The sequence below is a fragment of the Gymnodinialimonas sp. 202GB13-11 genome, from assembly GCF_040932485.1.
Lineage (GTDB): Bacteria > Pseudomonadota > Alphaproteobacteria > Rhodobacterales > Rhodobacteraceae > Gymnodinialimonas > Gymnodinialimonas hymeniacidonis.
Window position 1 is genome coordinate 3,901,246 of sequence record NZ_JBFRBH010000001.1, and the last position, 56,976, is coordinate 3,958,221.

Consider the following 56,976-nt stretch of genomic DNA (forward strand, 5'->3'; position numbering starts at 1 on the left):
GATGGAGGATGGCCGTCGCCAGATGGTCGGCCTTTTGCTGTGCTCCGACTTCATCGGTCGTCCGAACCGCGAGAGCGTTGCCTATGACGTCACGGCGATCTCGGACGTGACCTTATGCTGTTTTCGACGCAAGCCGTTCCAAGGAATCTTGGCGGACACGCCACATATCTCCCAGCGATTACTGGAGATGACCCTTGATGAGCTCGATGCCGCACGGGAGTGGATGCTGATCCTCGGGCGCAAGACCGCCCGCGAAAAGATTGCCAGTTTCCTTGCCATCATCGCTCGGCGCGAAACAGCGCCGGATGGAGGCGGTGTCGGTAGTAACGTGGCCTTTGAGTTGCCGCTCACACGCGAGGCAATGGCTGACTATTTGGGTCTGACGCTAGAAACAGTGAGCCGCCAGATTTCTGGCCTGAAACGTGACGGCATTATCCAACTCGAAGGCAAGCGCCGCATTTTGGTTCCTGACTTCAACGACCTTCTCGATGAGACCGGCGATGACGCCGATGGGGGAGTTCTGGTTTAAACCCGGATCTCCCTTTGCTGCTCTGAACGCCCCGTCGGTCGGGGCGTTTTTTCATTTTCTGACCTTTGCTTGACCCAGATCAAGGTCGCCCCCCACCGAAATGCCGATGAACGGATCCATGGAATGCCCGTGGTCCGTCCAGATTCGGCCGGCCCGGGGTAAGGTGAAGGGACGACCGATGAGTGATTATCTTAAGCTCGCTGCCCTTGGGCTTGTCACGGTCTTCGCAGCGATCGCTGCGAATTACGGCCTTGATGCAGCCTACAAGTTGCATGCGTGGATTATCATGGCGGTCGCCGGTGGCTTGTTTCTGTGGCAGTTGCGCCGCACGGGTGAGCCTGCGGTGGCTGTGCCAACCGGGGAATATATGGACGGTCCAGTGAGGGCCGCAGCGATTGCAACGGTCTTCTGGGGCGTTGTTGGCTTCTTGGCGGGCGTGTTTATCGCCTTTCAGCTCGCATTCCCCGCGCTCAATTTCGAATGGGCGCAAGGCTACGCAAACTTCGGACGCCTTCGCCCATTGCACACTTCAGCAGTGATTTTTGCGTTCGGGGGCAACGCCCTTATTGCAGCCTCGTTCTACATCGTGCAGCGCACCAGCGCCGTGCGCATGTGGGGCGGTAACCTCAGCTGGTTCGTCTTCTGGGGTTATCAACTGTTCATCGTTCTGGCGGCGACTGGCTACCTCATGGGCTCGACCCAGGGCCAGGAATATGCGGAACCTGAATGGTACGTGGACCTCTGGCTGACCGTTGTATGGGTGGCTTTCCTGCTGGTGTACCTCGGCACGATCCTCAAGCGGAAAGAGCCGCACATCTACGTGGCCAACTGGTTCCTGCTGAGCTTCATAGTGACCGTTGCTCTGCTGCATGTCGTCAACAACATGTCCATTCCCGTTTCGATCTGGGGTTCGCGCAGCGTTCAGGTCATGTCGGGTGTGCAGAACGCCATGACGCAATGGTGGTATGGCCACAATGCCGTGGGCTTCTTCCTGACCGCCGGTTTCCTCGGCATGATGTACTACTTCATTCCAAAGCAGGCCGAGCGCCCGGTCTATAGCTACAAACTGTCGATCATCCACTTCTGGGCTCTGATCTTCCTGTACATCTGGGCGGGTCCGCACCACTTGCACTACACGGCGCTGCCGGATTGGGCATCGACCCTTGGCATGGTGTTCTCGGTGATCCTGTGGATGCCGTCCTGGGGTGGCATGATCAACGGCCTGATGACGCTGCAAGGCGCGTGGGACAAGCTTCGTACGGACCCGATCCTGCGGATGATGGTGACCTCGCTCGCCTTCTACGGTATGTCGACCTTCGAAGGCCCGATGATGTCGATCCGTGCGGTCAACTCGCTGTCGCACTACACCGACTGGACCATCGGCCACGTCCACTCTGGCGCGCTTGGCTGGAACGGTCTGGTGACCTTCGGGATGCTCTACTACCTGTTCCCGAAACTTTGGCACACGAAGCTTTACAGCCTTCGCGCCGTCAGCTGGCACTTCTGGCTCGCGACCGTTGGCATCGTTCTCTACGCCGCTTCGATGTGGGTGACCGGTATCATGGAAGGCTTGATGTGGCGTGAAGTCGATGCGCAAGGTTTCCTCGTGAACTCCTTTGCAGACACCGTCGAGGCGAAATTCCCGATGTATGTGGTCCGTGGACTGGGTGGGATCATGTTCCTCTCCGGCGCGCTGATCATGGCTTGGAACCTTTGGATGACCGTGCGGACGGCGGGCAGTAAGCCCACCTCTGACCTGGTCCCGGCGGAATAAGGAGGGCTCGAACCATGGGTGTTCTTGACCAACACAAGAAGATTGAAACCAATGCCACGCTTCTGCTGGCGCTGAGTTTCGCCGTCGTCACCGTGGGTGGCATCGTAGAAATCGCACCGCTCTTCTACCTGGAGAACACGATCGAGGATGTAGAGGGCATGCGCCCCTATTCCCCGCTCGAACTGGCCGGGCGCGAGATCTACGTGCGCGAAGGGTGCTACGTGTGCCACAGCCAGATGATCCGCCCAATGCGGGACGAGGTTGAACGGTACGGGCATTACAGCCTTGCGGCGGAAAGCCAGTACGACCACCCGTTCCAATGGGGGTCTAAGCGAACGGGGCCCGATCTTGCCCGGGTCGGCGGGCGCTATTCGGATGAGTGGCATTATGATCACCTGATCAGCCCGCAGTCCGTGGTGCCGGAATCGATCATGCCGTCCTACGCGTTCCTTGCTGACAACACGCTGACTGGGGAGCGCATCGGCGATCTGATGTCGACGCACGCTTTTGTCGGTGTGCCCTACACGGAAGAGCAGCTTGAGATGGCGTCAGCCGACTTCATCGAGCAGGCGACCGATTTCGGGGATCCCGGCGTGGTGGATCGCTATCCCGGTGCGCAGCAGCGCGACTTTGATGGCAACCCTGCCGTGACCGAAATGGATGCGTTGATTGCCTATCTTCAAATGCTCGGCACGTTGGTCGATTTCTCGACCTTCACGCCGGATGAAAGCCGGTAGGGAGGGCACACAGATGGATTATGAATTCCTCCGCAGCCTGTCTGGAAGCATCGGAACGGTGTTTCTGGTCGCCAGCTTCTTTGGCTTTGTCCTCTACGCGTTTCGGCCTGGCTCCAAACGTGTCCACAGCGACAGTGCCGAAATCCCTTTCCGCCACGACGATGCACCGGCACCAGAAGCCGGGCAGGAGGCGCAGCAATGACCGATAAACCACAACATCCTGAAGAACAGGTCCTGCAAGAGGGTGACCCGGACACGACGGGCCATTCCTGGGACGGGATCAAGGAGTTCAACAACCCGCTTCCACGTTGGTGGCTGTGGTGCTTCTACCTGACCATCATCTGGGGCGTCGCCTACACGGTCCTGTATCCCGCATGGCCTGGCATCAGTGGAGCAACGGCGGGCGTGCTTGGCTATTCAACCCGGGCAGAGGTAGCTGAAGAGATTGAGCGCTTTGATGCCCTGAATGCCGACCTGCGGACAGAATTGACCGAGGTGGAACTGGCCTCCGTCACCCGCGATGACACGCCGGAGCTCTATAACTTTGCACTTCAGGCGGGTGCGGCGACGTTCACCACCTGGTGTTCGCAATGCCATGGCGAAGGCGCGGCCGGTGTTCAGGCCGCGGGCTATCCGAACCTGTTGGATGACGACTGGCTATGGGGCGGTTCGCTGGAAGACATCCAGATGACGATCGCCCACGGCATCCGAAACGAGGATGATCCTGATGCGCGCTGGTCCGAGATGACAGCGTTTGAAGGCATCCTCAGCGATGAAGAGATCGCGCAAGTCGTCAATTATGCGATGGCCTTGTCGGATGAGGATGGCGACGGCGTGAACGCTTCAAACCATGCCTACGATACGACACTGGCTGGCACAGGTGAAAATGTCTTCCTCGATAATTGCGCCGCCTGCCACGGCGATGCAGGTGACGGCGACCGTTTCCTTGGTGCACCGAACCTGACGGATGCGATCTGGCTTTATGGCGGCAGCGCCGAGGCGGTCGAAGAAACCGTGCGCCATTCGCGCTTTGGCGTGATGCCAGCGTGGTCTGGCCGCCTGAGCGAGGCGGAAGTCAACGCAACCGCGCTTTACGTCCACAGCTTGGGCGGCGGCGAATAGAGCTGCCCTAGCAAGAAGTGCCGGTGGCTAGACGACCTGCCGCCGGTTCCGCGTCGATCCCATGTCCTGTTCGCGCTTTACCCATGGGATCGGCGCACATTTCTTCAGGTTTGATCCACGTCAATGTGTGCGCGCGGCCCCTGCCGTAGACAGGATGTGCGAACAGACAGAATCTCACAGGACAGCCTTGCCATGGCCTCTCAAGATGCCGCGCCCAAGCTATACGCCGCGCAGGAGCCGATCTTCCCGAAACGGGTGAAGGGTCCGTTCCGGAATTTCAAATGGGCACTGATGATCTTCACGTTGGGGGTCTACTACATCACCCCTTGGATCCGCTGGGATCGTGGGCCGTCGCTGCCGGATCAGGCCGTCCTCGTGGACTTGGCCAACCGGCGTTTTTTCTTTTTCTGGATCGAGATCTGGCCCCACGAATTCTACTTCGTTGCAGGCCTTTTGATCATGGCAGGCCTTGGCCTGTTTCTGTTCACCTCTGCCCTTGGCCGTGTTTGGTGTGGCTATGCCTGTCCTCAAACCGTTTGGACCGATCTGTTCTATACGGTCGAGCGCTGGATCGAAGGCGATCGCAACGCGCGGCTGCGCTTGTGGAAGCAAAAGTGGGACTTCCGCAAATGGCGCCTGCGGGTGACGAAGTGGATCGTCTGGCTTTTGATTGCCGTGGCGACGGGCGGGGCTTGGGTTTTCTACTTTGCGGATGCCCCGACGCTTCTGCGTGACCTGTTGACCGGGCAGGCGGCCTTTGTGGCCTACGCGACTGTCGGCATTCTGACAGCTACGACCTTTATCTTTGGCGGCTTCGCGCGTGAGCAAATCTGCATCTATGCTTGCCCATGGCCGCGCATTCAGGCCGCGATGATGGACGAACATACCATCACGGTCGCCTACCGCGACTGGCGGGGGGAACCGCGCGGCAAGGGCAAGAAGCGTCGCGAAATGGCAGAGGCCGCGATTGAGAGCTCTCGTCTGGCGGGGCCAACGATCCGGGGTACGGAACCCGGCGCAACCTCTGCGCCTGAGGTCGAGGCGCCCGGCGACTGCATTGATTGCATGGCCTGCGTGAATGTCTGTCCCATGGGGATCGATATCCGCGATGGGCAGCAGATGGAGTGCATCACCTGTGCGCTTTGCATCGATGCCTGTGACGAAATCATGGACAAGGTCGGCAAACCACGCGGGTTGATCGATTACCTCGCCCTGACCGATGAAGCCAATGAGCGTGCGGGTAACACCAAGGTGCCCGTGATGCGGCACATCCTGCGCCCGCGGACGCTGATTTACACCGCTCTATGGTCTGCCATCGGTGTTGGTCTGATCGTGGCGCTATTCATCCGGTCCGAGATTGATCTGACAGTCGCTCAGGTCCGCAATCCACAGTTTGTGACGCTCAGCGATGGGTCAGTGCGAAATACCTACGACATCCGCATCCGCAACATGACGGCAGCAGACGCCACGTTCCGCATTGGTCTGACCTCGGATGACGTCCTGCGCGTTGATCTGGAGGGGAGCCAGGACCTGATGGTCGAGGTGCCCGCAGACGAAACGCTTCTTCAGCGCGTCTACGTCATCGCGCGTCCCGAGGATGCCGCATCGGGTCGCGAACGCACGGATTTCCGCTTCTGGGTCGAGGAGTTCGGCACGGAAGAGCGCGCATTTGGCGACACCACGTTCTTTGGAAGGGGTCAGCAATGAACCACGATATTGAAGCACACAGCATCGCGGGCCCGCGCAAGCTGACTGGCTGGCACGTTGCATCCATGTTCATCGGGGGATTCGGTGTGATCGTCTGCGTGAATATCTTCATGGCGACGCAGGCCGTTTCCACCTTCCCTGGTCTTGAAGTTTCGTCCAGCTATGCAGACAGCCAGACCTTTGATGATCGTCGCATCGCACAGGATGCGCTGGGTTGGCAGGCCTCTGTTGAGACGCGCGGAGATGAAGTGCGATTGACGCTTGTGGACGAAGCGGGGCGTCCCGTTTACCCGGCTGAGCTGGATGCGCTTTTGACACGTCCGACGACACGGGCTGACGACCAACTGCTTGAGCTATCGCGTGGGGCGAACGGTGTACTGGTCGCGCCGGCCGATCTGGCGCCTGGCCGCTGGCGTCTGCGCCTGACGGGCACCGCGCGTGACGGCACCGACTATCGCCACAATATCACTTTCACTCTGGCCGAGGGCTGATATGGCCGCCCTAGCTGACCCACAACATCCCTCTGCGTGCCCCGCCTGCGATGCGGTGCCATTGGCCGAGCAAGTTGCCGGGAAAGCACTGACCAACGCGCGCCTTATGCTGGCGCTGCCGGGCATTCACTGTGCGGCGTGTATTTCCGGCGTGGAGCGGATTCTGCGCGAGCAGCCGGGCGTTCGCGATGCGCGCGTCAACCTGACCATGCGCCGCGCATCCGTTGATGCAGGTCCTGAGGTTACAGCAGAGGATCTGTGCGCGGCCTTGAATGCGGCTGGGTACGAGGCGCATGAACTGGACCCTGGCGTCCTTGCAACCACCGAAATGGACGCACGCGGACGCGCGCTTCTAATGCGGTTGGCGGTCGCCGTGTTTGCCATGATGAACGTCATGCTCCTGTCCGTGGCTGTGTGGTCTGGTGCGGATGGTGTCACCCGCGACATGATGCATTGGATCAGCGCAGCGATCGCGATCCCGGCAGTGCTGTTCTGCGGCCAGCCCTTCTACGGGTCTGCCTTTGCCGCCTTGCGCGCTGGGCGGCTGAACATGGACGTGCCCATCACGTTGGCCATTGCGCTGGCTGTCGGAACATCCCTCTACGAGACGACGTTGTCGGGCGAACATGCCTATTTCGATGCGGCGATTGCCCTGTGCACCTTCCTCCTCGCTGGACGTTACCTCGATCACCGTACGCGGGCGAATGCCCGATCTGCAGCTCAGGAATTGGCGGCACTTGAAGTGCCCCGCGCGCTTCGGCTGGTGGGGCAGGGGACCGAAACGGTGGCTGCAGCTGATCTACGGCGCGGTGATCTGGTGCGGGTGCTGCCCGGTGGGCGTGTGCCGGTGGATGGCACGTTGGTGGACGGATTCACTGAACTGGACCGGTCCATCATGACCGGAGAAACGCTTCCTGCGGCTGTTGCGCCGGGCGACGCTGTCCATGCCGGTGAGGCGAACCTGACTGGTCCAGTCACGGTCGAGGTTATGGCCGCAGGCCGCGATACGGAGCTGGCGCGCCTTGGCGACCTTGTGGCCGTGGCCGAGGCCGGTCGGTCGAACTACACGTCGCTGGCGGATGCTGCGGCCAAGCTCTATGCGCCGGGCGTACACATTGTGGCTGTTGTCGCTGCGCTGGGTTGGTTTGCCTATACGTGGGATTTTCGCGTAGCGCTGAATATCGCGGCGGCGGTTCTGATCATCACATGCCCCTGTGCCCTTGGGTTGGCGGTTCCCGCCGTGACGACAGCAGCGTCTGCGCGGTTGTTCCGGAAAGGTCTGCTGATCAAAGACGGCACGGCTCTTGAGCGTTTGGCCGAAGTTGACACGGTGGTATTCGACAAAACTGGCACCCTGACCGATGGCGCACCGGAACCGCTAGGACTAGATCAATTGGATGCGGAGACTGCGCGTGTTGCGCTGGCCCTGGCGAACGGGTCGGCGCACCCCTTGGCGCAGGCGCTTGCAAGCGGATTGACTGCGCGCAGCGTTTGGCCTGCCCGTGTTGAACGACTGATGGAACGGCCTGGTTTCGGCGTGGAAGGTGAATGGGAAGGCAAGCCTGTCCGCCTTGGCCGAGTGGGCTGGGTCGGCGGAGGTGATGCCGTGGGAACAACCGCTACCTATCTGCGTATCGACGATGGCCCGGCTCATGCGCTTACCTTTGCAGACGCTTTACGGGACGGCGCGGCTGAGGCGGTCAAAGGCCTTCAAGCGCAGGGGAAGCGCGTTGTGCTTCTTTCGGGTGATGTGGCCCCAGCGGTCGAGGCCTTTGCCGCGCGGTTGGGCATTGATGATGTCATTGCCGAGGCACGCCCGGATGCCAAGGCCGAGGCTGTGATGGCGTTGGTCGAAGAGGGCGCACATGTTTTGATGGTAGGGGATGGCATGAACGACACGGCCGCCTTGGCCGCGGCACATGTGTCCATTTCACCCGCCTCAGCGCTGGAGGCCGCTCGCGCCGCGTCGGACATGGTGCTAACGGGGCGCAGTATTCTTCCCGTGGTCGACGCCATGCAAACGGCCCGCATGTCGCGGGCACGGATCAAGGAGAATTTCACAATTGCCAGCGTCTATAATCTGCTGGCCGTGCCGCTGGCCGTTGCGGGGCTGTGCTCGCCCTTGATTGCGGCGCTGGCAATGTCTGCTTCGTCCTTGACCGTATCCCTCAATGCGCTGAGGCTGCGTTAATGGATGTATTGGGCATATTGATACCCGTATCCCTGCTTCTGGGCGGGGCCGGTTTGGCCGCGTTTTGGTGGATGCTGCGCAAAGGGCAGTTTGATGATCCTGAAGGCGATGCGCATCGCATCCTGCGTGAGGATTACGACGACCACCCGAAATAGGATCGCCGGACGACGCTCGCCTACGGCATCGCCCCGCCCACCGTCCCGTAGGTCTTACGGCCCGAAGGTCTCGCAAGTCACATTGCGGGCGTTGAGCCGCGCACAGGCCCTTGTGGCCTGATCTTCCGTCATACCGGCAAAGCGCGCGTCATAGCCACGGCTGACCTGCACGACACGGCGCAGTGCTTCGTCGAACGTGCCAAGCTCTGCCAATGCGGTGCGCAGCAAGAGACGTTCGGCTGCGTGATGGGATGTTTGTGGGCCCAGGGACACACCGAAAAGGCGCGACCCGGTGGACGAAGCGCGCGTGACGACCTCAGGCTCTGGGGCTGGACGCGGCGGGATAAGCGGTTCGGGTTCCGGCTCCAACGCGGCTTGCGGCTCAGGCCTTGGGGCAGGGCGCGGCGCATCTTCAACTGCGTTGAGGGCGGCTTCCACCGCGGCGGCAACCTCCGGGTCCGCCCCGGTGGCTTGCGTCAGTGCGGCACCAACAGCATCGTCAATCGCTGCTAGGACATCAGCATCGACGCCTCCATGGGGTCGCATAAAGGGCCGGATCGAAGAGGTCGGCGCGCGTTGCCCGGGCGGCGTATGTGAGGTGCCCGCAGTTCCGTCATCCGTATATGTCGGCAAAGCCGGGGTTCGGAGCGCCACGTGGGATGGCGCACGCTCAAACCCCATATCGAGCAATTCCATGACCCTCTCATTTCGCCAGGCCGAACTTCGACCCCCAAAAACGGTGGCGATGATCCGTTCTTCGCCGCGCTGGGCCGAGGCAACAAGGTTGAAGCCAGCCGCGCGGGTGTAGCCGGTCTTGATCCCGTCCGCGCCACGGTAGTTCGACAGGACCACACGGTTCGTGTTGCGCACCTGCGCAATGCCAGCATCTGCGGTGATGCGAGAGAACAGGTTGTAATATTGCGGGTAATCGTAAACGAGCCTGCGCCCCAGCATCGTCATGTCGCGCGCGGTGCTCAGATGCCCATCTTCGGTCAATCCATGCGCGTTGCGGAAGGTTGTGCGTGTCATGCCAAGTGCAGCGGCTGTGCGGTTCATGCGGCGCGCGAAGGCAGCCTCAGATCCGGAAATTGCCTCGCCAATCGCTGTTGCAGCATCGTTTGCGGACCGGATAGCGGCGGCGCGGATCAGATACCGGAAGCGGATCGTTGAGCCTGAGCGCAAGCCAAGCTCCGATGGAGGTTCAGCTGCGGCATTCGCGGAGATGGTGACTTCTGTATCGAGCGTGATCTCGCCCAGGCGAATGGCTTCAAACGCGATATAGATAGTCATCATCTTGGTCAGTGACGCCGGATGCAGGCGTGTGTCAGCATTACGCGAATGCAAGACCTCGCCATTGCGGGCGTCCATAACCATGGCTGCATACGGCGCCGCCTGCGCTGGTGTAAACGCACCAAACGCCAGAGCGACGCCCAAAAGGGCGACGTAAAGAAATCGTACGAACATGAGCTGCTCTATCTGCCTCGTGTGCCGTCTATTGCGGCGATTGCCTATGATCCTAGGCGAAACGAATCTCAAAATCCATGGCCGAGTGGCGAAATTCTCAATCCCTGCAAGGAATTGGCAGATGTGGTCCTACGTGCAACACATGGGTCAAAATGTGCCTGCCATCTGGGCGCACATCGCATGGCGGCGCCGACGTTGACCTGCTACAACTTAGGCGAGTGTTGCAAAAGGACCGCGGCCCAATGAAAGACCTGATCGACGACCATAAATCCCGCGCCTCCACGTGGTTCCGCAGCTTGAGAGACGACATCGTCGCGGCATTTGAGGGGCTGGAGGATACGCAAGGTGGTGACGGGGCCGCTGGTCGGTTTGAGGTGACGCAAACCAAACGCACCGGCGATGATGGCGAGGATGCTGGTGGCGGCCTGATGAGCGTTATGCGCGGCGGGCGCGTGTTCGAGAAGGTCGGCGTGAACGTTTCAACGGTCTACGGAACGCTCGGTGAGCGGGCGCAAAAGGCAATGGCCGCGCGCGGGGTTCCCGGAATGGAAACGGACCCGCGGTTCTGGGCTTCGGGCATCAGCCTTGTCGCACATATGCAAAACCCACGCGTGCCAGCGGTTCACATGAACACGCGCATGTTCTGGACGCCGAACGCGTGGTGGTTTGGCGGCGGGTCTGACCTGAACCCGGCCATCGAATATGACGACGACACGACGCATTTCCATGGAGTGCTGAAAGAGCATTGCGACAAGCACGACCCGGCCTACTACGACAAGTTCAAGGCTTGGGCGGATGAGTATTTCTACGTACCGCACCGGCATCGGGCTCGAGGTGTTGGCGGCATTTTCTATGACGATCTGAACACGGGTGACTGGGAAGCCGATTTTGCGTTCACGCAAGATGTAGGTCGTGCTTTCCTGCCCGCTTTTGTGGGTTGTGTGGAACGTCGCCGCCATGAGCCGTTTGATGAGGCAGATCGCGAGGCGCAACTGGTGCATCGCGGGCTCTACGCGGAATACAACCTTGTCTATGACCGCGGTACCAAATTTGGTCTGGAGACGGGCCATGATGCGAACGCGGTCCTGATGAGCCTTCCGCCGATTGCGAAGTGGACCTGACGCGCGCACTGGGGCAGTAAGCGCCCCATGACGAACCGCCCTGACCTCTCTCAAATCGACGTGCTGGTGCCGAATTTCAAACTGCGCCTCAGCGGCGTGACCGCGACGATCGTCCGGCTGGTGCCGTTACAGTCGCGGCAAATGGCGTTGACGGCCATTGCACCAGACATGCCAGCGCACGTGCCGACGGTTTCCCCGTGGCGCATGATAACCATGTCTCGCCGAGGACCAAATGGGGCACGGGTCTGGCACGCCCGCCGCAATACGGAGATGTTGGTCGGTGTGATCCTTAAGCATGTGCTGCGAAAGCGGTTGAAGTTGCTTTTTACGTCAGCGTCGCAGCGCAACCATACGGGATACACGAAATGGCTAATTAATCGCATGGACCGTTTGATCGCAACTTCGCAGAAGACTGCGAGCTACCTGGACCACCCTGCAGATGTCATCCTGCATGGCATCAATACCGAGCAGTTTTCGCCCGTGTCCGCACGGGCGGAGTTGCGGGCAAAACTTGGATTGCCTGACGGGATTCTGGTGGGGTGCTACGGACGGATCCGCGCCCAGAAGGGAACGGGTGATTTCCTTGACGCGATGATCCCACTGCTACGTGATCGGCCAAAGGTTCATGCCCTTATCATGGGCCGCGCGACTGAGAAACATGTCGAGTATGAGCGTGCCCTTCGGTCGCTCGCTGACGAGGCCGGGCTAAGCGATCGCGTGCACTTTCTTCCCGAGGTCCCGGTTCATGAGATGGCCGACTGGTATCGCATTCTCGATTTGTTCGTCGCGCCGCAGCGATGGGAGGGATTTGGACTGACCCCGCTGGAAGCAATGGCATGTGGTGTGCCGGTTGTGGCCACAACTGTCGGCGCGTTCCCGGAATTGATCGTGGACGGGGTTGGGTCGTTGGTGCCCCCCGATAACGGGCCGCAAATGCAAGCAGCGATTGCCAAATACCTTGACGATCCCGATGGCTGTCACGCTGCAGGTAAGGCGGCCCGCGCCCACGCCGAACTGAACTTTTCGATTGAACGAGAAGCCAAAGCAATTCTCATGATCTATCGCCAGCTTCTGTCACAAACGTGACGCCCCTTTTCCACAAGGCGCGGAACGGCTAAACGAAGCCTTCCAAATTCAGGATCAATTTCGTGGCCGACCCATTCCGCAATATTCGCCGTGCTTCGCACATCATGGTTGGTACGAAACGGTTCCAACACAGGGGTGTGACCCTGCACACCGGCCCCTCGGATATTCCGGAAACCGTTCGCGGGCACATCTTCAAGGGGCGTTACGAGTCAGTCGAGGCGGAATTGGTTCAGGCCATCCTTCGCCCGAACGATCGCGTTCTAGAGGTTGGGACTGGCATTGGCTTCGTCTCGATCCTGTGCGCAAAAATCGCCGGCGAAGGGCAGGTCACCTCATATGAAGCGAACCCCGCTCTCGAGGGATGTATCCTGGCAAACTATTCAGCCAACAACTTGACGCCAGACTTGCGGATGAAGGCTGTCACCGTGGATGGCCGACCGATCAGTTTCTTCCAAGACCCCAACATTTTATCCTCATCTCTCATCAATCGCGACTTACCGCTTGATGAAATCACTGTCGAAAGTCACGCGATGGAAAGCGTTCTGAACGACATTCGCCCCGATGTGATCGTTATGGATGTGGAAGGCGCAGAGATCGACCTGCTTACGACGGCTGACCTTTCCGGTGTGCGCGCAATGATCGTGGAGGTTCATCCCCACATTGTTGGCGAAGACAAAATCTCGTTCATGAATACGGCGCTGTCGGCGGCTGGCTTCGAGATAAAGGCGCGTCGGCACAAAACCGTACACTACGCCCGTAAAAACGCATGAGCGATAAGGTCTGGCCAATCCACATCATCAATCTGGCGGATAATACAGCCAGAATGGAAAATGTGCGTCACCAGCTTGATGCACAAAAGCTGGCCTTTGAGCGGGTCGATGCGGTCAACGGATGGAAGTTGTCCGATCAGGAAATTTCAAAAGTTTACGACGCTGCCAGGAACGCGCGTCGCCACAAACAGGATCTCGTTCCAGCCGAAATCGGTTGCTATCTTAGCCACATCGAAGCGTGGAAACGGATTGCCGCGTCTGTCGATCCTGGTGGTATAGTGCTGGAAGATGATTTCGCGGCCGAAAAGGACCTGCGTTCCGTGCTCGAAGCCCTGTGTGCAAATCGGCATCAGGATTGGGACATCGCAAAGCTGTTTAGTATTTCTTCGCCTGCGCGGGTCACAGCCACCGAGCCATTGGTCGGCCAGTACGACATCGTGGTCCCGTATCGCGTTCCGTCCACGACGCTTGGATATGCGATCACGCGGGAGGCTGCGCAGCATCTTCTTTCGCATTCGATCCCGTTTTGCCGCCCGATTGACGAAGATCACAAATTTTTCTGGGAGCACGGCCTTGCAATCTCACTTGTTCAACCGAACCCAATTCATGTGGGAGAACAGGATACAAAAACAGGAACGATCGGCGAGGCGCGCCGTAGCGTGGACAAGACCGGGCGTTGGCGCAAACTGCGCTACCAGCTTGGATACCAGATGCGTTTGCGTTGGCACCGGATGAGGGGGCGCTAGTGCTGTGACCCAGAATTTGCGCATCCTTCACATGTGTTTCGGCAAAGAGGGCGGGGCGGAGCGTTTTTTCGTGAATCTCGTTCAGGCATTTGACCGGTACGGCGGAATCGAGCAGCGATTCATCATTCGTCCGAACCGCACCTGGCGCCAACATATCGTGGAAATCGGCCCAACGATTGAGAACAACTACAATTACCTATCTCTGTCGCGTTGGTGGCTGCGTGCCGAATACCGGCGCATCATTCGCGACTGGAAGCCGGATGTCGTTTTCGCTTGGGCGCCGCGTGCCGGCCGTTTGCAGCAGAAAAACCCCGTGGGTCCACTGAAGATCGTGCGCTTGGGGGATTTTCCGCCGCACCTAGATCATTTCCAGAACTGCGAAGTCATCGTTGCCAATACACCCGCGATCACTGAGCATGTGAAAGAACTGGGTTGGGACAGGCCTGCCACAACGATCACGAATTTTGCACGACCGGTGCAGCCAATGCCTGTGCGCCGCGCCGATTTCGACACGCCTGAAGATGCTTTTCTGGTAGCCACCGCCGGGCGGTTTGTTCCGCGCAAGGGCATGGATGCGGCGATCCGAGCGGTCTCCAAGGTGCAGGGCGCGTGGCTCTGGATAATGGGCGACGGCGAGGAAAACGACGCTTTGCGCGGCTTGGTGGACAAAATTGGTATCTCGGACCGTGTAAGGTTCTTGGGGTGGGTGGATGAGCCCGTCCATAATTTCTCCGCGTCAGACGCCGTGATTTTTCCGTCGCGCCATGAGCCGCTGGGAAATGTCGTACTGGATGCTTGGCAAGCGCGGAAACCGGTTGTGGCCACGCGCTCTGAAGGGCCTGGATGGTTCATGCGTGATGAAGTGGATGGTATTCTCACGGATATTGATGATGTGGAGGCTATGGCGGCCGGGCTTTCACGCCTCCAATCAGAAGTCGCGCTTCGGGAAAAGTTCGGCGAGGCCGGGCACGACCGTTTACAATCCTTCTTCGGCGAAGATGCGATTGTGGAAGCCTATCTGGAGCTCCTCCGATCGAACACCGGGTCGGGCAATTGAAAGCCTTGATTATAAACCTTGCGTCGGAAACCGAACGTCTTGCGTTCCAGGCAAGTCAGTTGGAGCGATTGGGCATTGCTTACCAACGCCTCGAAGCCAAAACGCCGGAAACGCTAACTCCAGCCAAAGACAGTCCGTACTGGACCTGTTGGCAGCGCCCATTGCGCACAACGGAAATGGCTGCCTTCGCCAGCCACCGTAGCGCATGGGAGTATGTCGCAGCTTCAGATGCGCCGAATTTGATCCTTGAAGATGACGCTGTTCTGATGCCCGGTGTCCCTGATCTTTTGGCGCAACTGTCCTCCATTCCAGAGGCCGAATTTGTAACGCTGGAAACCCGTGGTCGGCGCAAACGCATCGCTGTTGAGCCCCATGGTGGCTTGCCGCTCCACCGGCTTTGGCAAGATCGCACAGGTGCTGCGGCTTACGTACTCTGGCCTTCCGCTGCGCGAAAACTGCTGGCCCGCGTGGCAACAGCGCCTGGATTGGCAGATGCTATCCTTTGCGCTGCCTATGACCTGAACGCGTGGCAAGCAGTCCCAGCCCTTGCGTGTCAACTTGATCGCTGCGAGGCAGAAGGCTTTGCCCCGCCCATCGAAACGCAAAGTGCAATTGGGAAAGAGGCCAAACCGAGCGCCAAACCGAGTCTTGTTCAAAGGTTGCGGCGCGTTTCCGGCCAAGCGCGGATGGGCTTGCGCGCATTGGCCCACGCAAATGCACAAAACGTCATCGTACCGCTAAAGCGCGATTAGCCCCGGATCGCTTCCAGAAGGCGATGCACATTCTCGGGGTCGGCATCCGGTGTAATCCCGTGGCCGAGATTGAATATATGCGGCCCGCCTTTGAGCGCATCGCAAATCCTGCGTGCTTCTGATTGCAGCGCCTCACCACCAGTGACCATCAGTTTTGGATCGAGGTTGCCCTGCACGCAGGTATCGCCCTGCAGGTTCTCTGCGGCCCATGTGGCGTCGACGGATGTGTCGATTGCCAACGCGTCTGCCCCAACTGCTTTGGCAAAGCCGATGTATTTGTCGCCCGCTTCCCGTGGGAACGCTATCACCGGAAGATCAGGGTGACGTGACTTTAGTTCTGCGATGATGCGTTTAGCCGGGGCCAGAGCGAATGCGTCAAAGGCCTCTCCCTTAAGCGAGCCCGCCCACGAGTCGAACAGCTTCACCACTTCAGCACCGGCCTTCACCTGCATGTCGAGGTATTCGATGGTTGCATCCGTCAGCAGGTCGATCAGGGCCTGGAAAGTCTGTGGGTCTTCTTCGCGCAACTTGTGGGCGGGGGCCTGATCCGGCGTTCCGCGACCGGCGATCATGTAGGTGGCAACCGTCCAGGGCGCGCCTGCAAAGCCGATTAGCGTGGTCTCCTTAGGAAGTTCCTGCGACAGGATCTTCACGGTCTCATAGATCGGGTTCAGGGTCTCATGGATATCGTCCTTGCCCTTCATCCGATCCATGCCAGCGGCATCGGTGATCGTGGAAAGACGTGGGCCTTCTCCCGTCACGAACCAAAGATCAGCACCAAGGGCCTGCGGGATAAGCAGGATGTCAGCAAAAAGGATCGCCGCATCGAAGCCATAGCGCCGAATAGGCTGAAGTGTAACTTCAGCGGCAAGCTCCGGATTATAGCAAAGCGAAAGGAAATCCCCGGCCTGCGCACGTGTCGCGCGATACTCGGGCAGATATCGCCCGGCCTGCCGCATCAGCCAGACGGGCGGCACATCCATCGTTTCACCCGCAAGGCTACGGAGAAGTTTTTTCTTGTCGGGCATAGGACTTATCCTCAGGGTCGTATTGCGGGTCTGGCCACTCTCCTTATGAGTGTCAAGCTGTCGCCCGTTGTCAACCCAAGTTGACACCGCTAGAGAGGATACATGACGACCGACCTGCCGACCCCCGCCGCCCCATTGCGTATCGGAACCCGTGGCTCGCCACTGGCCTTGGCGCAAGCATTCGAAACCCGCACCCGTTTGATGGGTACCTTCGATCTGCCTGAAGATGCGTTCGAAATCGTTGTGATCAAGACAACCGGTGATGATCGTAGCCTGATTGAGCGTGACATCGCTTTGAAGGAATTGGGCGGCAAGGGCCTCTTCACCAAGGAAATTGAGGAGGACATGCTGTCAGGCAAGATAGACATCGCTGTCCACTCGATGAAAGACATGCCCGTAGATCAGCCTGAAGGGCTGCTCCTAGATTGTTATCTACCCCGCGAAGATGTGCGTGACGCGTTTGTTTCGTTGAACCATGACAGCTTGGCCGCGTTGCCCGAGGGGGCGATTGTCGGCTCCTCCAGCTTGCGGCGACGGGCGCAACTCGCGGCGCGTCGTCCAGACCTGAAAGTCGTGGAATTCCGCGGTAACGTTCAAACGCGCATGAAGAAGCTTGGCGACGGTGTGGCTGAGGCAACCTTCCTCGCCATGGCAGGTCTGCGCCGCCTTGGAATGGAAGAGGTTGTGAAATCGGCGCTTGAGACGACCGATATGCTTCCAGCTGTCGCGCAAGGCGCCATCGGGATTGAGCGCCGTGCAGACGATATGCGCATGGCGAAGATGCTTGAGGCCATTCACGACGGCCCGACCGGCCAACGCCTTGCCGCCGAGCGCGCGTTTCTCAAAGGACTTGATGGTTCTTGCCAGACACCCATTGCCGGATTGGCAGAACTAGACGGTGGCACCCTTCGTTTGCGTGGTGAAATCCTGCGCCCAGATGGATCAGAGGTGCTGACAGACGACCGAACAGCGCCGGTGGAAGATGGGGTGGCTCTCGGGGCTGAGATGGCCGCCGACCTTCGCAAACAGGCCGGACCGGGCTTTTTCGACTGGCACTAACAGCCGCCGCGAACCGTTGCGGGGTACGCAGCCCCATGGCATTGTCCCGCGAAACATAGGCGGAGCAGACGCAGGCATGAATATTGAAGAAACCGGCCTTCCGGGCCTTGTGGTCCTGACGCCACCGCGCTTTGGGGATGAACGCGGCTTTTTCAGTGAAACGTACAATGCTGAGAAGCTCGCGGAGCACGGCATCGCTATCACTTTCGTCCAAGACAATCACTCTCTCTCGGCCGAGACGAACACCGTTCGAGGCCTCCACTTTCAGGCCCCGCCCCGTGCACAAGCCAAGCTCGTGCGATGCGGGCGCGGAAGGCTTTGGGATGTGGCGGTCGATATTCGGCGCGGCTCCCCAACCTATGGGCAGCATTTCGGGATCGAGCTGACCTTTGAGAATGCAAAACAGCTCCTGATCCCCGCAGGCTTTGCCCACGGGTTCATCACGCGGGAACCGGGCACCGAGATCATCTACAAATGCTCCGACACCTACGCGCCCGAAACGGAAGGTGCATTGCTGTGGAGCGATCCCGATCTTGGAATTGATTGGCAGCTAACCGGTAATCCGATTCTTTCTGGCAAGGATGCAGACGCACCCGCCTTCATTGGGTTCGAGAGTCCCTTCACTTATGAGGGCGCGGCATGAAGGTGTTGGTCACTGGGGGCGCAGGGTTCATTGGCTCGGCCGTTGTACGCCTTGCTGTCGAGCGTGGGCATGAGGTCATCAACCTTGATGCGCTCACCTACGCTGCGTGTCTTGACAATGTTGCCCCCGTCGCGCGGTCGAGCCTTTACACATTCGAGCAAGCTGATATCCGCGACCGCGCGGCACTCGACCGTATTCTGTTAAGCCATAATCCAGACGCGATCCTGCACCTTGCCGCCGAATCCCATGTCGACCGTTCCATTGATGGGCCCGCTGCCTTCATCGATACGAACATCACCGGCACCGCCACCCTGTTGGATGCGGCGCGCGCGCACTGGGAGGCGCAAGGAAGACCGGAGAGCTTCCGCTTTCACCACGTCTCTACCGATGAGGTTTTTGGCACGCTTGGCGATACCGGGCTCTTTACGGAAGACACCCCGTACGATCCGCGCAGTCCGTATTCGGCATCCAAGGCCTCCTCGGACCACCTTGTTCGTGCCTGGCATGAGACCTACGGCCTGCCGGTTTTGCTGACGAATTGTTCAAACAACTACGGTCCCTACCACTTTCCAGAAAAGCTGATCCCGGTCGTCATCCTCAAGGCCCTCGCAGGGGAGCCGATCCCAGTCTATGGAACCGGTGAGAACGTGCGTGACTGGCTTTATGTGGAGGATCATGCAGACGCCCTTCTGACGGTTCTTGAGAAGGGTCAAGTTGGGCGAAGCTACAACATTGGCGGTCATAACGAGATGCGGAATATCGACCTGGTCCGCGCAATTTGTGGGTTGCTTGATGAACGCCGGCCTGACGCCAGCCCCCATGCAGACCTAATTACTTTTGTCACCGACCGACCAGGCCATGACATGCGCTATGCGATTGACGCATCTCGCATTCAGAACGAATTGGGTTGGACGCCTTCCGTGACGGTTGAAGAAGGCTTGGCGCGGACAGTGGATTGGTTCCTCGACAATGAAGAGTGGTGGCGCGCCCTGCAGAAGCGGGACGGCGTGGGCAGACGTCTGGGAACCAAGGCATGAAGCTTCTGGCGTTCGGACAGACCGGGCAGGTCGCGCAGGAACTGACACGCCTTGGGGTGCAAACGCTTGGCAGGGCGGAAGCCGATCTGACAGACCCGTTAAAGTGCGCGGCATTGATTGCGGCAACCGATGCAGATGCGGTTATCAACGCAGCCGCCTACACCGCAGTCGATAAGGCAGAAGAAGAGGAAGCCACTGCCCATTTAGTCAACGCCAAAGCCCCCGCCGCCATGGCACAAACCTGCGCGGCAAAAAATATTCCTTTTGTCCATATCTCGACGGACTACGTTTTCGATGGGTCGGGTGAGGCATCATGGACCCCGGATGCGCCCACGGCGCCCCTAGGCGCCTATGGCCGCACCAAATTGGCGGGCGAAGAAGCAGTGCGCGCGGCAGGTGGCACGCACGCAATCATGCGCACAGCTTGGGTTTTTTCAGCCCATGGCGCGAATTTCGTGAAAACGATGCTGCGGCTTGGGGCGGAGCGTGACTCACTTTCCATCGTTGCGGACCAAATTGGAGGGCCCACCCCAGCACGTGACATTGCCGCCGCCTGCGTCACGATGGCGGAAGCCTTGGTTGCTGATCCGGGAAAAAGCGGCACCTATCATTTCGCGGGCAGCCCGGATGCGTCCTGGGCCGATTTTGCGCGCGAGATTTTCGATCAGGCTGATTTGCAGTGCGCTGTCACGGACATCCCTTCTTCCGCCTACCCAACCCCTGCAGAACGCCCCAAAAACTCCCGCCTCGATTGCACGTCGACCGAAGTCGTTTTTGGGCTTCAGCGGCCCAATTGGCGTGCGGGTTTGGCAGAAGTCTTGGAACACTTGCACAATTCCTGACATGCGTTCAGTCGCCGTTAACGCTTATTGTGCCATCCCTCCGTTAGCGGGCGGGCAATTGGCAAGACCCGCCTGACGCGTTAGGCCAAACCAACTTGGCTTAAAGGACGGAGGCGCAGAGAATGGCGCGCAAAGGGATCATACTTGCCGGCGGGTCCGGCACGCGGCTTTACCCGGTAACGACCGGCGTGTCGAAGCAGCTTCTGCCGATCTATGACAAGCCAATGATCTATTATCCCCTCTCGGTCCTGATGCTGTCTGGCATTCGCGAGATTGCGGTTATCACCACCCCCACGGATCAGGATCAATTCAAGCGCACTTTGGGTGATGGCAGCCAATGGGGACTCAGCCTCACATATATCGAACAGCCTAGCCCGGACGGGCTTGCACAAGCGTATCTGCTGGCACGTGATTTCCTGAATGGCGCACCATCCGCCATGGTTCTGGGCGACAACATTTTCTTCGGGCACGGGCTGCCGTCGGTTTTGGCCGTCGCCGATGCTAAAACTGATGGTGGAACGGTCTTCGGCTACCGAGTGACTGATCCTGAGCGGTACGGCGTTGTGGATTTTGAACAGGACGGGAGCGTCCGAGCGATTGTCGAAAAGCCTGAGATCGCACCTTCGCAATACGCTGTCACGGGTCTTTACTATCTCGATGGAACAGCGCCTGACCGAGCCGCCGCTGTTGCGCCCTCGCCCCGCGGCGAATTGGAAATCACAAGCCTTTTGGAGAGCTACCTTGCCGATGGTGCTCTGACCGTGGAACGCATGGGGCGCGGATATGCATGGCTTGATACAGGAACCCACGAAAGCCTGCTGGACGCTGGAAATTTCGTGCGAACACTTACGCAGCGACAAGGCCTGCAAGTTGGCTCACCTGATGAGATTGCGTTTGAACTTGGCTGGATCGGCGAGGCTGAGCTTTCCGCCCGTGCGGATCTGTTCGGCAAGTCGGGCTATGGCCGCTATCTCGCATCACTTCTGAAAGGATAGGCCCGGTTGCTTCGCCGCATACACGCTTTGTACCTGCGCTATGCAGCGGTTCATGCTGGCCGGTTACGCAGCGTGCCATTGGGGCCGTTCTGGCGCCGCTCAGGTCAGGTTGAGCGGGTAGTGAGGCGAGGCGACAAGGTCGAAATATCGGGATGGGTCAACGCTAAAAAAGTGATTTTGAGTTGGTCCGGCGGCGCCCAGGCCCTCAAGCCGGATGTACCGCGTCCAGATGTGAAGGCGCGTCGGGGCGGACCGCCCAACCAAGGCTTCGCTTTCGCCATTCCGGCGACAGCGCGCGACCTGCGGCTTGAGGCGGTCGGAGGAAGCATAATGCGCCAAAGCGCGATCGTGGCGCACCCCTCTGATCCGGTCGATCCTCGGAGCCGTTGCCGTTTAATGCGGGCCTTCTTGCGCGACATCTATCGTGCCACCCCAGCCCTTTTGCGCTACCTGCGAAACCCTGATGAACGCGCAAAAATGGCCGTGAAGTGCGCCCTTGGGTTGGAGCTCACAACACGCGGTGCCGACATCGAGCGTTCTTGGCTTCTAGAAGAACCCTCTACAAATGCTGGCACCCGCACGCCTGAAATCACCATCGTCCTGCCTGTCTATAATGCGCTGGAATTGCTCAAGAAGTGTCTGACGAGAGTGGAGCGTTTTACAAACTGCCCATGGCACTTGGTTGCTGTTGAAGATGGTTCGACCGATCCAGCGGTCCGCCCATGGCTGACACAATGGGCGTCGCGACATCCGGACCGTGTTTCGCTGGTTTGCTTGGATGAGAACTTGGGCTTTGTCGGGGCAGTGAACACCGGCTTGGACCATGCATTATCGCGAGATGTCGACGGGCCGGTGGTGTTGCTGAACTCCGACGCATTGGTTCCAGAGAATTGGGCCAATCGTTTGTGTGATCCTTTGAATGAGCCGTCAGTCGCCTCGGTCACACCGATGTCAAATGCGGCTGAGATCCTGTCTGTGCCCGATATTGGACCTGGCATCCCCTTGCGTGATGGCGAGGCGGACAAAATCGACACGGTCGCTCGCCGCTTGGGCGCAGTACCATTGCCGTCCATCCCAACGGGCGTGGGCTTTTGCATGGCTCTGTCGCGCAACTGGCTTCGCAGAGTGCCTCGGTTCGACCCTGCTTTCGGGCGAGGCTACGGCGAGGAGGTCGATTGGTGCCAGAAAACGCGTGCTTTGGGTGCAAACCATCTTTGCCAGCCGGGCCTGTTCGTTGAGCATGTCGGCGGGCAAAGCTTCGGGTCAAAGGAAAAATCGGCGCGCATCCGCGTGGCTGGCGCTAAGATTTCCCGCCGTTATCCGCGCTATGACGCAGAGGTTCAGCAGTTCATATCGAACGATCCCCTCGCCACTCCGCGCCTTGCGCTTTCGATTGCACTGGCTGCTGCGCGCGTTGATCGATTGCCAGTATTTCTAGCTCACTCCTTGGGTGGAGGCGCGGAAGCAGCACTGCGCGTTGAAATGGCTCGGCACGAGGCTGCGGTCGTCTTGCGTGTTGGGGGACTAAGGCGTTGGCAAGTAGAGGTGCATGTCGCCAGGCAAGTTCTCGCGGGTCGAACTGATGATATCGATCTCGTGCGCCGTCTGCTCGCATCGGCCGAGGCTTTGGATCTGATCTATTCCTGCGGCGTCGGCGACTCTGATCCCTTTGGTTTACCGCAGATTCTGTTGTCTCTGCGTCGCACGGATAGGTCGGATCGGCTTCTAATGCGTCTGCATGACTATTTCCCACTGTCGCCGTCTTACACGTTATTGGGGCGAAATGGGTTTTCGGGTGTCCCAGCGCCTGAAACGTCAGACCCATGCCACGCCACGCGCAGGCCCGACGGAACACGCCTGACGTTGGCAGATTGGCGCGCCGCTTGGGGAAAGCTCGTGGCGGAATGCGACGAAGTCACCACGTTTTCACAAGCCTCTGCCCGTCTGTTTTTGGAAGGCTATGGCAACGCGAATGTAAAGGTGAGACCCCATCTTCGTCTGGTCTCCGTACGGAGGATGGCAGAGCAATCGGGGCGGCGGGTTGGTATCTTGGGGCATCTGAATATCCAGAAAGGTGCGCTGGTTATCCGCGAACTTGCCACCGCCCATCCGCACCAAACCTTCGTTGTCATTGGATTGGTCGACAGCTCTATCCCCCTTCCACGTAACGTGATCGTTCACGGTACCTATGAAAGGGATGAGATTACCGAGCTAGCGCGGCTTTACGGCATCCGCGCCTGGCTTATGCCGTCCGTTTGGCCGGAGACCTTCTCCTTTGCCACGCGTGAGGCGCTTGCCACCGGACTCCCGGTCGCAGGCTTCGCCCTTGGCGCGCAGGGGGAAGCGTTACGTGATGCGCCAAACGGGTTCACCGTCCCGCTTGAACCAAAGTCCGGTGCAGCGGAACGGCTGTTTTCCATGGTGGATCCGGCGCGCAGCACACAAGCCGCCGCCGAGTAGTGCGCGTTAGCGCAGGCGCTGTTCCGTCTTCGCGTCAAAGAAATAGGCATCTTCGACGTCAAAGCTGATCCCTGTCTTTGAACCGGGGGCCGGAGCATGTTGATCGTGCGCCTCAACCACAATCCGTGAACCATCAGGGGCGTTGACGTAGTGGTAGCTGATCCCTCCTAACCGTTCAGACAGATCGACTGTGTGGGTGCCGCCATCGGACAGCGCAACCTTGTTTGGGCGCACGCCAACGGTCACCGGTCCATCCGCAGTCAGGCTTGCAGGGGCGCGCATTGTGGCACCGCCAAGCGCAGGGACTGTCACGGTGCCGCCGGTATTCACTCCGTCGAAAAAGTTCATAGCCGGGCTGCCGATAAAACCTGCGACGAATTTATTGTCGGGATCATTGTAGAGGTGTAGCGGCGCACCGACCTGCTCGATATAGCCCGCGCGCAACACCACGATCTTGTCGGCCAGTGTCATGGCTTCGACCTGGTCATGGGTCACATAGATCATCGTCGCGCCAATTTCATTGTGCAGGCGCGCGATTTCCACTCGCATCTCTACCCGCAATTCAGCGTCTAGGTTAGACAGCGGCTCGTCGAACAGGAACACTTCTGGCCCACGAACAATCGCTCGGCCGATGGCGACACGCTGGCGTTGGCCACCGGACAGCGCAACTGGCTTGCGTGCCAGATAATCGTCCAGCTTGAGAATGCGCGATGCCTCCGAAACCTTTTCTTTGATCTCGTTAGCCGGGTGGCCGTTCATCTTCAGGCCAAAACCCATATTCTGTTCGACCGTCATATGCGGATAAAGTGCGTAGGTTTGGAATACCATCGCCACGCCACGCTCGGCGGGGTCGGCGCGGGTGACATCGCGCGCCCCAATCTCGATCGTACCTTCCGTGGTTTCCTCCAGCCCTGCAACCATGCGCAGGAGCGTGGACTTGCCGCAGCCCGAGGGGCCGACGAAGACGCAGAATTCGCCGTCTTCAATGGTCAAATCGACTCCGTGAATCACTTGGGTCTGACCATAGCGCTTGATGACGTCCGTTAGTTGCAGGCCCGACATTGCGGTCTCCTCCCTGTCCGCGTGTTATTCTGCTGCATCAGGGAAGCGCCAATCTTGCGCTTCCCCTGCAATGGATGACACCGCGTCGTTGATACGCGGCAAGTGCGCGTCGAGCCCGTCAAGGCTAGTGCGCTCTGTAGATGATGTGACCGAAACTGCGCCCAAGACACGTCCGGCACGGGTAATGATGGGCACGGCGACACAAATAATCCCCGGCTCATGTTCTTCGCGGTCATAGGCATGCCCCCGCTCAACAATCGCGTGCAATTCAGCGCGCAGATCGTCCGGTGTTGAAAGCGTATGGGCGGTGAAGGGATGGTAACTCTGCTGCAAAAGCAGCTTTTCCTGATCCGCCGCGGGCAGGAAGGCCGCCATCGCCTTGCCAACACCGGTACAATAGACCGGGCCAACTTTCCCTGCCTGTGAGTACATCTGCAGCGGGTCGCGGGCATTGATCTTGTCGACGTAGAGAACCTGACCGCCATCCAGCTGCGCCAAGTGTACCGTCTCACCGACTTCCGCCGAAAGGGCCTCTAGATAAGGGCGCGCAACCGGGGCGAGTGAGGCGCTTTGCCAGGCTGAGTGCGCCAGTCTCACAAGCCGCAATCCAGGGGCGTAGGTTTGCCTGTCAGGGTCATAGGTAAGCATGCTTTGCTTGGTGAGCACCTGCATGAGTCGATACAGCGTCGCCTTGGGGAATGGGCTGTCTGCCAGTAACTCGCCGAATCGAACGGGACGCCCATACGAGGCAACGGTGTCGAGCACCGTAAGGGCCTTTCCCACCGTCCCGTCAGAGCTGTCGCTGGCCTCGCTTGCCACAGGTTTTCCTCCCACTTCTGGCCCGCGAACATCCTCCATGCCGAGGGGCAGATTTTGCGCTTTTCCGGGACCTGCCCGGCGCTTTGCTGTTGACAACCCTAGGCCGAGTCAGCGTAGGATTTCAATATAAGAAACCAGGTTTCAAATAATGGAACCAAAATTTCAGACCGGATCACTAGGGAGGACACCATGCGATCCATCTTCAAAACTAGCGCCACGGCGCTGGCAGCTGCCACTATGCTTTCGGGCGTCGCTTATGCGGACGGCCACGGCGTTTCGGGTCCGCTGCGTATCTTCTCGGACATGTCGAACCCAGCGCCGCGCGCGGTTATGGAAGACATGGTTGCCCGCTTCACCGCGGAAAACCCCGAGGTTGAGGTTGAGCTGGTCATCACCGACCGCGAAGCCTGGAAAACGCAGATCCGCAACGTTCTGCAGTCCGGCACTGCCGACATTGTGAACTGGTACGCGGGCAACCGCATGGCCCCCTACGTAGATGCGGGCCTGTTCATGGATATCTCCGATCTCTGGGAAGAAGGTGGTCTGACGGAAGAGCTGGCCTCGACCCAAGGTTCCATGACTATGGACGACGGCATCTGGGGCGTCCCTTATACGTACTACCAGTGGGGTGTGTACTACCGTGAGGACATCTTCGCTGAGCTCGGCCTTGAAGCGCCGACCACTTGGGAAGAAGAGCTTTCGAACTGTCAGGCCATCATCGACTCTGGTCGCGCCTGCTACACCATCGGCACCAAGTTCCTTTGGACGGCTGGTGGTTGGTTCGACTACCTCAACATGCGCACCAATGGCTACGACTTCCACATGGCCCTGACGGCCGGTGAAGTTGAGTGGACCGACGATCGTGTTCGCGCGACGTTCGAAAACTGGGCGACACTGATCGAAATGGGCGCGTTCATCGACGATCACCAGACCTACTCCTGGCAGGAGGCGCTGCCCTTCATGGTTAACGGCGAAGCCGCCGCATACCTGATGGGTAACTTCGCCGTGGCACCGCTGCGCGAAGCTGGCCTGACCGACGATCAGCTGGGCTTCTACCAGTTCCCGCAGATCGATCCGTCGATCGAGCCGGGCGAAGACGCACCGACCGACACGTTCCACATCGCGGCCAACGCCGAGAACGTGGAAGCGGCGGAAGCGTTCCTTCTGTTCGTGGCCTCTGCTGAGAACCAGACGCTCATCAACAACGGTGATAACCTGGGTCAGCTGCCCGTCAACGCCAACTCCGGCGTCGATGATGACGAGTTCCTGAATGCGGGCTTCGAGATGCTCTCGAACAATGCAGGCGGCGGCATCGCGCAGTTCTTCGACCGCGACGCACCGGCAGAAATGGCGCAGGTCGCCATGCAGGGCTTCCAGCAGTTCATGGTTGATCCGTCGACCCTGGACCAAGTGCTGCAGATCCTCGAGCAGGCGCGCGGCCGGATCTACTGATCCCCGTCTCCTGACCTGAGATCAGTTCGGCCCGCCACGCGCGCGGGCCGAACACTCCCCTCCCGCCAGGGCAAGGGCGGCCTAATTTACGATAGATCCGAGAGGACCGGACGCATGGCATCTGTCACGACCGACACCCCGATCCACAGCAACGATCCGGCACCAAAGGCCAAGATCAGCCAGCAAGCGATTGCGCCCTGGTTGTTTCTGCTGCCCGCGTTCCTGTTCTTCGCGGTCTATGTGATCATCCCGATTTTTCAGAGTTTCTACATCTCCGCGTACGAGTGGAACGGTCTCTATTCCCCAGAATACCGCGCCGTCGCTGGTAGCGATATGACCGACCTTGAATGTACTGAGCTTGGCAACCGCGCGGCCCGCACCGAAGGGTGTGAGCCTACCGGTGAAAATGTCTGGACTGGCGAATATGTCGGGTTTGAGAATTACCGCAATCTTTGGTCTGATCCGTTCTTCTGGACTTCGCTCAAGAACAACGTGATCTGGCTGGTGCTGTACTTCCTGGCCATCCCTGGTGGTCTCTTCATCTCGCTCTTCCTGAACCAGAAGGTGTTCGGGATGCGGCTTTACAAGTCGCTCTTCTTCTTTCCGTTTGTTCTATCTCAGGTTGTCGTGGGCCTCGTCTTCAGCTGGTTTTACCTGCCCAACGAGGGCCTGTTAAACGAGGTGCTAAGTTGGTTTGGCGGTCCTCGCACCAACATCCTCGGCTCCAACGACTATGCCACCTATGGCATCATCGCAGCAGGGCTCTGGCCGCAAACGGCCTATTGCATGATCCTGTATCTCACCGGCCTGAATGCCGTGGATCCCGAACAGATTGAGGCCGCGCGTCTTGATGGTGCTAAGGGTCCGAAGATGCTGTGGTACGTCGTGCTGCCGCAACTCTGGCCTGCCACATTTATTGCCATCGTGGTCACGGTTATTGGCGCCCTGCGCTCCTTCGATCTTATCACAATCATGACGAATGGCGGCCCGGGCTTTTACAATACCTCCGTGCTTGCGTTCTACATGTATGACGTGGCGCTGTCTGAATTCGGGTTCCGGATGGGGTATGGCTCCGCCATCGCCGTGATCCTGTTCCTCATCATGATGGTCTACATCGCCGGCTTCCTGTGGAAGATGTGGCGCGACGAGAAGGGGGCTTGATTCATGTTTCCACGCCCAATTGAACAGTATGGCCAAGGCACCCGTGTCGCTTACAACGCGGTACTTCCCCTCGCGCTTCTTGTTTGGCTGATCCCGCTTCTGGCTGTGATCTGGTTCTCGATCAAACCGGGTGAGGACTTCACCACCGGCAATTACTGGGGCTGGCCCGAAAACGGCTTCCAGGGGATCACCAACTACATGACGGTGTTCACCCAATCCGCCATGCCGCAATACTTGTGGAACTCGGTTATCATCACCGTGCCGACGATGTTCGGGGCAGTGGCGCTGAGTTGCATGACCGGCTTTGCGCTCGGCGTGTATCGCTTCAAAGGCAACTTGCTGATCTTCTTCATGTTTGTCGCAGGCAACTTCGTGCCCTTCCAGATCCTCATGGTGCCCGTGCGGGACTTGACGGATCAGATGGGCCTTTACGACACGCGCCTTGGCCTGATCTTGTTCCACGTGGCGTTCCAGACGGGTTTCTGCACACTGTTCATGCGAAACTTCATCCGTGCGCTTCCCCGCGCGTTGATCGAAGCAGCTCGCGTCGAGGGCATCAGCGAATGGCGCATCTTCTGGTTCGTTGTCCTGCCGCTGATGAAGCCCGCCATCGCAGCGCTTTGCGTGCTGATCTTCACCTTCATCTGGAATGACTTCTTCTGGGCTGTCGTTTTGACGCAAAGTCCTGAAAGTCAGCCCGTGACAGCTGGCATCACAGCCTTTAATGGCCAGTACCGTGCGATGTATCACCTGATGTCTGCGGGCTCTATCGTTGCAGCCATTCCGCCGGTCGCCATGTTCTTCCTGATGCAGAAGCACTTCATCGCAGGCCTGACGCTCGGCGCCGTGAAATAAGGGAAACCGGCCATGGATGTGGTCTTGGACAGCGACATCGCTGACGGCTTGCCCGTGGGGGCAAAGGCGACGCACTCAGCACGACCCGTGAGGACATGGCGGCTGGATGATGACGGGCGCCAGACCATGGTTCTGGCTGCAACCGGCGATCGTCTGCCGCAGGTCGTCTATTGGGGCGCGCCGCTGCCGTTGGACGAAGATCTGGAGACGCTCCATCGCGGGCATGAACTCGACGTCACCGGCGGCATGCTGGACGAGAATCCAGACCTTTCCCTCTGCCCCGAGGCGGTGCGCACGTTCCCGGGCCAACCCGGCCTGATCCTGCGCGACGGCGACGGCACGCCCCTGCTTCCGAAATTCTGCTACGCTTCGGACGAGCAAAGCGAAGAGGGGCTGAGCCTCACTTACGCCGACGAGGCCAACGGCCTCATCCTGATCTTCGAATTTGCCACCGATCCTTCGACACGCATCATCACCGCTAAAACTCGGTTGGAGGCGAATCGCGCCGTGCATCTGCACTGGCTTGCCGCCCCGGTCTTGCCTGCGCCCCAGCAAAGCGATGAGATGATCGACTTCGCTGGCCGTTGGACGGGCGAGTTCCAGACGAACCGCACCGCCTGGTCCGCCGGTATGCGCTACCGCGAAAACCGCACAGGACGCACGGGGCATGAGCATTTCCCGGGTCTCCTGATCCCCCTAACGGGCTGCACCAACACGAAGGGGGAGGCCTACGGCTTCCACTACGGCTGGTCCGGTGGTCACAAGATGATCGCCGAGGAGCTCCCCGATGGCCGTCGCCAAATCCAGTTCGGACACGCCGCCCGAATGGAAACGCAAGCCGCGAAGTCCTTTGAATCTGCGACGCTCTACGTCACCTATTCCCACAAGGGCCTGAACGGCTGCGCAGTTAGTTTCCAGCGCCACCTGCGTGACCGGATCGTGACATGGCCGCAACCTGACCGCCCCCGTCCGGTGCATTACAATTGCTGGGAAGCCGTTTACTTCGACCACAAACTCGACGTCCTGAAGGACATCGCGGATCGTGCCGCCGACCTAGGCGCCGAACGTTTTGTGCTGGACGATGGCTGGTTCGGCCAGCGCGACGATGACACACGCTCGCTTTCTGACTGGGAAGTCGACCCCCGCAAATATCCGGAAGGCCTGCACCCACTCATCGACCATGTGCACGGCCTCGGCATGACCTTCGGCATCTGGTTCGAGCCGGAGATGATCAACGAAGACAGCGACATCTTCCGCACCCGGCCCGATTGGGTTTTCGGGGCAGAAGATCAGACCCTCGGCCGTCAGCAAAAGGCCCTCAACATGGGTCTGCCCGAGGTGCGCGATTTTATCTATGATCGGATGGCTGCGATCCTTGCCGCGCACCCCATCGACTACGTGAAGTGGGACCATAACAGAGTTCTGCCCATGCCCGATGCAGACCAGACGCGTGGCTCCTATGCCCTGATCGACCGGCTGCGCGCCGACTTCCCGCATGTGGAAATCGAAAGCTGCGCTTCTGGCGGCGGGCGCATCGACTTTGGCATTATGAAACGCACGCAGCGTGTGTGGCTGTCCGACAGCAACGACGCCCTGGAACGCCTGCGCATCCAGCACGACGCGGCCCTGTTCCTGCCCATCGCGGTGACCGGCTCCCATGTCGGCCCACGTCGCTGCCACACCTCGGGCCGTATCTTTGACATCTCCTTCCGTGCGTGGGTCGCCGCTCAACGCCATATGGGATTCGAGATGGATCCGCGTGAGTTGGACGAACGCGAAACGGCCGTTCTGCGCGAGGTCACAAGCTGGTGGAAACACAACCGCAGCTGGATGCTCGGCGCGGATATCCTGCGCCTCGACAGCGCTGATCCTGCGGTCATGGCCGAACAGCAGATGACCCGTGAAGGCGACAAGTTCGTGGTTTTCGCAGGGAAGGCCGCCACATCCGACCAGATCGCGCCGCGCCCCCTGCGCCTAACCGCTCTGCAGCCCGATGCCCGCTACCGCATCACCCTGATGAACCGCGGCACCGCGCCGGCACTTTCCCGCGGAATGCCCGCGCTGAAAGACGGCCCGGTTGAGGTCTCCGGCGCATGGCTTATGCATCACGGCCTCACCTTGCCATGGAATTACCCCGACACCATGTGGGTTGTCGAAGGACAGCGACTATGACCGAGACTGCCATCTATCCGGACCTGAACGGCGCTTCCGTCTACATCACTGGCGGAGGCTCGGGCATCGGTGCCTCGCTAACAGAAGGTTTCCTACGTCAGGGCGCGAAGGTGGCCTATGTCCAACGCTCTGCTAGCGATGATTTCATGGCGGAGATGGAAGAGAAGACCGGCAACCGCCCGCTCGGCCTTGTTTGTGACATCACTGATACGGACCGTCTGCGCGCCACGATCGCCGAAGCGGCGGAGGCCCATGGCCCCGTCACCGTGCTGGTCAACAATGCCGCAAACGACAAACGCCACAAGACCGAAGAGGTGGATGAGGAGTTCTGGGATTGGTCGCAATCCATCAACCTCAAAGCCTATTTCTTCGGCTGCCAGGCGGTCATCGCCGGCATGCGCTCGGCGGGTGGTGGATCGATCATCAACATGTCTTCGATCAGCTACATAATGGGCAATGCGGGCTACCCGGCCTACACCACTGCGAATGGCGGGATCACTGCGATGACCCGCAGCCTCGCGCGGGAATTCGGGCCGGACCGCATCCGGGTCAACGCGCTCGCCCCCGGCTGGGTACTGACCGACAAGCAGCTTGAGATGTGGGCCTCGCCCGAAGGCCTCGACGCGCATATGGAACGCATGTGCTTGAAGGAGCATCTTGCGCCCGAGGATATCGTTGGCGGCACGCTTTTCCTTGCGTCAAAAGCCTCCAAAGCGATGACCGGCCAATGCATGGTCATCGACGGCGGTGTGGTGACAACCGGATGAGCGGCAACACCAAATACGCAGATTGGATCGCCGTCGATTGGGGCACAACGCACCTGCGCGCATGGGCCATGGTCGGCGATACGGCCAAGGCCGAAGCGACAAGTGCCGACGGCATGGGAACGCTGGACCGTGGTGGGTTCGAACCCGCACTTTTGCGCTTGATCGAACCATGGCTCGGGCAAGGCAAAATGCCCATAATGGCCTGTGGAATGGTCGGCGCAAGGCAGGGCTGGTTTGAAGCGCCCTACGTTTCTGTCCCGACCAAACCCGGCTGCCTTTCGCCCGTCCACGCGCCCACGAAAGATGCGCGCCTTAACGTTATGATCATCCCCGGCCTAAGCCAGGCTGAGCACCCGGATGTCATGCGTGGCGAAGAAACTCAGATCGCTGGCTTCCTAGCGGCCTTCCCGAAATTTGACGGCGTCCTTTGCCTGCCCGGCACCCACGCCAAATGGGCCCGCATCAGCGCCGAGGAGGTCGTCAGCTTCCAGACCTGCATGACCGGCGAGCTCTTTCAATTGCTGGCCGAGAAATCGGTCCTCCGCCATTCTATAGGAGCGGCGGGCGAGGACCCCGACGCCTTTGCCGAGGCAGTGTCCGACACCATCTCGCGCCCCGAAAAGCTGGCCCAACGCCTGTTCGGCCTCCGCGCCGAGAACGTGCTGAACGGCCTTGCCACCACAACGGCGCGCGCGCGCCTCTCTGGCTATCTGATCGGGGCCGAACTCGCGGCCACAAAACCCTATTGGCTGGGTCAGGAGGTCGCCATTGCAGGCAGCCCATCGCTCGCCTCCGCCTATGCCAGCGCCCTGAAAACCCAAGGCCTGCAAGCGCAAACCCATGATGCAGGCCCCCTGACACGCGCAGGCCTTGCCCGCGTCCATGCCTCTCTGACGGAGACAGCGTAATGCCCCGTAACCTCATCGCCATCCTCCGCGGCGTCACGCCGGCGGAGGCCGTTCCCGTGACCGAGGCCCTCATTGCCGCTGGGATCACAACGATCGAAGTGCCCCTGAATTCACCTGATCCGCTCGACAGCATCGCCGCAATGGCCTCCGCCTGCGGGGATCGGGCTACCATTGGAGCAGGCACGGTGCTGACCAAGCAACAGGTGAGCGACGTAAAGACCGCTGGAGGCACGCTCATTGTCTCTCCCAATGCCGACTGTGACGTTATCAAAGCCTCCGTGGATCAAGGCATGGCCTCGTGGCCCGGCATCTTCACCCCGACAGAGGCCTTCGCCGCCCTCCACGCAGGGGCCACAGGCCTCAAACTGTTCCCCGGCAACATGGCAGGCCCCTCCGGTCTGAAGGCCATCCGGGCCGTTCTGCCCGTTGGCACCCAAGTCTACGCCGTAGGTGGCGCTGGCCCTGATAACTTCGGCGAATGGATTGCGGCCAGCGCGGACGGTTTTGGCATCGGGTCTGCCCTCTACACGCCCGGCATGTCCGTTGAAGACATCTCTCGCAAAGCCGCCAAGATCGTTGATGCCTACGACACCGCCACCAAAGGCGCCCTCATATGAGCGTCACGATCCACGATGATCGTGCTTGCCTGCTGGGGGAGGGGCCTCTGTGGCATCCTCTGCGTAATCAATTGATCTGGTTCGACATCCTCAACCACACACTCCTCACCACCGGCCATCAAATGCACTTCGACCGTTCCGTGTCAGCGGCCGGTTGGGTCGATGAAGACCGCCTGCTGGTCGCCTCCGAAACCGACCTCTTCCTCTTCAACCTCCGTGATGGCGCGTCCGAGCATGTCCTCCCGCTGGAGGCCGACAATAAAGTGACCCGCTCCAACGATGGTCGCGCCGATCCACAAGGTGGGTTTTGGATCGGCACCATGGGCCATCAGGGCGAGACCGGTGCAGGGGCGCTCTACCGCTTCTATCGGGGCGAACTCCGCCAGATCCGCGCCGGCGTGACGATCCCGAATGCCACCTGTTTCACCCCCGATGGCTGCCACGCCTATTTCGCCGACACGGCCGAACAACTCGTCTGGCGCTACACGTTGGGCGAAGATGGTTGGCCCGACCCAGATCCCGAAATCTACCTCGACCACCGCGATACGGACGTGAACCCCGATGGGGCCGTGGTCGACGCAGAAGGCCGTTTTCTCTGTGCTGAATGGGGCGGCTCCCGCATCGGCGTTTACAGCCCCTCAGGTGATCTTTTAGAAGAAGTCGAGCTGCCCGTCCCACAGCCCACTTGCCCCGCCTTCGGTCCAGATGCGCTTTACGTCACCTCTGCGCGCCAAGGCATGCCGGGCGCGGATATCGACGCGGCCCCGCATTCCGGCAAGACGCTTCGTGTAGACGTAACCTTCAAGGGCCAGCAAGAACACCAAGTTCTCCTATGAAACGCACCCTCGGCACCTGCTACTACCCGGAACATTGGCCCGAAAAGATCTGGGCCGAAGACGCGCGCCGCATGGCCGATCTTGGGCTCACTTGGGTCCGCATCGGCGAATTCGCGTGGAGCCGTCTTGAACCCACCCCGGGTAACTTGCAGTTCGACTGGCTCGACCGCGCCATTGCGACACTCACAGATGCTGGCCTTAAGGTCGTCCTCGGTACCCCGACCGCAACACCGCCGCGTTGGATGTTGACGAAGCACCCCGATATGCTCGCCGTCGATGCCGACGGCCACGCCCGCAAATTCGGCTCTCGCCGCCATTACTGCTTTTCGCATGACGGCTACAGGGAAGAAAGTGTTCGCATCACATGCCTCCTTGCAGAGCGCTTCGGACAGCGCGTGGCCGCCTGGCAAACCGATAACGAATACGGCTGCCACGACACGACGATCAGCTACTCCAAATCCGCCGAACATGCGTTCCGCGACTGGCTTGCGCAGAAATACCAATCCCCCGATGCGCTCAATCGCGCGTGGGGCAACGTATTCTGGTCCATGGAATACGCCAGCTTCGAAGACATCGATCTGCCAAACCTAACCGTGACGGAGCCCAACCCGGCCCATGTCCTCGACTTCCGCCGCTTCACCTCCGATCAGGTGGCCCGCTTCAATCAAGCGCAGGTCGACGCCATTCGCGCACACTCCGACGCGCCGATCAGCCACAACTACATGGGGCGCGTGACCGAATTCGATCACTTCGATGTTGGCCGCCAAATGGAAATCGCAACGTGGGACAGCTACCCTCTGGGCTTTCTCGAAGACCGTGTCGGCGCGAGCCCAGAAGACCAGCGCCACTATGCCCGCCAAGGTGACCCGGATTTCCAGGCCTTCCACCACGACCTCTACCGTGCTGTTGGAACGGACGGCCGCTGGTGGGTCATGGAGCAACAACCCGGCCCGGTGAACTGGGCTCCGTCAAACCCCGCGCCACTGCCCGGCATGGTCCGCTTCTGGACGTGGGAAGCCTTTGCCCATGGCGCCGAATGCGTGGCCTACTTCCGCTGGCGCCAAGCGCCCTTCGCGCAGGAGCAACACCACGCGGGCCTGCTTCGCCCCGACAGCGTTGAGGCCGAAGCCTTCGCAGAGGCCGCGCATGTGGCCAGCGACCTCCAAGACATGCCAGAGGTGGAGCGTGTGCAATCGCCCGTGGCGCTCGTGTTCGACTATGCCTCCCAGTGGGCGTGGGAAGCGCAACCCCAAGGCATCGGCAACGACTATTTTCAACTGGTGTTCGACGTCTACAAGGGCCTGCGTCAACTGGGTCTCAGCATCGACATCATCCCGCCCGACACGGCTTCACTCGATGGCTACAAACTCGTCCTCGCCCCAGGCGCGATCACCCTGACAGATGCACTTAAGGCCGCCATCGCCAACACGCAGGCGCAGGTCGTCCTCGGTCCGCGCACTAACGCCAAGACCCACGCACTCAGCATTCCCGTGCCGCTACCGCCTGCAATAAAGAACCTCGACGTGACCGTATCGCGCGTCGAAACTCTGCGTCCGGACAGTCCCGAGGCTTTTGCCGATGGCGGACACTATCAGCTGTGGCGAGAACAGATAGAGACGACGGCTGACGTGATCGAACATGACACGCAGAACCGTCCCCTGATGGTGCGCGCTCATCACCTCAGCTACCTCGCGGCCTGGCCTGATACCACCGCCATACAACGCATCCTGACCCGTGCCGCGATTGCTGCGGGCCTGGATCCGATCGACCTGCCCAAAGACATCCGCATCCGCGACACCGGTCGCACCCGCTTCGTCTTCAATCACAGTCCCGACTCAGTGGAATTCGAAGGGCAAACGCTTCCTCCGGCCGGGGTGTTCTGGCACTAGGCCTCCCCTTGATCTTGGCCGTACAACTCCAGGAGGTCCGGGGGACTGGTCCCCCGGTTGGCGGACGCCATCAGGCGGCGCAACGCATCAAATGCCATCAATACAGACGTATTTCGTCTCAAGGTAGTCTTCGAGGCCCTGAGATCCGCCTTCCTTGCCCAGACCACTTTCCTTGACCCCGCCAAAGGGCGCTTCGACGGTGGTGATCAGGCCGGAGTTGATTCCGATCATCCCGTATTGCAGACCCTCGTTCAGCCGGAAGGCACGCCCGAGATCAGAGGTATAGGCGTAAGACGCAAGCCCGAACACCGTGTCATTGGCCATCGAAATGGCGTCCTCTTCAGTCTCGAACTTGAAGACAGGCGCGAGCGGCCCAAAGATCTCTTCCTTGGCGAATGCCATGTCCTGCGTCGCTCCGGTCAGAACCGTCGGCTCGAAGAATGAGCCGCCCTTGTCGTGCCGATCCCCGCCGCAGGCGACCTCAGCGCCTTTGTCCTTGGCGTCGTTCAGCAATTCCTCGACCTTCTCGACCGCATCCATGTCAATCAGTGGCCCTTGCTCGACCCCGTCCTCGCGTCCATCGCCGACCTTCAGTGCCTTCGTCTTTTCAACTAGCTTTTCGACAAACGCGTCATGCACGCCCGCCTGCACGTAAATCCGGTTTGCGCAGACGCAGGTCTGTCCCGAATTGCGGTATTTGGAGACGATGGCCCCCTCCGCCGCCTTGTCGAGATCGGCATCGTCGAACACGATGAATGGGGCATTCCCGCCCAATTCCATCGACACTTTCTTCACCGTACCGGCGCTCTGGCGGATCAGCTCCTTGCCAACTTCGGTCGAGCCGGTAAACGTCACCTTCCGCACTCGGAAATCGTCCATCATCGCGCCCGCAATCTTGCGCGCTGAGCCTGTCACGACGTTCACGGCACCGCTCGGATAGCCAACGTCTTCTGCCAGCGCGGCCCAGGCCAAGCCGCTGTATGGCGTTGCCGTTGCGGGCTTGGCCACCACGGGGCAGCCCACGGCCAAAGCCGGGGCGACTTTGCGCGCCAGCATGGACGAGGGGAAATTCCACGGCGTGATCATGCCCACGACACCGACAGGATGCTTCGTCACCAGAATGCGCCGCCCATTCACGCCCGCAGGCACGATCTCACCCTTCGCGCGGCGGGCTTCCTCGGCAAACCAACGCACGTACTGCGCGCCAATCGCGATCTCGCCTTTCGCCTCGGACAAAGGCTTGCCCATCTCAACCGTCAGCAGCTCACCCAAGGCCTCTTGGTTGTCCATCAGCGCGTCATGCAGCTTCCACAACAGTCCGACACGATCCATCAGCGCCATGCCTGCCAGCCCGTCAAAGGCCTCCGCCGCCGCATCAATTGCGCGACTTGTCTCGGCCTCACCGCAATTGGGCACCGTTCCGATCACGTCCCCTGTCGCCGGGTTCATCACGTCTATGGTTTCACCGCTATCTGCGCCGATCCACTCGCCCGCGACATAAGCCGCCTCTTTCATCCACGCTTGCCAGTCGGCCATGACCAATCTCCCAGAAATTCAGTTCGCGCCTTGGTGACCCATCAACCGGGCCACGTCCAGCATCCGGCAGGAAAATCCCCATTCATTGTCATACCAGCCAAAGACGCGGAGCATTCCGCCCTTCGACCGCTTGATCTCAGGCCCCGCCACGATCAGCGATTCAGGTCGTGCTCGCAGGTCCGAACTGACCAAAGGCTTGTCCGTGTAACCCATGATCTCGCCGGCTTGTTCCCGCAGAAATGCTGCCGCGTCCTTTGCCTCGGGCATATCGCGCGTCATCACCGCCAAATCCACGCAGGAAACGGAGGCCGAAGGCACCCTAACCGCCGACCCGGTCACGCGCCCTGCAAGACGTGGCAAGACCACATCTACCAGCGCCTCTGCCGAAGTTGTCGTCGGCACCATGCTCAACGCCGCCGCCCTCGACCGGGCCGCATCGCGCATCGGCATGTCAACCGTCGGCTGGCTTCCTGTATAACAATGCACCGTGGTCATCAGGCCGGAATCCAGCCCCCAGGTTTCGTCAATCAACCGCACAAGCGGTGCCAGGGCATTGGTGGTGCACGACGCGTTCGACACGATCCGATGCTCTGGCCGCAACGCCTCATGGTTCGCGCCAAGCACCAATGTCAGGTCAGGTTCCACCGCCGGGCCGGATACCAAGACGCGTCCCGCGCCCGCCGCCAGCGCGGCCTCTGCCACATCTCTTGTGGCCCGGCCCGTGCATTCCATCAGCACGTCCACACCGTTCAGATCCAGCGCGCCGGCATCCCGCTCCATCGTCAGCCGGATGCGCCGGCCATCGACAACCAAATCGCCATCCTCGACCGAAATCTCTCCGGGGTAGGGGCCAAAGACACTGTCGAATTCAAACAGATACGCGCAGGTTGCGGGTTCGGCGATATCGTTGATCCCCACAATCTCGATATCCGGCCACTGCGGACCCAGCCGCCCCCCGCCAAGTGCCCACGCCCGCAGAACCGAACGTCCGATGCGTCCAAACCCATTGATGGCTACGCGGATGGTCATGCCTTATCCCCTTCGCTCAAAGTGATGCCTTGCGTGGGTCTAAGGTGCAAGCGATGCCCTCACCTGGTCCAATGGCTTTCCTTGATTGGCCTAAGCAGGCAGTGTGATGAGCAATTGGAAAGGGCATGTAATGGCTGCTCTCACACCTCCCGTCTGCGATTTCGGTTGGCCCGCACCGACCTTCTCTCTGCGCGCCACCGACGGCAACACCCATAGCCTGCAGGATGTCTCCGGGCAGAACGGCACACTCATCATGTTCATCTGCAACCATTGTCCGTATGTCCTTGCCATCCTCGACCGTATGATCCGCGATGCGTCCGATCTGCAAGCCATGGGCATTGGCGTTGCTGCCATTTGTTCCAACGATCCGATCGCCTATCCGGCCGATAGTTTTGACAACATGGCCCGCATGGCTGAAGCACGCGGCTTCCCCTTCCCCTATCTTCACGACGCTGACCAAAGCGTCGCCCGTGCCTACGACGCAGTCTGTACGCCTGATTTCTTTGGCTTCAACGCCGCGGGCGGCCTGCAATATCGCGGGCAACTCGATGCGTCACACATGCAACCTGCGCCACCGGGTGCAAAGCGCGATCTCTACGAGGCGATGAAGCAAGTCGCCGAAACGGGGCAGGGTCCGCGGGATCAGATTCCCTCCATGGGCTGCTCTATCAAATGGGCCGCATGAGCTGCACATGATCGCGTACGTCACCCTTGGGGCCGATGACATGGCGGCGGCGGAGCAGTTCTACACTGCGCTCCTACTGCCTCTCGGCTATAGGCTGGATCACTATCAGGGCGATCTCAGTTTCATCCCGCCAGATGGCACAAGCGCCCCGGACCTCTATATAAAACGCCCATTTGATGGGGCCGCCGCGACCGCTGGCAATGGCACCATGATCGCACTAGAGGCACCAAGCCAGGGCCATGTCCGTAAACTCCATGCCTCGGCGGTGGCAGCGGGTGGGAGTGACGAAGGCGCACCCGGATTCCGTGACGCCTACAGCGCCGATTTCTACGTCGCCTATCTGCGCGATCCGCAAGGCAACAAGCTGGCAGTGTTTTCAACGTCACCTTAGGGCGGAGGAGCAATTCCTAACGTCCTACCTTGCCCGCGCCGTCAGGCACAGGCAGCCCCTCCTGTGCCTTTGCAACCTCCGCAAGTGCGCGCTGAACGGCTTCCGTCGGTTGGCAGGATTTCCGCGTTCCAAGGTCGACATGCAGAAGGAACGACTCCACCGTGGCAACGACCTCGCCGTCACCCCGAAGCAGGGTGTGGAATAGATGCAGCTTCTTTCCTTCCCCATTCAGCAGACGGGTCTCTGCCCGCAAACGATCGCCCGCATGGGCCTCGTTCAGATAGCGGACGTGGTTTTCGACCGTGAAATAACTCAAGCCACGCGCCACATAGGCCGCATCCGCACCCACCATTTCCATGAACCGGTCCGTCGCCTTGGACCCGGCCTCAAGATAATGCGTCTCGTTCATGTGGCCGTTGTAATCCGTCCAACCCTGCGGGATCTGCCGGTTCAACGTGACAGGCATCCCCTCCTGCGCCAGCTTCGCTTCATGGGCGCCCACCACGCCCCCGGCCCCGGACCCTGAATGCTTTAGCGCCCGCATGATCCCCACGAGATTATCATCCCGCAGTCGCTCCAACTCACGGATCGACATATGGCCTGACTGCGCGTCGGACTGTCCCGCGATCAGGTCGACAAGCTCGTCGGTGAACTCCGGCACATCCATCAACTTGGTCCAAGGGAAGCTGAGGCACGGCCCGAACTGCGCCATGAAATGCTTCATCCCCGCCTCGCCGCCAGCGACGCGGTAGGTCTCGAAAAGGCCCATCTGCGCCCATCTGAGGCCAAAACCCATGCGGATCGCTTCGTCGATTTCTTCGGTCGTGGCGATCCCGTCTTTCACGAGCCACAGCGCTTCCCGCCAGACGGCTTCCAGGAAGCGGTCGGCAACATGGGCGTCGATCTCCTTGCGGATATGGAGCGGGTAGAAACCCACTTCGCGCAAAATCGCCTGTGCCCGGCCACAGGTTTCAGCATCGCCCACCAACTCGATCAAGGGAAGAAGATAGACCGGGTTGAACGGATGCGCCACGATGCAGCGCGCACCTTTGTCGGTCAGCTCGGACGGTTTGAATCCGCTGGTCGAGGACGCAATGATTGCCTCAGGCGGCGCTAGGCGGTCGAGGTCAGCAAGAACGAGATGCTTAATATCAAGCCGTTCCGGCACGCTTTCCTGCACCCAGTCTGCGCCCGCCACCGCATCGGCTAGATCGTCTGTGAAACGAAGCTGACCCTCTGCTGGCAGTGCCCGGTCATAGAGCGCCGGCAGTGCCCGCCGGGCATTTGCCAACACCTCACCAATCTTGCGCTCCGCCTCAGGATCGGGGTCAAAAACCGCAACGTCCCAGCCGTTGAGGAGGAAACGCGCGGCCCATCCACCGCCGATGACACCCCCGCCGATGATGGCCGCCTTCATGGCGTTACGCTCCGCTGCAATTGGCTAAGGTCATAGCCGTTGAAATCCAGCACCTCCCGCGCTGCCGCCAGCCGGTCAGGCGGGATGTCCGGGTCGCGGTTGAGGATCCATCCTACGCGCCCGTTCGGTGCGCCGACCACAGCCGTGCGGTAGCCTTCATCGACCCAAAGCACCCAATAAGGAGCGGCCACCGGCACGCCCTGAAGCCTGACGGAAAGCCGACCCAGACCCTCGTCCGTCGCCGTCCCGGTGATCCTGTCAGTGACCTGGCCCTGCGCGTTTAGGCACAGATTGGTAACGGTGAGTTCGTTCGGCGCGTCCGAGAAACCGTACTCCGCGATGGCACCCGGGCAATCAGCTTGGAATGGGTTCGGGTAGCGATAGACCTCGTACCAGCGGCCAACATAACGCGTCGCGTCGAAATTCGCTGATGAGGCGATATTGACGCTCTCATCGCGATACGATGGTCCAAGCGCCACATCACATGCGGCAAATGCGAGGAGGGCTGAAAGCCCGAGGAGGGGTTGCCGAACCTTCATACCGGAGCCCGCTTCACCAAACCCAGCTTTTCGCGCACCTCCACCGGGCCAATGATCCGCGCGCCCATGCCTTCCACAACGCCCACGGCGCGTTCGACCAGTTGCGCGTTGGTTGCCAGCACGCCTTTCTCCAGCCACAGATTGTCTTCCAAACCCACGCGCACATTGCCCCCGGCTAGCACCGCTGCGGCGGCATAGGCCATCTGGTTGCGTCCTAGTGAGAACGCACTGAACGTCCAGTCGTCGGGCACGTTGTTGACCATGGCCGTGAACGTGTTGAGGTCATCCGGCGCGCCCCAGGGCACCCCCATGCAAAGCTGCACCAGCGCGGGACTGTCCAGAACACCGTCTGCAACCAGCTGCTTTGCGTACCACAGATGACCGGTGTCGAACGCCTCGATCTCGGGCTTCACGCCAAGGTCGGTCATCATGCGGCCCATGGCCTGCAACATGCCGGGTGTGTTGGTCATGACGTAGTCGGCTTCAGCGAAGTTCATCGTGCCGCAATCCAGCGTACATATTTCGGGCAAGCACTCAGCCACATGGGCCACCCGTTCCTCGGCACCGACCATGTCAGTTCCCGCGGCCACCGGAAGCGGCGCGTTCGTGCCACCAAAGACAATATCGCCGCCCATGCCTGCGGTCAGGTTCAGGACCACATCAACCTCAGCATCGCGGATCCGGTCCGTGACTTCGCGGTAGAGGTTCAAATCACGGGACGGCACGCCGGTTTCGGGGTCGCGCACATGGCAATGTACAATCGCGGCACCGGCCTTTGCGGCGTCGATCGCGCTGTCGGCAATCTCCTTGGGAGAGCGTGGTACGTGAGGTGAGCGGTCCTGGGTGGAACCTGACCCGGTAACGGCGCATGTGATGAAGACATCTTTGTTCATTTGCAGTGGCATGTTCTGTCCTTGTCTGTCCCGCAGGTGACGCTCGCGCTATGCGCGTCGCCCCACCCGCCGTCCCGTTAGCGGCCTTTCCAGACCGGATCGCGTTTTTCGGCAAAGGCGCGGGCGCCTTCCAGTTGATCTTCTGAACGATAGAGCCGTTCGACCGTCTCAAACTGGCTTTTGGTGATTTTGTTGAGTGCGTCTTGAAACTTCATGTCCTCGGCCTCGCGCACGATCTCTTTGATGGCGGCATTCACGAGCGGCGGGCCAGACGCAATCAGTTGGGCCATTTCCCGCGCTTTATCCATCAATTGATCCGCCGGGTGCACGTGATTGATCATGCCCCACCGCGTGGCTTCTTCAGCGTCCAGCCAGCGCCCGGTGAACAACATTTCCATGGCAATGTGATACGGAATGCGCTTGGGCAATTTGATAGAGGCCGCGTCTGCCACTGTGCCGGAGCGGATTTCTGGCAAAGCAAATGAGGCGTGCTCCGCCGCCAGAATAACGTCGGCGCTGAGGGCCAGTTCCAACCCGCCGCCGCAGCAGATGCCGTTCACTGCCGCGATCACCGGCTTGTTGAGGCCACGCAATTCCTGCAACCCGCCGAACCCGCCCACGCCGTAATCGCCATCGACAGCATCGCCATCTGCGGCAGCCTTAAGGTCCCAACCCGGGCAAAAGAACTTCTCTCCGGCACCCGTCAGAAGCGCGACCCTAAGGTCCGGATCATCCCGAAATTCGGTGAAAACCTGCCCCATGATCCGGCTTGTGGCCAAGTCGATAGCATTCGCCTTCGGGCGGTCCAACGTCACCTCCAGCACGTAACCATTGCGTTCAGTTTTGATTGGATGGGTGTCGGTCATTGTGTGTCCCTCAATCGGATCAGGGCGTCGGCGGCGACGGCGCGAGTTGGTGTGCAGATCAGTGGGTTGACTTCAACCTCCAACACTTGCGCCGCATTGGCGATCACATAGTCCTGCACGGCCAGCACCGCATTGACAATCGATTGCCGGTTCGTTGGGTGTGCGCCGCGAAAGCCGGCCAAGAGCGGGGCGACCGTTAAGCCATCCACCGCTGCCTCGATTTCGGTGGGACCCACCGGCAGCAAGAGATGTACCGTGTCTGCCAGCAGCTCCGTCAATGTGCCGCCCGCGCCGAGGGTCAAGACGAACCCGTGAGCGGGGTCTGAGACGACGCCAACCAACAAGTCTGCGACCCCGTCGGTGATCATTTCTTCTAGAAGAAATTCAGTCGTAGGCATCCGATCTGCGGCTTCAGAAACGTCTTTTGCTTTGTGTAGATTCAAAGCGACAGCGCCATTCTCCGATTTATGGGCAAAGCCTACGCCCTTCAGGACCATGGGGGGCTGCAGTGATTGCGCAGTGCGTCCTGCCTCCGCGCTGGAGGTCGCGTTGAATCCCTTCGGAACGCCAAGACCATGCGCTGATAAGGCCGTTTTTGCCTGAACCTCAGTCAGCATGATGGATGCCATGTCCGACATGGTGACCGGTGTGAGGACCGGATCACCTGGCGTCGAAGGCGGAGGCTGCGCGGCAAGTGCGATTGCGGAAAGGGCATCGTCCAACCCGCACAAGGGCGGTATCCCATCGGCGATGAGCTCGGCGGCGATTTCCTCAGGCAGTGTTTCGGGTAGGGAAGAGACAACCGTAATCGGCTTTCCGCTTTCCCTGGTTGCGTCCTGAATCGCATCGATGACGATGTCCCACATGGAGGCGTCGCAGCGGTCGCCGCGCGGAAAATCCAGTACGACGCACCCAATCGACAGCGAGGGGTCCATCATTGCTGAAAAAGTGGCGGCCATCGCGGCGCGGTCACCCCAGATGTAGGTGTGATAATCCAGTGGGTTGGCGAGCGAGACCTGGGGGCCGAGGGCTTTGCGCAATGCCCCTTCTTGAGACGCGTTCAGTGCAGGAAACTCCACGCCACAGGACAGGGCGGTATCCGCCATCAGGCTTGCTTCGCCGCCTGAGCATGACATGGAGGCGATCCGTGCGGACGCCAAAGGGCCCGTAACGTGAAGCAGCTTAAGCACCTCTAGAAAAAGCGACAGCGATGTGACCTTGCGAATACCCAGCCGCGCCAGAAGCGCGTCCGACCCTGCAGCGCTCCCGGCAAGGGATGCGGTATGAGAGATGGTGGCTGTCTGTGCCTGCTCCGACGCACCGATCTTCAGCGCGACAATCGGTTTGCCCAACCTGCGCGCGGCTTCTGCCAACGCCTCAAAACGCCTGAGATCGCCAATCCCCTCGATATGCAGACCGAGCGCTGTAACACGGTTATCCGCAAGTGCGGCCATGCCAAGCTCGGCCAGATCGACCTGCGCTTGGTTACCGGCTGTCAGCAAGTACGCAATCGGCAAACCCCGCTTCTGCATCGTAAGGTTCAATGCGATGTTTGAGGATTGCGTGATGATCGCAATACCGCGATCAACCTGCACCATTCCATGCTGGTCAGGCCACAACGCGGTTCCGTCCAAACCATTGATAAAGCCGTAGCAATTTGGCCCGAAGATGGGCATGTCCCCAGCCGCATCCAGGAGAGCATCTTGCACTGCGCCACCGTCGGCCAATTCTTCAGAAGCTTCCAGAAAACCAGATGCGAAGCACACCGCGCCGCCTGCGCCGCGCGCCGCAAGGCTACGGATGATCTCAACTGTTGCGTGGCGATTGACGCCGACAAAGCTCGCGTCGGGCGCATCCGGAAGCTCTGAAACATCGGCGACCGCGCATTCGCCTGCCACGGTGGTACGTGTCGGATGCACCGGCCAAATTGGCCCCTTGAACCCAAAGGCGCGGGCCTCGCGGATCACGTTTTCGCACCAAGCTCCGCCGCCAATTACGGCAATGCTTCTGGGTCGCAACAGGCGGGATAGATCTCGCATCAGGCACCCAAGGGGCGGAACAAGTCACGGGAGATGATGTGGCGCTGAATTTCACTCGTGCCGTCCCAGATCCGTTCCACCCGGGCATCTCGCCAGAACCGTTCAATCGGGAAATCGTCCATCAGCCCCATGCCGCCATAAATCTGCAGGGTCGTGTCTGTCACCCGCGCCAGCATCTCGGTGGCGTAGACCTTCGCCGAAGCAATCTCTCGGTTCGCGGGCAGCCCTTCGTCCAGCCGCCAAGCGCCTGCGAGGGTCAGGTAGTCGGCGGCATCGATCTCTGTAATCATGTCGGCGACTTGAAAGCTGACTCCCTGGAACTTGGCGATCTGCTGGCCGAACTGTTTGCGCTCGGCGGCGTAATTCAAGGCATAATCAAAGCAGCGCCGCGCGCGCCCGACACTGAAGGCCGCGACGGTCAGCCGAGTTGCGTAAAGCCATTCGTTCATCACAGCAAAGCCGCCATCGACCTCGCCCAAAACCTGCGCGTCGGGTAGGCGGCAATCATCGAATTCGAGGATGCAATTCTTGTAACCGCGGTGACTGACCGAGTTGTAACCATCGCGCACCGCGAAACCCGGATGGCCGCGATCCACAAGAAAACAGGTGATCCGCTTCTTCGGCCCGCGCGGGGTTTCATCCACGCCAGTTGCAACAAACACGATAAAAAAGTCCGCGTGATCGGCGCCGGATATGAAGTGTTTTGAGCCGTTTAGAACCCAATCTCCACCATCCCGCACGGCAGAACACTTCATGCCGCGTACGTCCGACCCGGCATCCGGTTCCGTCATGGCCAGCGCATCCATCCGCTCACCGCGCACTGCGGGCAGCAGGTACCGCTCGCGCTGCTCACCCTCGCAGGCCATCAGGATATTCTGTGGCCGTCCGAAGAAGTGCGTCAGCGCCATGGAGCCGCGCCCAAGCTCTCGCTCGACAAGCGTGAAATCCAGGTGGCTCAGGCCCGCGCCGCCGACCTCCTCGGGGAAGTTGCAGGCATAGAAGCCAAGGTCGATCACCTTCTGCTTGAGATCTAGCGCAAGATCGCTTGGAACTTCGCCGGTGCGTTCAACCTCAGCCTCATGAGGGTAGATCTCGTTTTCAACAAAGCTGCGCACGGTGGAGACGATCATCTCCTGCTCATCGCTCAGGCCGAAATGCATGGACTGCCCCCCTTGTATGACACTGTGAATAGCGCATAGCTTGCGACCCAATTCCATGCAGATCGCGGCCAGATCCATGCAAGAAACGAAAAGCATCAGCCTTCTCTTGTTTGATGGTTTTTCGAACCTCTGCTTGGCCAATGCGGTAGAGCCGTTGCGTGCAGCCAACACGCTTGCACGATCAACACTCTACTCCTGGGCATTTCTCAGTCTTGGCGCGGAGGAGCTTTTCTCGTCCAGTGGCTTACCCGTTTCGCCCCAACCAATGACGCCAGCTGACAAAGGCGACGCTCTATTTGTCATGCCAAGTTATCGCCACGAGACCTGGGCAAATGCTGCAACTGCCCGCGCACTTCGTGGCGCATCCCAACGTTTCGAACGGATGGTTGGGCTTGATACGGGCGCTTATCTTCTAGCGCATGCAGGGTTGCTCGACGGACGTCGCGCAACCTGCCATTGGGACATTCTCGAAGAAGCGTCCGAGACTTTTCCACAAGTCACTTTCACCCAAGACCGGTACATGATTGACGGAAACCGCGCTTCTTGCGGTGGTGCCACGACGACGCTCGACCTAATGCTGGCGCTGATTGAAAAGGATCATGGCGCAACGCTTGCGCTCGAAGTGGCGGCCCTGTTCATGTACGGCGAACGTGACCCGCTGACCGACCCGAAGCGCCTGATCCCCGATCATCGCAAAATCCAGGCAGCTGCTGCGTTGATGCGGCGTCACATCGAAAATCCAATACCATTGGCTGATATCGCAAAGGGCGTTGGGTTAAGCCAAAGAGGGCTAGAGCTGGCCTTTCGCACCCATGCGGGCCTACCACCTGCACGCCTCTATCGTTCAATCCGGTTGGCCGAGGCTCGCAGACGGATGGAACAGACCCGCGACAGCGTCGCCGAGGTGGCCTTGCGTGCGGGCTATAAGGATGCGACCGCTATGACGCGCGCTTTTAAGGCCGAATTTGGGATAACACCGTCCGCTGCACGCGCCGCGAAACTGTCTGAGGGAGGGATGTGATGAAAACGGTGGGCGAGGCGCTGATCGCGCATCTCGAAAAGCGTGGCGTCGATACAATCTTCGGCATTCCCGGTGTCCACACGGTTGAGATGTATCGCGGACTGGCCGACAGCGCGATCCGCCACATCACCCCCCGGCATGAGCAATCTGCAGGCTTCATGGCCGATGGCTATGCAAGGGCAACGGGCAAACCCGGCGTGTGCCTGCTGATCACAGGGCCGGGCGTTACCAACGCGATCACGTCAATGGCACAAGCGCGGGCGGATAGTGTGCCGATGCTGGTGATCTCTGGCGTGAACCGTGTGGCGACACACGGGCACGAGGAAGGCTTCCTGCACGAATTGCCAAACCAGCACGCAATGATGAGCGAGGTCTCGCTTTGGTCCCACACGCTGCACCGGGCGGAGGATCTGGACCGCGTCCTGACCCGTGCTTTCACGGTGATGACCAGCGCGCGCCCGGGGCCTGTTCACATTGAGGTGCCGCTGGATGTGATGAAGCAGATGGTCGACGTGCCGGATCTGCTTCCACCTTTGCCGCAGCCCACGCGCCCCGCCATTGAACCGCTCCTCGAAACCGCGCGGCTACTCAACGCGGCGCAACGCCCCCTCATTCTGGCAGGTGGCGGGGCAGTTGGCGCGGCGTCGGCTCTTCGTGTGCTGGCCGAGCGGTTCGACGCGCCTGTCGTGACCACCACAAACGCGCGCGGCATCCTCGGTGGCAGCCCGCTTGAGCTTTGCGCCAGCCCCAGTTTGGCAAGCGTACGGAAAGTCATGGCGGAGGCCGACGTCGTGCTGGGCGTGGGAACGCAATTCGGCCGCACTGACTACGACATGTACGAGGATGGGGGATCGCCTGATTTGTCGTATTTGATCCGCATTGACTGTGATGCCGCCCAGATCAGCAGGGGGCGCGTACCGGATCTTCCCATCGTCGCGGATGCCGCCATCGCAATAGCCGCTTTGGTGGATGTCACAGGTGGGATCTCAAAAACACACGATGCCGAGCAAAGGGTCATGGACTGCTTGGATGCAGCCATCGCAGAAATCGGAGAGACCTACGCCGCACAGATCGCCATGCTGCACATGATCCGCGACGTGATCCCGGGCGTGCGCATTGTGGGCGACAGCACGCAGGCGGTCTATGCGGGCAATCTGGTATGCCAAATGAACAGGCCGCGCAGCTGGTTCAATGCCGCCACTGGCTATGGAGCGCTAGGCTTCGGCGCACCGGCGGCCATCGGCGCCGCGTTGGGCGATCCCGAAGCCCCCGTCGTTTGTTTGACGGGTGACGGAGGCCTTCAATTCGTCATGTCCGAACTCGGCACAGCCATGGACGAGAAAACGCCCGTGATCTTCGTCGTTTGGAACAACAACGGCTATCAGGAGATCGAGCGGTTCATGGTCGATAACGCGATCAAACCAGAAGGTGTCAAACCGACAGCGCCCAATTTTTTGCAGGTGGCACAGGCCTATGGAATGCCCGGCGAGCGCATCGAAGGGACGGCTACGCTTGCGTCCGCGTTGGAACGCGCAAAAGCCGCCGGGTCCGCCTATCTCATCGACATGATTGTGGACTGACGCGCGCCCATCTTTGTCCTCGAAATATGCCGGGGGTTTGGGGGCTGGCCCCAAATTCGCTTAGGGTCAGTTCCCAGCGCTCTCCACACCGGCTCCAGCCCCACCTGCTGCCCGTTCCTCCAGCAGCTTGTCGAGCCAGTCGGGGTCCATTTCGGGCACCGACGAGAGCAGCAATTCCGTGTAAGGATCATGGGGCGGCTGGAACATCTCCGATTTCGGGCCCTGTTCCACAACCACGCCTTCTTTCATCACCACCACCTCATCCGCGATGGATTTCACGGTCGCGAGGTCGTGGGTAATGAACATGTAGGCCAGATTGAATTCAGCCTGCAGCTTGTCGAGCAGTTTTAGGATACCCTCCGCCACAAGCTGATCGAGCGCGGATGTTACCTCATCACAAATGATGAATTGGGGCTCCGCCGCCAAGGCACGCGCAATCCCGATCCGCTGCTTTTGGCCTCCCGAAAGCTCCGAGGGCAGGCGGTCGATGTAATTGTCCGGCTCCAACTCGATCAGGTCGAGCAGGTTGCGCACACGCTCCTCCAGCGCCTTGCCGCTCAGCCCGAGATACATCTGGGCAGGGCGCCCGATCAACTCCCGAAGTTTCTGCTTCGGGTTCAGGGCCGTGTCCGCCATCTGGTAGATCATCTGTGCCTGGCGCAACTGGTCCTTCGTGCGGCGGCGGTAGTCCGGGGGCAGGGCGGTGCCGTTGAACAAAACCTCACCCTGACGCGGCGGCAGAAGCCCTGTAATCACGCGGGCCGTGGTCGATTTGCCCGACCCGGATTCGCCTACAACCGCGACAGTGCGGCGGGCATGGATATCGAAGTTGATGTTCTTGAGTACATCCAGCGTGCCATAGCCCGCCGTGACGCCTTTCACCGAGACAACCGGCGTTGTCCCGGCCTCAACTGGCGGCTGCTCTGGCCGCGCATGGCTCCGCACAGCCCAAAGGGATTTGGTGTAGTCCTGCGTGGGCGCGTTCAGCATCGTGCGCGTGTCGGCCTCTTCCACCTCTTCGCCTTTCAGCAGAACTTTGATCTTGTCGGCCATCTGCGCCACGACGGCGAGGTCGTGGGTGATGTAGATTGCTGCCGTATCAAATTGTTCCACGATGTCGCGGATCGCCGCCAAAACCTCGATCTGCGTGGTCACATCCAGCGCGGTTGTCGGCTCATCAAAGATAATCAGATCCGGGCGGCATGCCATTGCCATTGCTGTCATGGCGCGCTGTAGCTGCCCGCCAGAAACCTGGTGCGGGTAGCGGAAGCCGATCTCGTAAGGGTTGGGCAATTGCATCTTTCGATACAGATCCACCGCGTCGCTGTTTGCTTCGCCGCGCGACATCACCCCATGCTGCACGGGGCCTTCGGCATATTGATCGATCAGCTTATGCGCAGGGTTAAAGCTCGCCGCCGCCGATTGCGCCACATAGGCGATCCGCTTGCCGCGCAGGTCGCGGCGTTTGCCTTCGCTCGCTTTGCGCAGGTCGATCCCGTCAAAATCAATTGTTCCGCCAGAGATGCGGCAGCCGTCGCGCGCGAAGCCCATCGCGGCGAGACCAATGGTCGATTTGCCCGCGCCGGATTCACCGATCAACCCCAGAACCTCACCCTTGTGTAGGGTCAGGTCGACACCTTTGACGATCTCCAGCCATTCCTCATCAGCACGGCCTTCGATGCGCAGATCACGGATTGTCAGAAGCACTTCTTTGTCAGACATGTCGGTTACTCCTTCAATCCGCTGGCGCGGTGCAGCTGCCAATCGACCACGAAGTTCACGCTGACTGTCAGCAGCGCAATCGCGGCGGCGGGCAGAAGTGGCGTGACGTTGCCGAACGTGATCATGGTCGCGGTGTCTTTCACCATGGCGCCCCAGTCTGCCGTCGGTGGCTGGATGCCGAGGCCCAGGAATGACAAGGCCGAGATTGTGAGGAACACGAAGCAGAACCGCAGACCGAACTCAGCCACAAGCGGGGCCATGGCGTTCGGCAGGATCTCCCGTGTGATCAGCCGCCACAGGCCTTCGCCACGCAGCTTCGCTGCTTCCACGTAATCCATCACCACGATGTTCATCGCGACCGCACGTGCCAGTCGGAAGACGCGGGTGCTGTCGATAAGGGCGATCACGATGATCATGTTGATGATCGACGTGCCCACGATGGTCAGCAATAGAAGCGCGAAGATTAGTGCGGGGATTGCCATAAGGACATCCACCGTCCGGCTCAGAAGCTGATCCAGCCAACCACCGACAACCGCCGCCAAAAGGCCAAGGACGGAGCCGATGATGAATGCAAGGGCGGTTGTAACGAACGCGATACCCACCGTATTCCGCGCCGCGTAGATCATGCGAGACAGCATATCGCGGCCCAGATTGTCGGTACCCAGAAGGAACTCGGGGTTGTCACCTGCGAACAGGAATTCCGGTCCCACGACCTCCGTTTCCGAGAACGGCGCGATGAGCGGCGCGAAGAAAGCCACGAAGATGTAGCACAGGATCATGAACATGCCGAAGCTGGCCGTCAGAGGAGCCGTTTTGAGCTCCTTTGAAATGCCACGCGGCGTGACTGCAACGGCGGCGGTGCGAAAGACCCAGCCTGAGGCCATGGCGGCAACGATGGCGACGGCGAGCCAGAGAAGTCCGGTTAGAAAACCCATATCCAGCCCTCCCTCAGCGACGGTGCACGAGGCGGGGGTTGGACAAGGTCGCCAACACATCCGCGGTGAGGTTTAGCAGCACGTAAGCCGCAGCGAAGATCAGGGCGACGCCTTGCACCACCGGCATGTCCCGCGCGGCCACGCTATCGACCATCAACTGGCCGAGACCGGGATAAACGAACACGACCTCGACCACGACCACACCGGTGATCAGGTAGGCGAGGTTCAGCGCGATCACGTTGATAATGGGCGCAAGCGCGTTGGGCAGGGCGTGCTTCACGATGATCCGCATCGGCTTCATGCCCTTCAGGCGCGCCATCTCGATATAGGGGCTCGCCAATAGGTTGATGATTGCCGCGCGGGTCATGCGCATCATGTGTGCGGTGACTACCAGCGTCAGCGTCAGAGCGGGTAGGAACGCGCGGTAGAGGAAATCTCCGAATTCGGGCGTACCCCGGAAATTCGCCATCGACGGAAAGGCGCCGCCTGCGCCAGCCAGAAGGAAAATTAGGATGTAAGCCACGAAGAATTCGGGGAAACTGATGGACGACAGGGCCGAGGCGTTCACGAACCGGTCGAAGAACGAATTGCGGAACAGAGCAGCTAGGATGCCGAGGATCAGGGACAGCGGCACAGCGATGGCAGCGGCATAGAGGGCCAGCCGAAGTGTGTTGCCAAGCCTGCGTCCAATCAGGTCGGCTACAGATTGGCCGTTTGCAAGGCTTTCGCCGAAATCGCCCCGCAGGATATCCGTCAGCCAGCCCATATAGCGAATGTGCATCGGGTCGTTCAGACCCAGTTGCTCGCGCAGGGCGGCGACGGTCTCCGGCGTGGCCGATTGGCCAAGGATCTCTTGCGCGAAATCGCCGGGCAAAAGTTCTGTGCCGAGAAAGATGATAAGTGACACGACGAACAGCGTCACAAGGCCAAGGGCCAGACGCTGTGCGATCATCGTCAGAATATGTGACATGGGGTCCCCTTTGGTGGCGCTGTCCCCCGCGCCCATCGGGTGAAGAAAACCCCGGGCCACATGTGCGGCCCGGGGTGTCGAAGCTCAGATCAGGAGGCAAACCACCAGCGTTCGCCGATCCGGTGTCCGTCATTGCGCCAGTTCGACGCGATCTGCTCGGGATGCGCCAGACGATCGCTGTAGGCGCCCACATAAGCCGCGAACATCGGGATGATGATCCCGCCTTCGTCGGAGACGATCTGCTGCATCTCGAAATACTGCTCGCGACGGATGTCTTCGTCGAGCTCCGCGCGCGCCGAGACCAGCAGTTCGTTAAAGCGCTCGTTCGACCAGTAGGTCTCGTTCCACGGCACGCCTTCCGCGTAGGCGGTGGCGAACATCCAGTCTTCGGTCGGACGACCACCCCAGTATGTGCCTGCAAAAGGCTTCTGCATCCAGACGTTGGACCAGTAGCCATCGTTAGGTTCGCGCACCACGTTGAGGTTGATGCCACCGGCAGAGGCGGACTCGGCGTAGAGAACGCCAGCGTCAAGAGCGCCGGCAAAGGCCGCATCAGCCAAGTGGATGTCCACATCGAGGCTTTCCATGCCCGCTTCACGCAGATGGAACTGCACACGGTCGGGATCATATTCACGCTGCTCAAGCTCGGTGTTGAAGAAGCGCTGGCCCGGGCCGATCGGGTGGTCGTTGCCGAGGGAGCCGTAGCCGTTGAGGATCGTGTCAACCAACTGCTGCCGGTTGATGCCGTACTTCAGTGCAAGGCGCACGTTCACGTCGTCAAAGGGTGCGGCGCGCGTGTCCATCGGCAGGCCGTAGTGCTGCGTGCCAGTAACGGACAGAACCTCGATCCCCGGCGCACGTTCCAGCAGGTGCACGGTGTTGAGATCAGCGGTGTCGATATAGTCGACCTCGCCCGAGATCAGGGCGTTCTGACGGGCCGCATCGTCGAAGATCACGATCTGCTCGATCGCGTCGAAATAGGGCAGGCCCTCTTTCCAATAGCCTTCGTGGCGGACGTACCGCGCGCCAACGCCAAACTCGATTTCCTCGATCGCGAAGGGGCCGCAGCCATCCTGCGTATTCGGGTCGATCGTGCCGTCAGCCTGCGCGGGCAGAATGGGCAGGTGATAGTCGGAGAGAACGAACGGGAAGTCCGCATTGCCGGCCGAAAGGGTCACGACCACGTTCATCCCATCAGCTGTCATGTCGACGATGTCTGCCACGATGGGCGCAGCGGCAGAGGTGCTGTCTTCGCCACGGTGGTGGTTGATCGATGCAATCACGTCTTCCGCGGTCAGGATATGACCCGAATGGAATTCAACGCCCGAGCGGATCGTGAAGGTCCAGGTTGCGGCATCTGCCGAGGCTTCCCAGCTTTCAGCCAGTTCAGGCACGAGGGAGCCGTCAGCGGCGATTTCGGTCAGGTAGTTGTTACGCGTATGCGCCTGGAAGATCATGAAGTCCGCTTCCCACGAACCGGGATCAAGCGCATCCGTCGTTGAGCCGTGGGCCATGCCCACGCGAAGTGTGCCGCCTTGGACGGGCTGTGCGCGCAACGGTGTGCCCCATGGTGTCACCAGTGCAGCAGCACCGATTGCCGTGGCCCCTTTCAGCACGCCACGGCGGCTGGGACTGGCAAAATCTGTCAGTTGAGTCATTGTCGTCTCCCTGTTTCATTTTTCAGGCGATCCGCCATGTGGGCGCTCGCGTTATGGTTTCATTCTGACTGCAAATATTATGTATTCAACCCGTTTATGGGGTTTTGGCCGCAACTTCGCGCCCGGTTGGACTCATGCAGGCGGACCATTTGGGCCGATCCGAACCCCTTTTCGAAGGTGTTTGTAAGGGACTTCTGTCAGGAGGCAGCCAAGTGCGCCGGGGCTGGCGACCGGGATGGTGGCCCGTGCAATCGGGTCAAAATCGGCGCGAAAGTGCACGGTGCTTTTAACCGCAATGATCCGCGCCTTTTCGGGGGTCAGGCCGATATGGCGAAAGTAAGCGAGGTCGAGGCATTGATTGCGCACCGAACTGACAACAACCTTCACGTCCGCGCCGCCTTCGGTCAGATGAAGTAAAGCCGTCGGCCCGATTTGGGCGGTGCCGCCGCCGTACATCGCGCCCTCGTAGACGACCTCGCCGTCACTCAGGGCCGCGACAGTGCATGTAGTCTCAAACGGTTCATCACCGAATTGCCCAGACTTTCCGCCTAGGCCGAGGGTTAGTTCTGCCCCTACACCTGCCTTATGCGCTATAGTTGCCGCTTGCGGGTCGTGCAGCACGCCGTGCATCGCGTTTTGGGCGCGCTCCGAGACAAGGGCGCGTAACAGACCGGTGGTATCGGATGAGCCGCCGCCGCCGGGATTGTCCTGCACATCCGCCAAAACCACAGGTTTTCCCGTCGGTAGCGACATCGCGCGTTGCACCGCTTCTGCGGGTGAAGGGAGGGGTTGGTTGAACTCAGTCTCCGCGGCAATGACCTGCGCGAAGAGATCGTCTGCGATCCGGTCGGCATCGGTCTGACTTGGCGCGTATGCGATGACGGACGCTCCGGTCGAGGGACAATCGCCTCCGCTGAACCCAGTTGCGAACTCGGCCCATTGTCCGGTGGCGTCGTATGCGGCGACGGCCGCATAGAGTGGCCCGGCCGGTGTCGCGCCAGTGAACTGGGCGTGCATGGGGATGATATAAGGTATTTGACGGAACGCCTTGGCAGGGCCATGCCCCTGCAAAATTTGGGTGAGCGCCCGGTAAGCTCGCGCGCCAGCGTCGGCCATGTCGAGATGCGGATAGGTCCGGTACATCGTGATGGCAGAGGCATGTTCGACCAGCTCGGGTGAGACATTGGCGTGCAGATCGAGGCTGATGACGATGGGCAGATTGGGGCCGACCTGCGTGCGAATGCGGCGCAGAAGCTCGTCTTCGCCGTCGGGTATGCCTTCGGCAATCATCGCGCCGTGCAGGTCGAGGTAGAGGGCGTCGATATCTGCGGGGATGCTATCGAGGATTTCGGCGCAGATGTTATCGAAGGCGCGGTCGGTCACAGGGCCGGAGGGTTCCGCCGCACACCACAGGATCGGATGCAGATTGGCCTCGGCGGCGGCGACAAACCCGGCGATGGGCAGGTTCATACCGTGGGTTTGAGTGATGACTTCCTCGCCGCGCAGGAAGGGTGGCCAGCTATCGGCCATTTCGAACTCGGGCAGGTCGGCTGAGAGGTGGCTGAAGCTGTTGGTTTCGTGCTGAAACCCGGCGATGGCGATGCGCGGCTTAGACATGATCCCTCGGGATATGTTCGGACCAATTGCGTTCAAAGATCAGCTTGTCGTTCTCTTTTGCGGCCAGCCGTGCCTCGACTATCCAATGGGTGGCGGTGGCGCGCAGGCGGCCCGTGGCGATGACTTCGGTTGCGATGCCGTCACGGATACGCAGGGCAGAGGTCTCCTCATGGGCTTCAAGGCTGAGCGGATCGCCGCGCGTGATCGACCAGCGTGCTTTGTGCGTGTCCTCAAACGTGAGGCCGTGTTCAGGATGGGAGCGCACGCCCGTTGTGGACGACTGCACGATAGTCGTTTGGCCGGTGGTGCGGTTGAACTGCGTGGTCCGACTGTCTTCTGCCGGAGTTTGGCGCGGATAGTCAGGCCGTGGGTCGCCAGCGGGCGGTTCGGCTACGTCGCAATCGCGGTAGGGCGCGCTTGGCAGATGCAGGGCAGCTTGGGCGAGATCGATTTGGGCCGTCACATCGGTGGGTGGCGGCAAGATCAGCGGGAAATAGGCCGTCGAGAGCGCGAGCCGCAATTTATGGCCGGGCAGGAGGCGGTAAGCAGTTGCGTCGAGCGTCAGGGTGATGTCTTCGGATTGGCCCGGCGTCATCGGCTGAGGGTCTGCGCTG

General features: G+C 60.2%; 52 protein-coding genes (2 of these 52 cut by a window edge). 34 read left to right on the forward strand and 18 right to left on the reverse strand.

The genetic code is table 11. The annotated features are described in order from the left end of the window. From fnrL to ccoS, 9 genes are all read left to right on the forward strand, one after another. Window positions 1-529, forward strand: partial view of a transcriptional regulator FnrL gene (fnrL, locus tag V8J81_RS19970; RefSeq protein WP_368477495.1) — the 3' portion only. Its footprint begins 218 nt before the window's first position; only the last 529 of its 747 coding nucleotides appear in the window; the start codon falls outside the window, past its left edge; the stop codon is at window positions 527-529. Between the two features lie 178 nt (window positions 530-707). Further along, the gene (gene ccoN / locus V8J81_RS19975; RefSeq protein WP_368477496.1) at window positions 708-2,303 is read left to right on the forward strand and encodes a cytochrome-c oxidase, cbb3-type subunit I; all 1,596 of its coding nucleotides are present in this window, start codon (window positions 708-710) and stop codon (window positions 2,301-2,303) included. Between the two features lie 14 nt (window positions 2,304-2,317). Continuing rightward, on the forward strand, window positions 2,318-3,040 hold the full coding sequence (gene ccoO, locus V8J81_RS19980) for a cytochrome-c oxidase, cbb3-type subunit II (RefSeq protein WP_368477497.1): 723 nt from the start codon (window positions 2,318-2,320) through the stop codon (window positions 3,038-3,040). Between the two features lie 13 nt (window positions 3,041-3,053). Beyond that, a complete protein-coding gene (locus V8J81_RS19985) occupies window positions 3,054-3,242 on the forward strand; it encodes a cbb3-type cytochrome oxidase subunit 3 (RefSeq protein WP_368477498.1) in 189 nt (62 codons plus the stop codon). Further along, window positions 3,239-4,162, forward strand: a complete 924-nt coding sequence (gene ccoP, locus V8J81_RS19990; RefSeq protein WP_368477499.1) for a cytochrome-c oxidase, cbb3-type subunit III — start codon at window positions 3,239-3,241, stop codon at window positions 4,160-4,162. Before V8J81_RS19985 ends, ccoP begins: the two co-directional genes overlap by 4 nt. Before the next feature lie 192 nt (window positions 4,163-4,354). Then, window positions 4,355-5,869: a cytochrome c oxidase accessory protein CcoG gene (ccoG, locus tag V8J81_RS19995; RefSeq protein ID WP_368477500.1), complete on the forward strand. Its 1,515-nt coding sequence runs from the start codon at window positions 4,355-4,357 to the stop codon at window positions 5,867-5,869. After that, window positions 5,866-6,360, forward strand: a complete 495-nt coding sequence (locus tag V8J81_RS20000; protein ID WP_368477501.1) for a FixH family protein — start codon at window positions 5,866-5,868, stop codon at window positions 6,358-6,360. Before ccoG ends, V8J81_RS20000 begins: the two co-directional genes overlap by 4 nt. A 1-nt stretch (window position 6,361) precedes the next feature. Continuing rightward, window positions 6,362-8,551: a heavy metal translocating P-type ATPase gene (locus V8J81_RS20005; protein WP_368477502.1), complete on the forward strand. Its 2,190-nt coding sequence runs from the start codon at window positions 6,362-6,364 to the stop codon at window positions 8,549-8,551. Continuing rightward, on the forward strand, window positions 8,551-8,706 hold the full coding sequence (gene ccoS / locus V8J81_RS20010; RefSeq protein ID WP_368477503.1) for a cbb3-type cytochrome oxidase assembly protein CcoS: 156 nt from the start codon (window positions 8,551-8,553) through the stop codon (window positions 8,704-8,706). The genes V8J81_RS20005 and ccoS overlap by 1 nt, the downstream gene beginning before the upstream one ends. Window positions 8,707-8,760: 54 nt before the next feature. Here ccoS and V8J81_RS20015 read toward each other — a convergent pair whose 3' ends face one another. Beyond that, entirely contained in the window at window positions 8,761-10,170 is a 1,410-nt protein-coding gene (locus V8J81_RS20015; RefSeq protein ID WP_368477504.1) for a D-alanyl-D-alanine carboxypeptidase family protein, read from the reverse strand. Window positions 10,171-10,412: 242 nt separating this feature from the next. Between V8J81_RS20015 and hemF the strand changes: the two genes are divergently transcribed. The 6 genes from hemF to V8J81_RS20045 all read left to right on the forward strand — a co-directional run bounded on the left by hemF (window position 10,413) and on the right by V8J81_RS20045 (window position 15,702). Then, a complete protein-coding gene (gene hemF / locus V8J81_RS20020) occupies window positions 10,413-11,291 on the forward strand; it encodes an oxygen-dependent coproporphyrinogen oxidase (protein WP_368477505.1) in 879 nt (292 codons plus the stop codon). Between the two features lie 27 nt (window positions 11,292-11,318). Then, a complete protein-coding gene (locus V8J81_RS20025) occupies window positions 11,319-12,377 on the forward strand; it encodes a glycosyltransferase family 4 protein (RefSeq protein ID WP_368477506.1) in 1,059 nt (352 codons plus the stop codon). Between the two features lie 62 nt (window positions 12,378-12,439). Next, a complete protein-coding gene (locus V8J81_RS20030; RefSeq protein WP_368477507.1) occupies window positions 12,440-13,147 on the forward strand; it encodes an FkbM family methyltransferase in 708 nt (235 codons plus the stop codon). After that, window positions 13,144-13,893 (forward strand): glycosyltransferase family 25 protein, encoded by a 750-nt coding sequence (locus tag V8J81_RS20035; RefSeq protein ID WP_368477508.1) that lies wholly within the window; start codon window positions 13,144-13,146, stop codon window positions 13,891-13,893. The genes V8J81_RS20030 and V8J81_RS20035 overlap by 4 nt, the downstream gene beginning before the upstream one ends. A 4-nt stretch (window positions 13,894-13,897) precedes the next feature. After that, window positions 13,898-14,950, forward strand: coding sequence for a glycosyltransferase (locus tag V8J81_RS20040; RefSeq protein ID WP_368477509.1), 1,053 nt, complete (start codon window positions 13,898-13,900; stop codon window positions 14,948-14,950). Between the two features lie 5 nt (window positions 14,951-14,955). Beyond that, entirely contained in the window at window positions 14,956-15,702 is a 747-nt protein-coding gene (locus V8J81_RS20045; protein WP_368477690.1) for a glycosyltransferase family 25 protein, read from the forward strand. Here V8J81_RS20045 and hemE read toward each other — a convergent pair. After that, window positions 15,699-16,730, reverse strand: coding sequence for a uroporphyrinogen decarboxylase (hemE, locus tag V8J81_RS20050; RefSeq protein ID WP_368477510.1), 1,032 nt, complete (start codon window positions 16,728-16,730; stop codon window positions 15,699-15,701). The genes V8J81_RS20045 and hemE overlap by 4 nt on opposite strands. A 102-nt stretch (window positions 16,731-16,832) precedes the next feature. Here hemE and hemC point away from each other — a divergent pair, with 102 nt between their 5' ends. The 6 genes from hemC (at window position 16,833) to V8J81_RS20080 (ending at window position 23,766) form a co-directional block, all read left to right on the forward strand. Then, window positions 16,833-17,789, forward strand: coding sequence for a hydroxymethylbilane synthase (hemC, locus tag V8J81_RS20055; protein ID WP_368477511.1), 957 nt, complete (start codon window positions 16,833-16,835; stop codon window positions 17,787-17,789). A 76-nt stretch (window positions 17,790-17,865) separates the two neighbouring features. Beyond that, window positions 17,866-18,432 carry a dTDP-4-dehydrorhamnose 3,5-epimerase gene (rfbC, locus tag V8J81_RS20060; protein ID WP_368477512.1) on the forward strand — a complete coding sequence of 189 codons (567 nt, stop codon included), beginning with the start codon at window positions 17,866-17,868 and terminating at the stop codon, window positions 18,430-18,432. Then, complete coding sequence (gene rfbB, locus V8J81_RS20065) at window positions 18,429-19,469, forward strand: dTDP-glucose 4,6-dehydratase (protein WP_368477513.1); 1,041 nt, start codon at window positions 18,429-18,431, stop codon at window positions 19,467-19,469. Before rfbC ends, rfbB begins: the two co-directional genes overlap by 4 nt. Further along, window positions 19,466-20,311 carry a dTDP-4-dehydrorhamnose reductase gene (gene rfbD / locus V8J81_RS20070; protein WP_368477514.1) on the forward strand — a complete coding sequence of 282 codons (846 nt, stop codon included), beginning with the start codon at window positions 19,466-19,468 and terminating at the stop codon, window positions 20,309-20,311. The genes rfbB and rfbD overlap by 4 nt, the downstream gene beginning before the upstream one ends. 122 nt (window positions 20,312-20,433) lie before the next feature. Continuing rightward, window positions 20,434-21,306: a glucose-1-phosphate thymidylyltransferase RfbA gene (gene rfbA, locus V8J81_RS20075; RefSeq protein WP_368477515.1), complete on the forward strand. Its 873-nt coding sequence runs from the start codon at window positions 20,434-20,436 to the stop codon at window positions 21,304-21,306. Window positions 21,307-21,783: 477 nt separating this feature from the next. Continuing rightward, window positions 21,784-23,766 carry a glycosyltransferase gene (locus V8J81_RS20080; protein WP_368477516.1) on the forward strand — a complete coding sequence of 661 codons (1,983 nt, stop codon included), beginning with the start codon at window positions 21,784-21,786 and terminating at the stop codon, window positions 23,764-23,766. A gap of 6 nt (window positions 23,767-23,772) precedes the next feature. On the opposite strand, the gene V8J81_RS20085 is transcribed toward V8J81_RS20080, so the two are convergent. Both V8J81_RS20085 and V8J81_RS20090 read right to left on the reverse strand, forming a co-directional pair. Next, window positions 23,773-24,828, reverse strand: a complete 1,056-nt coding sequence (locus tag V8J81_RS20085) for an ABC transporter ATP-binding protein (protein WP_368477517.1) — start codon at window positions 24,826-24,828, stop codon at window positions 23,773-23,775. Between the two features lie 24 nt (window positions 24,829-24,852). Continuing rightward, window positions 24,853-25,686, reverse strand: a complete 834-nt coding sequence (locus tag V8J81_RS20090; protein ID WP_368477518.1) for an IclR family transcriptional regulator — start codon at window positions 25,684-25,686, stop codon at window positions 24,853-24,855. A gap of 150 nt (window positions 25,687-25,836) precedes the next feature. On the opposite strand from V8J81_RS20090, the gene V8J81_RS20095 reads away from it, so the two are divergent. From V8J81_RS20095 to V8J81_RS20135, 9 genes are all read left to right on the forward strand, one after another. Further along, complete coding sequence (locus tag V8J81_RS20095; RefSeq protein ID WP_368477519.1) at window positions 25,837-27,099, forward strand: ABC transporter substrate-binding protein; 1,263 nt, start codon at window positions 25,837-25,839, stop codon at window positions 27,097-27,099. A 114-nt stretch (window positions 27,100-27,213) separates the two neighbouring features. Beyond that, window positions 27,214-28,260 (forward strand): carbohydrate ABC transporter permease, encoded by a 1,047-nt coding sequence (locus V8J81_RS20100; RefSeq protein ID WP_368477520.1) that lies wholly within the window; start codon window positions 27,214-27,216, stop codon window positions 28,258-28,260. 3 nt (window positions 28,261-28,263) lie between these two features. Further along, window positions 28,264-29,115 (forward strand): carbohydrate ABC transporter permease, encoded by an 852-nt coding sequence (locus V8J81_RS20105; protein ID WP_368477521.1) that lies wholly within the window; start codon window positions 28,264-28,266, stop codon window positions 29,113-29,115. Window positions 29,116-29,241: 126 nt separating this feature from the next. After that, window positions 29,242-31,287, forward strand: coding sequence for an alpha-galactosidase (locus V8J81_RS20110; protein WP_368477691.1), 2,046 nt, complete (start codon window positions 29,242-29,244; stop codon window positions 31,285-31,287). Continuing rightward, a complete protein-coding gene (locus tag V8J81_RS20115; protein ID WP_368477522.1) occupies window positions 31,284-32,054 on the forward strand; it encodes an SDR family NAD(P)-dependent oxidoreductase in 771 nt (256 codons plus the stop codon). The genes V8J81_RS20110 and V8J81_RS20115 overlap by 4 nt, the downstream gene beginning before the upstream one ends. Then, window positions 32,051-32,962, forward strand: a complete 912-nt coding sequence (locus V8J81_RS20120) for a 2-dehydro-3-deoxygalactonokinase (protein ID WP_368477523.1) — start codon at window positions 32,051-32,053, stop codon at window positions 32,960-32,962. Before V8J81_RS20115 ends, V8J81_RS20120 begins: the two co-directional genes overlap by 4 nt. Further along, window positions 32,962-33,579, forward strand: coding sequence for a 2-dehydro-3-deoxy-6-phosphogalactonate aldolase (locus V8J81_RS20125; RefSeq protein WP_368477524.1), 618 nt, complete (start codon window positions 32,962-32,964; stop codon window positions 33,577-33,579). Before V8J81_RS20120 ends, V8J81_RS20125 begins: the two co-directional genes overlap by 1 nt. Beyond that, window positions 33,576-34,415: an SMP-30/gluconolactonase/LRE family protein gene (locus V8J81_RS20130; RefSeq protein WP_368477525.1), complete on the forward strand. Its 840-nt coding sequence runs from the start codon at window positions 33,576-33,578 to the stop codon at window positions 34,413-34,415. Before V8J81_RS20125 ends, V8J81_RS20130 begins: the two co-directional genes overlap by 4 nt. Further along, the gene (locus V8J81_RS20135; RefSeq protein ID WP_368477526.1) at window positions 34,412-36,304 is read left to right on the forward strand and encodes a beta-galactosidase; all 1,893 of its coding nucleotides are present in this window, start codon (window positions 34,412-34,414) and stop codon (window positions 36,302-36,304) included. The genes V8J81_RS20130 and V8J81_RS20135 overlap by 4 nt, the downstream gene beginning before the upstream one ends. An 87-nt stretch (window positions 36,305-36,391) precedes the next feature. On the opposite strand, the gene V8J81_RS20140 is transcribed toward V8J81_RS20135, so the two are convergent. Next, window positions 36,392-37,840: an NAD-dependent succinate-semialdehyde dehydrogenase gene (locus V8J81_RS20140; protein WP_368477527.1), complete on the reverse strand. Its 1,449-nt coding sequence runs from the start codon at window positions 37,838-37,840 to the stop codon at window positions 36,392-36,394. A gap of 18 nt (window positions 37,841-37,858) precedes the next feature. Next, the gene (locus tag V8J81_RS20145; RefSeq protein WP_368477528.1) at window positions 37,859-38,869 is read right to left on the reverse strand and encodes a type I glyceraldehyde-3-phosphate dehydrogenase; all 1,011 of its coding nucleotides are present in this window, start codon (window positions 38,867-38,869) and stop codon (window positions 37,859-37,861) included. Window positions 38,870-38,999: 130 nt separating this feature from the next. On the opposite strand from V8J81_RS20145, the gene V8J81_RS20150 reads away from it, so the two are divergent. Together V8J81_RS20150 and V8J81_RS20155 are read left to right on the forward strand one after the other, a co-directional pair. Beyond that, window positions 39,000-39,554: a thioredoxin family protein gene (locus V8J81_RS20150; protein WP_368477529.1), complete on the forward strand. Its 555-nt coding sequence runs from the start codon at window positions 39,000-39,002 to the stop codon at window positions 39,552-39,554. Between the two features lie 7 nt (window positions 39,555-39,561). Beyond that, complete coding sequence (locus V8J81_RS20155; protein ID WP_368477530.1) at window positions 39,562-39,945, forward strand: VOC family protein; 384 nt, start codon at window positions 39,562-39,564, stop codon at window positions 39,943-39,945. A 16-nt stretch (window positions 39,946-39,961) separates the two neighbouring features. On the opposite strand, the gene V8J81_RS20160 is transcribed toward V8J81_RS20155, so the two are convergent. From V8J81_RS20160 to V8J81_RS20185, 6 genes are all read right to left on the reverse strand, one after another. Continuing rightward, window positions 39,962-41,362, reverse strand: a complete 1,401-nt coding sequence (locus V8J81_RS20160) for a carnitine 3-dehydrogenase (protein WP_368477531.1) — start codon at window positions 41,360-41,362, stop codon at window positions 39,962-39,964. Continuing rightward, on the reverse strand, window positions 41,359-41,901 hold the full coding sequence (locus V8J81_RS20165; RefSeq protein ID WP_368477532.1) for a lipocalin family protein: 543 nt from the start codon (window positions 41,899-41,901) through the stop codon (window positions 41,359-41,361). Before V8J81_RS20165 ends, V8J81_RS20160 begins: the two co-directional genes overlap by 4 nt. Further along, window positions 41,898-42,806 carry a 3-dehydrocarnitine:acetyl-CoA trimethylamine transferase BcoG gene (gene bcoG, locus V8J81_RS20170; RefSeq protein WP_368477533.1) on the reverse strand — a complete coding sequence of 303 codons (909 nt, stop codon included), beginning with the start codon at window positions 42,804-42,806 and terminating at the stop codon, window positions 41,898-41,900. The genes V8J81_RS20165 and bcoG overlap by 4 nt, the downstream gene beginning before the upstream one ends. A 65-nt stretch (window positions 42,807-42,871) precedes the next feature. Then, window positions 42,872-43,660: a carnitinyl-CoA dehydratase gene (locus V8J81_RS20175; RefSeq protein ID WP_368477534.1), complete on the reverse strand. Its 789-nt coding sequence runs from the start codon at window positions 43,658-43,660 to the stop codon at window positions 42,872-42,874. Further along, complete coding sequence (locus V8J81_RS20180) at window positions 43,657-45,699, reverse strand: acetate--CoA ligase family protein (protein WP_368477535.1); 2,043 nt, start codon at window positions 45,697-45,699, stop codon at window positions 43,657-43,659. The genes V8J81_RS20175 and V8J81_RS20180 overlap by 4 nt, the downstream gene beginning before the upstream one ends. Further along, window positions 45,699-46,859, reverse strand: coding sequence for an acyl-CoA dehydrogenase family protein (locus tag V8J81_RS20185; protein WP_368477536.1), 1,161 nt, complete (start codon window positions 46,857-46,859; stop codon window positions 45,699-45,701). Before V8J81_RS20185 ends, V8J81_RS20180 begins: the two co-directional genes overlap by 1 nt. 76 nt (window positions 46,860-46,935) lie before the next feature. On the opposite strand from V8J81_RS20185, the gene V8J81_RS20190 reads away from it, so the two are divergent. Beyond that, the gene (locus V8J81_RS20190; RefSeq protein ID WP_368477537.1) at window positions 46,936-47,880 is read left to right on the forward strand and encodes a GlxA family transcriptional regulator; all 945 of its coding nucleotides are present in this window, start codon (window positions 46,936-46,938) and stop codon (window positions 47,878-47,880) included. After that, a complete protein-coding gene (locus tag V8J81_RS20195; RefSeq protein ID WP_368477538.1) occupies window positions 47,880-49,460 on the forward strand; it encodes a 5-guanidino-2-oxopentanoate decarboxylase in 1,581 nt (526 codons plus the stop codon). Before V8J81_RS20190 ends, V8J81_RS20195 begins: the two co-directional genes overlap by 1 nt. 66 nt (window positions 49,461-49,526) lie before the next feature. Here V8J81_RS20195 and V8J81_RS20200 read toward each other — a convergent pair whose 3' ends face one another. From V8J81_RS20200 to V8J81_RS20225, 6 genes are all read right to left on the reverse strand, one after another. Next, complete coding sequence (locus V8J81_RS20200; RefSeq protein WP_368477539.1) at window positions 49,527-51,182, reverse strand: ABC transporter ATP-binding protein; 1,656 nt, start codon at window positions 51,180-51,182, stop codon at window positions 49,527-49,529. Between the two features lie 5 nt (window positions 51,183-51,187). After that, window positions 51,188-52,117, reverse strand: a complete 930-nt coding sequence (locus tag V8J81_RS20205; RefSeq protein ID WP_368477540.1) for an ABC transporter permease — start codon at window positions 52,115-52,117, stop codon at window positions 51,188-51,190. Between the two features lie 13 nt (window positions 52,118-52,130). Next, window positions 52,131-53,087, reverse strand: a complete 957-nt coding sequence (locus tag V8J81_RS20210) for an ABC transporter permease (protein WP_368477541.1) — start codon at window positions 53,085-53,087, stop codon at window positions 52,131-52,133. Window positions 53,088-53,176: 89 nt separating this feature from the next. Further along, entirely contained in the window at window positions 53,177-54,745 is a 1,569-nt protein-coding gene (locus V8J81_RS20215) for an ABC transporter substrate-binding protein (protein ID WP_368477542.1), read from the reverse strand. A 132-nt stretch (window positions 54,746-54,877) separates the two neighbouring features. Then, window positions 54,878-56,362, reverse strand: coding sequence for a M81 family metallopeptidase (locus V8J81_RS20220; protein ID WP_368477543.1), 1,485 nt, complete (start codon window positions 56,360-56,362; stop codon window positions 54,878-54,880). Further along, window positions 56,355-56,976, reverse strand: partial view of a CocE/NonD family hydrolase gene (locus V8J81_RS20225; RefSeq protein ID WP_368477544.1) — the end only. It continues 1,334 nt past the right edge of the window; the window shows 622 of its 1,956 coding nt (coding positions 1,335-1,956); its start codon lies off the right edge, out of view; the stop codon is at window positions 56,355-56,357. The genes V8J81_RS20220 and V8J81_RS20225 overlap by 8 nt, the downstream gene beginning before the upstream one ends.

What these genes read in the sequence shown, in the direction of transcription:
- V8J81_RS20095 (WP_368477519.1), top strand. Translation starts at nt 25,837, where the DNA reads ATGCGATCCATCTTCAAAACTAGCGCCACGGCGCTGGCAGCTGCCACT.
- V8J81_RS20155 (WP_368477530.1), top strand. Translation starts at nt 39,562, where the DNA reads ATGATCGCGTACGTCACCCTTGGGGCCGATGACATGGCGGCGGCGGAG.
- ccoG (WP_368477500.1), top strand. Translation starts at nt 4,355, where the DNA reads ATGGCCTCTCAAGATGCCGCGCCCAAGCTATACGCCGCGCAGGAGCCG.
- V8J81_RS20165 (WP_368477532.1), bottom strand. Translation starts at nt 41,901, where the DNA reads ATGAAGGTTCGGCAACCCCTCCTCGGGCTTTCAGCCCTCCTCGCATTT.
- V8J81_RS20190 (WP_368477537.1), top strand. Translation starts at nt 46,936, where the DNA reads ATGCAAGAAACGAAAAGCATCAGCCTTCTCTTGTTTGATGGTTTTTCG.
- ccoP (WP_368477499.1), top strand. Translation starts at nt 3,239, where the DNA reads ATGACCGATAAACCACAACATCCTGAAGAACAGGTCCTGCAAGAGGGT.
- ccoN (WP_368477496.1), top strand. Translation starts at nt 708, where the DNA reads ATGAGTGATTATCTTAAGCTCGCTGCCCTTGGGCTTGTCACGGTCTTC.
- rfbD (WP_368477514.1), top strand. Translation starts at nt 19,466, where the DNA reads ATGAAGCTTCTGGCGTTCGGACAGACCGGGCAGGTCGCGCAGGAACTG.
- rfbA (WP_368477515.1), top strand. Translation starts at nt 20,434, where the DNA reads ATGGCGCGCAAAGGGATCATACTTGCCGGCGGGTCCGGCACGCGGCTT.
- V8J81_RS20135 (WP_368477526.1), top strand. Translation starts at nt 34,412, where the DNA reads ATGAAACGCACCCTCGGCACCTGCTACTACCCGGAACATTGGCCCGAA.
- V8J81_RS20130 (WP_368477525.1), top strand. Translation starts at nt 33,576, where the DNA reads ATGAGCGTCACGATCCACGATGATCGTGCTTGCCTGCTGGGGGAGGGG.
- hemC (WP_368477511.1), top strand. Translation starts at nt 16,833, where the DNA reads ATGACGACCGACCTGCCGACCCCCGCCGCCCCATTGCGTATCGGAACC.
- V8J81_RS20195 (WP_368477538.1), top strand. Translation starts at nt 47,880, where the DNA reads ATGAAAACGGTGGGCGAGGCGCTGATCGCGCATCTCGAAAAGCGTGGC.
- V8J81_RS20150 (WP_368477529.1), top strand. Translation starts at nt 39,000, where the DNA reads ATGGCTGCTCTCACACCTCCCGTCTGCGATTTCGGTTGGCCCGCACCG.
- V8J81_RS20125 (WP_368477524.1), top strand. Translation starts at nt 32,962, where the DNA reads ATGCCCCGTAACCTCATCGCCATCCTCCGCGGCGTCACGCCGGCGGAG.
- hemE (WP_368477510.1), bottom strand. Translation starts at nt 16,730, where the DNA reads ATGCCCGACAAGAAAAAACTTCTCCGTAGCCTTGCGGGTGAAACGATG.
- bcoG (WP_368477533.1), bottom strand. Translation starts at nt 42,806, where the DNA reads ATGCCACTGCAAATGAACAAAGATGTCTTCATCACATGCGCCGTTACC.
- V8J81_RS20205 (WP_368477540.1), bottom strand. Translation starts at nt 52,117, where the DNA reads ATGGGTTTTCTAACCGGACTTCTCTGGCTCGCCGTCGCCATCGTTGCC.
- V8J81_RS20100 (WP_368477520.1), top strand. Translation starts at nt 27,214, where the DNA reads ATGGCATCTGTCACGACCGACACCCCGATCCACAGCAACGATCCGGCA.
- V8J81_RS20015 (WP_368477504.1), bottom strand. Translation starts at nt 10,170, where the DNA reads ATGTTCGTACGATTTCTTTACGTCGCCCTTTTGGGCGTCGCTCTGGCG.
- V8J81_RS20145 (WP_368477528.1), bottom strand. Translation starts at nt 38,869, where the DNA reads ATGACCATCCGCGTAGCCATCAATGGGTTTGGACGCATCGGACGTTCG.
- V8J81_RS20035 (WP_368477508.1), top strand. Translation starts at nt 13,144, where the DNA reads ATGAGCGATAAGGTCTGGCCAATCCACATCATCAATCTGGCGGATAAT.
- V8J81_RS20080 (WP_368477516.1), top strand. Translation starts at nt 21,784, where the DNA reads ATGGCCGTGAAGTGCGCCCTTGGGTTGGAGCTCACAACACGCGGTGCC.
- V8J81_RS20185 (WP_368477536.1), bottom strand. Translation starts at nt 46,859, where the DNA reads ATGCATTTCGGCCTGAGCGATGAGCAGGAGATGATCGTCTCCACCGTG.
- V8J81_RS20005 (WP_368477502.1), top strand. Translation starts at nt 6,362, where the DNA reads ATGGCCGCCCTAGCTGACCCACAACATCCCTCTGCGTGCCCCGCCTGC.
- V8J81_RS20210 (WP_368477541.1), bottom strand. Translation starts at nt 53,087, where the DNA reads ATGTCACATATTCTGACGATGATCGCACAGCGTCTGGCCCTTGGCCTT.
- V8J81_RS20220 (WP_368477543.1), bottom strand. Translation starts at nt 56,362, where the DNA reads ATGTCTAAGCCGCGCATCGCCATCGCCGGGTTTCAGCACGAAACCAAC.
- V8J81_RS20200 (WP_368477539.1), bottom strand. Translation starts at nt 51,182, where the DNA reads ATGTCTGACAAAGAAGTGCTTCTGACAATCCGTGATCTGCGCATCGAA.
- ccoS (WP_368477503.1), top strand. Translation starts at nt 8,551, where the DNA reads ATGGATGTATTGGGCATATTGATACCCGTATCCCTGCTTCTGGGCGGG.
- V8J81_RS20090 (WP_368477518.1), bottom strand. Translation starts at nt 25,686, where the DNA reads ATGGAGGATGTTCGCGGGCCAGAAGTGGGAGGAAAACCTGTGGCAAGC.
- V8J81_RS19985 (WP_368477498.1), top strand. Translation starts at nt 3,054, where the DNA reads ATGGATTATGAATTCCTCCGCAGCCTGTCTGGAAGCATCGGAACGGTG.
- V8J81_RS20180 (WP_368477535.1), bottom strand. Translation starts at nt 45,699, where the DNA reads ATGCGAGATCTATCCCGCCTGTTGCGACCCAGAAGCATTGCCGTAATT.
- V8J81_RS20140 (WP_368477527.1), bottom strand. Translation starts at nt 37,840, where the DNA reads ATGGCCGACTGGCAAGCGTGGATGAAAGAGGCGGCTTATGTCGCGGGC.
- V8J81_RS20115 (WP_368477522.1), top strand. Translation starts at nt 31,284, where the DNA reads ATGACCGAGACTGCCATCTATCCGGACCTGAACGGCGCTTCCGTCTAC.
- V8J81_RS20025 (WP_368477506.1), top strand. Translation starts at nt 11,319, where the DNA reads ATGACGAACCGCCCTGACCTCTCTCAAATCGACGTGCTGGTGCCGAAT.
- V8J81_RS20000 (WP_368477501.1), top strand. Translation starts at nt 5,866, where the DNA reads ATGAACCACGATATTGAAGCACACAGCATCGCGGGCCCGCGCAAGCTG.
- V8J81_RS20160 (WP_368477531.1), bottom strand. Translation starts at nt 41,362, where the DNA reads ATGAAGGCGGCCATCATCGGCGGGGGTGTCATCGGCGGTGGATGGGCC.
- V8J81_RS20085 (WP_368477517.1), bottom strand. Translation starts at nt 24,828, where the DNA reads ATGTCGGGCCTGCAACTAACGGACGTCATCAAGCGCTATGGTCAGACC.
- V8J81_RS20175 (WP_368477534.1), bottom strand. Translation starts at nt 43,660, where the DNA reads ATGACCGACACCCATCCAATCAAAACTGAACGCAATGGTTACGTGCTG.
- V8J81_RS20105 (WP_368477521.1), top strand. Translation starts at nt 28,264, where the DNA reads ATGTTTCCACGCCCAATTGAACAGTATGGCCAAGGCACCCGTGTCGCT.
- V8J81_RS20215 (WP_368477542.1), bottom strand. Translation starts at nt 54,745, where the DNA reads ATGACTCAACTGACAGATTTTGCCAGTCCCAGCCGCCGTGGCGTGCTG.
- V8J81_RS20110 (WP_368477691.1), top strand. Translation starts at nt 29,242, where the DNA reads ATGGTTCTGGCTGCAACCGGCGATCGTCTGCCGCAGGTCGTCTATTGG.
- rfbC (WP_368477512.1), top strand. Translation starts at nt 17,866, where the DNA reads ATGAATATTGAAGAAACCGGCCTTCCGGGCCTTGTGGTCCTGACGCCA.
- hemF (WP_368477505.1), top strand. Translation starts at nt 10,413, where the DNA reads ATGAAAGACCTGATCGACGACCATAAATCCCGCGCCTCCACGTGGTTC.
- rfbB (WP_368477513.1), top strand. Translation starts at nt 18,429, where the DNA reads ATGAAGGTGTTGGTCACTGGGGGCGCAGGGTTCATTGGCTCGGCCGTT.
- ccoO (WP_368477497.1), top strand. Translation starts at nt 2,318, where the DNA reads ATGGGTGTTCTTGACCAACACAAGAAGATTGAAACCAATGCCACGCTT.
- V8J81_RS20120 (WP_368477523.1), top strand. Translation starts at nt 32,051, where the DNA reads ATGAGCGGCAACACCAAATACGCAGATTGGATCGCCGTCGATTGGGGC.